Genomic DNA, 46174 nt, shown 5'->3' with positions numbered 1-46174 from the left:
GAGGACTAATGGTGAGAGAATTATCATTTTTTGATAAAGTAGCCTTTTTTTTAAACTTGATAATAGGCGTACTTCTTTTATTGTCATGTCTGGCACCCTATATTTCTGTAAAGACATTTTTTCCTTTAGCTTTTTTGAGTTTGTTCTTTCCAATAATTTTTATCATAAATATTCCATTTATTTTATATTGGCTATTTAGAAAAAAAAAGATTTTTATTCTGTCATCTGTAGCTGTTCTCATTTCTTATTTCACTTTTGGCTCCTTTTATAGATTTGGCTCTTCCAATGTGTATTCTGAAGATAACGACCTGAGCATTATGACTTATAATACCAGAGGTTTTAACTTTAAAGGTTGGTCAAATTTCAAATTAACACGAAATAAAATTATCGATTTTGTTGATGAGCAAGACCCTGATATAATCTGTTTTCAAGAATCTAAGTGGATAGGCCCGCGGCTGTCAAAAAATTATCCATTTAAATACATAACTCCATATACTTCTCAGAAAAGCAGCCAGGCTATTTTTTCAAAATACCCAATAGTAGCCAATGGATCTTTGGAATTTCCTGATACAGCCAACAATGCCCTATATGCAGATATCAAATATAAGGGGGATACTATTCGGATATATAACCTTCATCTTCAGTCCTTTCAAATTATTCCATCCCGGGTTAAGAGCGTGAGGCGCGTGGTTAGAGCTTATGGTCAAATGAGTAAAACCTTTGTAAAACAAGAAGAGCAGGTGCAACTATTTGATAAACACAGGAAAGAATCTCCGTTCAGGACCATAGTTTGTGCGGATTTTAACAATACACCATTTTCAAATGTGTATGGCATTGCCAAGGGTGAAATGCAAGATACATTTGACGAAAAAGGTACTGGTTTTGGAAAAACTTTTGACTTAAAGGTTGTTCCATTTCGGATCGACTTTATTTTAGTAGATCAGTCCATGGATGTCCTAACACATGAATACTTTGACCTTAAATTATCTGATCACTACCCGGTACTGACTTCAATTCGCCTCCAATAACAAGAAGTAACAATCTATTAAATCCGCCAATATATGAATGAGTAAGGCAAGCCCAATAATCCTGGTCTTGTTATATGCAAAAAGTACGAGATAAGCAGCGATTGCCCAATAAGAATGAAGTGGATGAAAATTAATACTGCATCTGGAGGAGTCAAATATCGGGGTAGCTATTAGGTGATCTATATCAATTAAAATACCCGAAAGGAGAATAAGGACAATCCATATTCTTTTATTTTTAAAAAATATAAGGCCTACTGCTATTGGTACTATTATATGAATGCCGTAATGAAGCAGGAATCTAAGCATTCAGAAAATCCAAGTTTTGAGTCATTAAATAATCAAGACTGGAAGTACCTTCGTTGAATAATAAATCCAGAACACAGCAATTTTCAATAAAACCATGCCTGTCATTAAAAACTTGCATATAGCTTTTTTGCTTCATATTAATTGTCTTTTTAGCATGTACCAAAAACCTGGCATCAAAAACCGCTTTGGGTTTTAGCTCATAGACATCAGTTTGACTTGTGTCAATGTTGAATTGCAGGCAACTGGCAATAATATCAATCGCATTAAGATTAAAATCTAATAAATAGGAGTAACTCTTCATATAAATAGGGGCCAGATCATCTTCGTAATATTCAAAAAAAGGAGATGTCCTGTATGCTGTTTGAAGCGTCCTCCAATGTTGACGCTGCCATCTGTAATTATTATCCAGCTTTACATCTTTATACTTTTGTCTACCCTCCTTGCCACCTACATGTTTGATTGGAATATTCAACATAAACTTACCCTGATCTGTACAAATGAAGGCCCGGTTTCGATAGGTTTGTTTTTGATAATTGTCGCAGACTTCCCAGATTATTTTATTTTGCACAAGCGTGGCGTAAGAAGCAATATCTGGCAAATAAGTAGGATGGAGTAGCAAGTTCATCAATTTATATTTTTATTCCACCCAAAAAAATAAATAATTACTTTTTAAGCTTTTTTCTACGTTTCCAAAAGTAATCAAATATAAACCAGGCTGCCAGTGCAATAAGGAAATGCCTAAAATAAGACCGGGGCTCGCCATCACCTCCGACAGTGGTGAAAATCCTATCCCATCTAGGTTTCCACTGCGTAATTCCTTTATTAAAATTATCAAAGCTGAGCCATATAAATATAGGTTTACCTACAATATGATTGGCGGGGACATACCCCCAACTCCGGCTATCTTCTGAGTGATCTCTATTATCTCCCATCATCCAGTAGTAATCCTGTTTAAAGGTATAAGAGTCAGTAACCTGCCCGTTTATGCTTATCTGATTTCCTGAAACTCCTACAGTATTTCCCTCATAGTCGCGAATTATCTTTTTATAAAGTGGAAGAACTTTTGGAGTCAGCGCAATGGTTACCCCTTTTTGAGGTATGTAAATTGGCCCAAAGTTGTCGTTATTCCAGGGATAGTCAGGAGCATGCGGGAAAATGTTATAGCCTTTTAGTCCTTTGGGTTCTACTATTTTTACAACTGAATCTATATCCGGATTACTTCTTAAGCCCTCAAACATTTCATCAGTAAGTGTAACAGTACGTTCGCGTCCTGTTTCTTCCCGTAATGAAAGTCCTGCCTGTCTTATGACTTTTGGGGGAATTCCACTTGCATCGGTAATCAACTCTATTTCACCCTTCGAATTTTGACCTCCGGCTATAAGGTATTTGTTCACAGCATCAAACTGACTTTGGTTTAAAGGAGCCGACAGATATTTTCTTGTAAATTCATCTATCCCTAAACTTATAAGCAATCTTGATGATACTCCTTTTTGCGAGTAAACATTATAATCATATTGTGGTTTGGCTCTGTCTGATAGTTGTAGTTCTTTCCCGTTAATATATACTACACCATCAATTACGGATAGTGAATCGCCAGGAGTTCCAACGCAACGCTTTACATAGTTGGATTTTTTATCAATAGGTTTTTTTACTCCTTTTTCCTTCTTAAAAAAGACGCGGACAGTATCTGCCGGCCAGCTAAAAACAACAATATCATTTTTTTTAACTTCTTCAAATCCGGGTAATCTAAAATAAGGTAATTGAGGCTTCTTTAGATACGATCTAATACCTAATCCCGGTATAGTATCATGTACCATTGGAGCTGCTATGGTGGTCATTGGGGCACGCGCTCCATAGTGAAATTTACTTACAAAAAGCAGATCACCAATCCTTAGTGTGCGTTCCAGTGAACCAGTGGGGATTACGTAAGGCTGTATGAAATATGTATGAACCAGAGTAGCAGCAACAACGGCGAATACAATAGAACTTACCCATTCTCCTAATCCACTTTTTGGATGCAGACTTCTGTCCTCAATATAGGTTACGTCTAAGGTATAATTAACATAGTAAATATAAAATCCAAGTGTTAGTATTACCAACCATGTTTCGAGAAGGCTATTTCTTCCAAAACTTCTTATAGTTTCAACCCAAATAACGGGAAACATTAGAAGATTAATAATGGGTATGAAAAGAAGAATTACCCACCATTTGGGTCTTCTTATAATTTGCATTAAAACAATGGCATTATATACTGGAATAGCAGCTTCCCAGGGTTTTCTACCTGCTTTAATATAAAGCTTCCAAGTCCCTAAAAAATGAATGACTTGTATAACTAAAATAAAGATGATCCAATTTGTACCGTTCATACTCTTATATATATTTTTTTCAGACGTTATTTAGCCCGATTTGTTACCAAAATTAACCCAGGTTTAACACATCTTTCATGGTGAAGACACCTTTTTTTCCAATTAGCCATTCCGCGGCCACAATAGCACCTAATGCAAATCCTTCCCTATTGTGAGCTTTGTGTTTTATAACGATCTCGTCTACTAAATTTTCATAAGAAACAATATGGGTGCCGTATTCATCCGCAATCCTTTTGGAAATTATTGGGATATATTGGTCTTGAGATTTTTCCAATTGCCAGCCTTCATAATCGGAATTCTCAATAATACCTTCAGCTAGTGAAATTGCCGTTCCACTGGGAGCATCAAGTTTTTGCAAATGATGGGTTTCTTCTATTGAAACTTTATATTGAGGTAAATTGTTCATCATTTTTGCTAAATAACAATTTAATTCAAAAAACAGGTTTACACCTAAACTGAAATTTGAAGCATAAATAAAGGCTCCATTTTTTTCTTTACTTAAAGAAATCACTTTGTCATAGTCTTTTAGCCAACCTGTCGTTCCTGATATAACCGGAATATTGTGTTCAAGACAACTCTTAATATTATTAAAAGCAGCCTCCGGACTGCTAAAATCTATTGCTATATCAATCGCCGTATAATCAACCTCCTTTGTGTCCACATCTACTTTAGCAACAATAGAATGATTTCGTTGGATAGCGATCTTTTCAATCATTTTCCCCATTTTCCCATATCCAAATAATCCTATATTCATATTTTAGAATTTAATGGTTAAAGCCAATCCATAGTTAGGGTCTCCAACTATTGGATTATATTCGAGATACGGTTTAATATCCAAACCAAGATCGTCATCTATATTAAACTGTTTTAAATGTGCGTCCACATTGGCATCAATAATATTCAAAGCATATAGGGCCAGTGTGATAAACAATGCAAGATCCCGATCTCTTTGATAACGTTCCTGCCCATCCTGCAGGGCGCTGTCTGATAAGTCCGGGCTGCCAGGAACTATTCCAGACCCGTTTACATCATAAAATTCATCATCCGTAAAACCAGCTCTTCTTCTTTTAAAGGCCGTTCGGAAACGATCATAAAGATCATCATTATACTGATACGCATAGATTCCTACACCTATGGCACCAATAACAATAGGAACTTTCCAATAACGCTTATTATAGGCCTGACCCAATCCGGGCAGAATGGCAGAATAAAATGCAGCCCTACTTGGAGCTAAGGGATTTATTCGCTTCTTTTCTAATTTACCTTCTACAATAATCTCTTGTTTTTTTGAATTTTTCAGGACAGAATCCTTGGGCCTTTCTTTTTGACCTTCCTGGGCCAAAGAAAAAAGTAAAGGGAACAATAATAAACACAAGAAAACAAGGTTCTTACTCACCTGTAATTAGTTTTTTCAATCGCTGAAAATCTTCCTCTGAACTGAAGGGAATACTTATCTTACCCTTGCCGCCATCTGTAGATTTGACTGTTATATTGGCAGAAAGATAGCGTTTAAGATGTTTCACGCCATTATTTATCAATTCTGGTGTCCCCGACGACTTGTTTGAAGACTTCTTTTGAATAGGTCCTTCGTGATATTGCTTCACAAGATGTTCGGTTTCCCTAACAGACAAACTGTTTTTTACAATTTTTTCATAAAGGCTAATTTGATCTTCTTTTTGGTCAACATTTACCAAAGTCCTGCCATGCCCCATTGAAATAAAGCCATCTCGCATTCCTGTTTGTATAATGGGGTCCAGGCGTAATAAGCGAAGATAATTAGCAATGGTCGATCTTTTTTTACCTACCCGGTCACTTAATCTTTCCTGGGTCAAACCGATTTCATTGATTAATCGATCATAGGAAAGGGCAATTTCAATCGGATCCAGATCCTGACGTTGAATGTTTTCAACGAGTGCCATCTCAAGAGACTCCTGGTCATTGGCAATTCTAATGTATGCCGGTATTGTTTTAAGTCCAATTAATTTAGAAGCTCTATACCTTCTCTCCCCTGAAACTAACTGAAATTTGTTAAAGTGAGATTTTCTTACTGTAATTGGCTGAATAACCCCTAATTCCTTAATAGAGGAAGCCAGTTCCTGAATGGTATCATCATTAAAATGAGAACGTGGCTGAAAAGGGTTTACCTCAATAGTGTCAATATCGAGTTCTACTATATTGCCAACAACTTTATCGGCATTTCTATCCGATACCGAATTAATATCATTTTCAGGATCTTTAAGCAGAGCAGAAAGTCCTCTTCCCAAAGCCTGTTTCCTGGTTGCTTTCGCCATTATACCTTCTCTCTATTTTTTTTCAATAGTTCGTTGGCCATATTTAGGTAGTTTGTTGCACCTTTACTACTGGCATCATATTTTATGATACTTTCCCCATAACTGGGGGCCTCTCCCAAACGAACATTGCGTTGAATTATAGTGTCAAAAACCATATCAGAGAAATGTTTCTTAACCTCTTCCACAACCTGATTAGAAAGCCGCAACCTGGAATCGTACATGGTTAGCAGCATACCTTCGATATCCAATTCAGGATTGTGTATCCTTTGTACACTTTTTATCGTGTTTAATAATTTTCCAAGTCCTTCCAGAGCAAAATATTCGCATTGTATTGGAATAATTACTGAGTCAGCTGCTGTTAAAGCATTTAAAGTAAGCAGGCCCAGAGAAGGTGCGCAGTCAATTAGAATATAGTCGTATAATGCTCTTAAATCGCCAATGGCTTTCTTCATCATATATTCTCTTTCATCCTTGTCTACTAATTCTATTTCAATGGCTACGAGGTCTATATGCGCAGGAATTAAGTCAACATTAGGTGAGGAGGTGGTAATGATTGTTTCTCCAGCTGTCTTTGTATGCTCCATTAACTGGTATGTGCCAATTTGAATCTCATCTACATTAATACCTAATCCAGAAGTTGCATTGGCCTGGGGGTCGGCATCAATTAATAATACCTTTTTTTCAAGTACACCCAGTGAGGCAGCCAGGTTTACTGTGGTGGTGGTTTTACCAACCCCACCTTTTTGGTTTGCAATAGCAATAATCTTGCCCATAATTGAAGTAAGTTAGGGGTTAAAAATACGATTATTTACAATGCCCAAAAAAGTATTTTGTTAACACAAAGTGAATAACTCTGACAAAAGCGTTAAAGTTGGTTAAAGTATAGCGATTAGGGAACTGGGCCTGGTATCCCATCCAATTAATCTATTAAAATTTCAAGTATTTGGATAGCTGCATCACTTATTTTGGTACCTGGTCCAAATACAGCTGTGGTTCCGGCATCAAATAAATATTTATAATCCTGTTTAGGAATTACACCTCCTACAATTACCATGATATCTTCTCTGCCATATTTTTTTAACTCCTCTAAAACCTGTGGTACCAGGGTTTTGTGTCCGGCAGCCAAAGAAGAAACACCTAGAATATGGACATCATTTTCCACAGCTTGTTTTGCTGCCTCTGCAGGTGTTTGGAATAAGGGTCCTATATCAACATCAAACCCGAGATCTGCATATCCGGTAGCGACAACTTTGGCCCCTCGATCATGCCCATCCTGACCCATTTTCGCAATCATAATCCGAGGTCTTCGACCTTCCTGCGCTGCAAATTTATTCGCCAATTCCCTGGCCTTTTTAAAACTTTGGTCGTCCTTAATTTCTTTTGCGTACACTCCTGTAAACGATTGAATTTTTGCTTTATACCTTCCAAAAGCTACTTCCAGAGCATCACTAATCTCTCCCAAAGTAGCCTTAGCTCTGGCGGCTTCTATCGCTAAAGCTAACAAATTGTTTTCATCCTGACCTGATTTTGAAGTTGATTTATCTTTGGCAGCTTGTGTTAATTTTTTCAGGATGCGCTTTACTTTATCATTGTCTCTTTCCCTTTTTAATATTTCTAATCGTTCTATTTGTTGTCTTCGTACCTCTGCATTATCTACCTCCAAAATCTGCAATTCATCTTCTTCTTCCAACTGATATTTGTTGACACCAACAATGATATCTTGTCCGCTGTCTATACGAGCCTGTTTTTTAGCGGCAGCTTGTTCAATCCGCATTTTGGGTATACCCGCTTCAATTGCTTTGGTCATACCACCATGCTCCTCAACTTCCTGAATAAGATTCCAGGCCTTTTTCGCCAATTCATGTGTCAAATATTCTACATAATAGCTCCCGGCCCAGGGGTCGACCGTTTTTGTAATTTTTGTTTCTTCCTGCAGATAGATCTGAGTATTTCTGGCAATACGCGCGGAAAAGTCAGTAGGTAAGGCAATAGCCTCATCCAAGGCATTAGTATGGAGACTTTGAGTGCCTCCCAGGGCAGCTGCCAATGCCTCTATGGTGGTTCTTGCAACATTGTTGAAGGGATCTTGTTCGGTAAGACTCCATCCACTGGTCTGACAGTGAGTCCTAAGTGATAAGGATTTTTGATTTTTAGGATTAAACTGTTTAACGAGTTTAGCCCAAAGCATTCTTCCCGCCCTTAATTTGGCAATTTCCATAAAATGATTCATCCCAATAGCCCAGAAAAAAGAAATCCTGGGAGCAAAATGATCAATATCCAGACCTGCTTTTAAACCAGTTCTAATATATTCTAGTCCATCCGCCAAAGTGTAGGCAAGTTCAATATCGGCAGTGGCGCCGGCTTCCTGCATATGATAACCGGAAATACTTATACTGTTAAATCTGGGCATATATTTACTGGTAAATTCAAAAATATCTGCAATTATTTGCATAGAAGGCGTAGGTGGATAGATGTAAGTATTTCTAACCATAAATTCTTTTAATATGTCATTTTGAATGGTCCCTGCGAGTTGTTCGGGAGTAACTCCTTGTTCTTCTGCGGCAACTATATAAAAAGCCATAATTGGCAGTACCGCACCATTCATGGTCATTGATACAGACATCTTATCCAAGGGAATACCGTCAAACAATATTTTCATATCCTCAATTGAATCTATAGCAACCCCCGCTTTACCTATATCTCCAACCACTCGTTCGTGATCACTATCATATCCTCTGTGGGTGGGCAAATCAAAAGCAACAGATAAACCTTTTTGACCGGCTGCCAGATTGCGCCTGTAAAAGGCATTACTTTCATGTGCCGTAGAGAAACCGGCGTATTGTCGAATGGTCCATGGTCTTCGTACATACATCGTAGAATATGGGCCTCGTAAATTTGGGGCAATGCCGGCTGCAAAATTAAGATGCTCTAAATCTCTTATGTCATTTTTTGAAAAAATGGATTTTACCGGGATATCTTCAGCAGTTATAAAGTCTGGTTTTTCTGATTCATTTTCCCCAATAGAATCAACAGGTTTTAAATTTAGGTGTTGCAGTTGTTTTCTACTCATGATCCAATCTTATTTTTTCTGACGATTCTGATAATCTAATCTCCAATATTGGTTCAATAATGGTCTTCCTGGGATCATTTTTGGCGAAAGGATTTCTTTGTAATTCCTGCTTCATTTTGTCCATTTCGCTGAGGTATTTATTGCTGCCTACCAATACTTCATCTCCGGCGTCAAAACGAATTTGTTGTTTAAGTGCACTTTCCTTTATTTTCCTTTGAATATTATGCGCTTTTAATTGTTTTAAAAAGCCATCACCTTGCTCAATTTGTTTAAAAATATCCAATGCTTTAACTGCAAGTTGTTGCGTAAGCACCTCTATATAATAAGAGCCGTCTGACGGATTCGCGATTTTGTCAAAATAGCTCTCACTTTTTAAAATCAGCAATTGATTTCTGGATATTCTATCCGCAAATTCATTGTTTTCATGATATATAACGTCATATGATAAATTATAAACTGTATCAGCCCCACCAAGCATTGCAGACATACATTCTGTAGTAGTCCTGAGTAGATTTACATTGTAGTCATATATAGTCTTGTTTCGCTTTGAGGGGCAAGCCAAAATATGACAATCTGTATGAATTCCAAATTCAACTGCAAGGGTTTTCCAGAGTAGGCGCAGGGCCCTTAATTTAGCAATCTCAAAAAAGTAATTTCCATCTACAGCCATTTTAAAGCAAACCTTCAGATCAGAGCGCAATAGTTTTTTCTTATTCAAGAAGTTAAGGTATTCAGTTGCGTGTCCAATAGCATAAGCTAGTTGCTGCGTCCGGTTGGCTCCTGCATTTTGATAGAGTGAAACATCAATGCTTAAGGTTGGTGTGTTTTCAGCTTTATTTAGAATTTCTGCTAAGGCAGAATGGTCTGATTCAAAATCAGTAAACCAATTTCCAGTTCTACAAAAATTACCCAGAATATCAATATGAAAATAAATATTCCCTTTGGAGCTATCTGTATATGAAAGAAGATCTTTTATATACGCAACAGATAGAAATTGAAATTGAAAGTGTAAAGGGATTGTATTAATATCAATACCTTTCAAGATCTCCTTTGGTTTCAAATTTGGATGGACCAGGGTGAATATCAAACTCTCAACACCGCCTTTTATGGCCTTTTTAGCCCTTAGATTGGCCTCGGCGCCATCTGTAACGATAATGTGCTGTCCAATTAGCCAGTCAGAACCTGTAGTAGGAGAACTTATCGGGCTTGCGTCCAGATCATCGGCCATGTAAAAGGGTTTCACTTTAATGCCTTCCGGTGATTCCCATATCAGCGTTTCATTGTAATCTTCACCTTTTAGATCTGCCTGTATTTTTTGCTTCCAGGCTTGCCTGGAAACAGACGGGAAATCAGTAAACAGTTTTTCTTTATTCATTTCCTTTTTGTTTTGTACTATCCTCGTACTCAATCAAATAAATTTCCTCGTTCTTTTTTTTAAGATAATAGTTTTCCCGAGCAAATTTTTCCAATTCTTTGGGATCCGAGAGTTGTTCAATAATTTTTTTATCCTTGGCTATCTCTTCTTTCAGGAATTCCTGTGTCTTTTCCAATTTTTTGATTTCCTTTCTCAATTCCATATGAATAAGTAAGGAGTTTGTGTCAAAAAAAGCCATCCATATCACAAAGGCGGTTAACACCAGTACATAGATATTTGTAAGTATCCCAAACCATTTTTTATCTCTGATAGCTTTTAAACCCATTAGCTTAATTTTTCATTAATGATAGTGCGCACAATATCTACGGCTACCGTATTGTATTTATTATTAGGAATAATTATGTCTGCGTATTCCTTGGTAGGTTCTATGAATTGATCATGCATAGGTTTCAAAGTGGTTTGATATCTGTTTAAAACTTCCGACAAATCTCTTCCTCTTTCATTTATATCTCGTTTGAGTCTCCTTATGAGTCGTTCATCAGAATCGGCATGAACAAAAATCTTGATATCAAACATTTCTCTGATAAGTGGATTCGTCATGATCAAAATTCCCTCAATGATCATTACTTTTCTCGGGTGCGTTCTTATCGTATCTTTAGTTCTATTGTGTTTTGGAAAGGAGTATACTGGCTGATCAATGGGTTCTCCACGACGTAATTGGTTAAGATGTTCTGCCAAAAGCTCAAAGTCAATTGCCCTGGGATGGTCAAAATTAATTTTTGAACGCTCATCAAAACTGAGGTTCGACAGGTCATTATAATAGGAATCCTGCGATATTAAACCAACTTCTTCATTTGGAAGTTCGTTAATAATTTGATTAACAACTGTGGTTTTACCGCATCCTGTTCCTCCCGCAATTCCTATTATTAACATATTGGTTCAATTTGTATCAAAAATACAGATTTGGGATGATATTTATCCAGACAATCGTCTTCCATTTCTAACAGCATAATTAAAGCAACAAATTTGTTCATTACATGATAATTTTCATGTGCAGCTTAATAATTTAGGGATAATTTTGTGAAAATGAAATGATAGGTTGATCTGAATTGAGATAATTAAGACATTTATTAGGGAAAAAAGTATTGAGATTTGGCAATTCACATTTATTACCAAAATTCACCTAAAATAATTGCCATTTAATTCTGATAGGAATCATAAAATTTTATATAACTTAAAGGTCTTTCTAAAAAGATTATTAACCAGATTTAATTAAAACATCTATGAAAAATTGGTTTAAGGTTGTGGTAGACGATAATCAGGAGTTTAAGATAACCAGTGATGACATCTTGGAAATAGATGCCTTACAAACTTCACCCAATTCGTATCATATCTTAAAGCAAAATAAATCCTTTGCAGCCGAGATTACCAAAAAGGATTTTTATGGTAAAAATTATGGGGTTAATATTAACAATAGTTCTTATGAAGTTGTTATTTCTGATGGTCTGGACCTTTTGATTAGTGATATGGGTTTTGCACTTTCTTCTGCTAAAGATATTGATTCTATTTCAGCTCCGATGCCTGGTCTTATATTAGAGATACACGTTCAAACAGGACAGGAGGTGAATGAAGATGATCCTTTATTAATACTTGAGGCAATGAAAATGGAAAATGTAATTACCTCCCCAAGGGATGGGATTATTAAAAGTATTAGTGTAAAGAAAGGTGATACAGTTGATAAAAATCAATTATTGATTGAATTTGAATAAGAAATCATTTATGAAAAAAATATTAATTGCAAACAGAGGGGAAATTGCTATCAGGGTAATGCAAACTGCTCAAAAAATGGGGATTAAAACCGTGGCTGTCTATTCCAAAGCAGACAGGAACGCACCCCATGTGAAGTTTGCCGATGAGGCGGTCTGCATAGGCGAAGCCCCTTCCAATCAGTCATATTTGCTTGGATCAAAGATTATTGAAGTAGCTAAAAAACTTAATGTAGACGGGATTCATCCCGGATATGGGTTTTTAAGTGAAAATGCTGATTTTGCGGAAGAAGTAGAAAAAAATAATATCATATTTATAGGTCCAAAATCAAAAGCTATCCGAGTAATGGGCAGTAAACTGGCCGCCAAGGAAGCTGTTAAGAATTACGATATTCCCATGGTTCCCGGGATCGATGAGGCCATTACTGATATAAAGAAAGCTAAGGAAATTGCAAAAGAAATTGGTTTCCCTATTTTAATAAAAGCTTCCGCTGGCGGAGGTGGAAAAGGAATGAGGGTGGTTGAGGAAGAAAAGGAATTAGAATCGCAGATGAACAGGGCAATTAGCGAAGCCACATCGGCATTTGGTGATGGTTCAGTGTTTATTGAAAAATATGTGACCTCTCCAAGACATATAGAGATTCAGGTCATGGCAGACAGCCATGGAAATATCCTTTATTTTTTTGAACGTGAATGCAGCATTCAAAGAAGGCACCAAAAAGTAGTTGAAGAGGCGCCTTCTTCTGTGCTTTCACCGGAGTTAAGAAAAGAAATGGGTATTGCAGCAACCAAGGTTGCAAAAGCATGTGATTATCTGGGTGCGGGGACAGTGGAATTCCTGATGGATGCTGAACATAAATTTTATTTCCTGGAAATGAATACCAGGCTTCAGGTTGAACACCCGGTTACAGAATTGATCACCGGGGTGGATCTTGTAGAGCTTCAGATTAAAATCGCAAGGGGAGAAGCAATGAACATTAAACAGGAGGATCTCCATATTAATGGCCATGCTATAGAACTAAGGGTTTATGCCGAAGACCCGCTTAATGATTTCTTGCCAAGCGTAGGTACTTTAGAAACCTATAAATTACCCATAGGAAAAGGTGTACGTGTGGATAATGGTTTTGAAGAAGGAATGGATGTTCCAATCTATTATGATCCAATGTTGTCAAAATTAATCTCATATGGCAAGGACAGAGATGAAGCCATTCAAATCATGCTTAAGGCTATAGAGGATTATCAAATAGAAGGAGTCCAGACTACGCTGCCTTTTGGTAAATTCGTTTTTGAACATGAGGCCTTCAGATCAGGGAATTTTGACACTCATTTTGTTAAAAACTATTATTCTCCGGATGTGCTAAATAAAAAAGCGGAAGAAGAAGCCAGAATTGCTGCAGTAATAGCAGTTAAACAATATTTGGAAGATCAGAAAATCTTAAGAATACCAACAAACTAATATATGGACCCTAATTTAGAAAAATTAAAAGAAAGAATATCCCTTGCGCATATGGGTGGGGGACAAAAACGAATAGATAAACAGCACCAGAAGCACAAACTAACTGCGCGTGAAAGGGTAAATTATTTATTGGACGAAGGTTCATTTGAAGAGATGGGTATTTTGGTAACCCACCGTGCAACAGACTTTGGGATGGATAAAGAAATTTACTTTGGTGATGGAGTGGTAACCGGATATGGAACCATTAATGGTCGTTTAGTATATGTATACGCACAGGATTTTACTGTATTTGGTGGTGCCTTATCTGAAACCCATGCAGAGAAAATTTGTAAAGTAATGGATCTGGCCATGAAAGTTGGCGCTCCTGTTATTGGTTTAAACGATTCGGGAGGGGCCCGGATTCAGGAAGGCGTGAAATCTTTAGGGGGATATGCAGATATTTTTTATAGAAATGTTCAGGCTTCCGGAGTTATACCACAGATCTCAGCCATTATGGGACCTTGTGCCGGAGGCGCAGTTTATTCACCGGCTATGACAGATTTTACTATAATGGTAGAACAAACCAGTTATATGTTCGTAACAGGACCAAACGTCGTAAAAACTGTTACTAATGAAGAAGTTACTTCAGAGGAACTGGGTGGCGCTAGTACGCACTCCACTAAATCCGGGGTTGCACATAAAACCTCTGCTAATGACGTGATTTGTCTGGAAGATGTTAAAAAATTGCTGAGTTATCTGCCCCAGAGTAACAGGGAGAAACCAGTCTCTTTAGCTTATGATTTGGGCGATGAGGTACGCGATGAACTTTCCGATATTATTCCTGATAATACGAATAAGCCATATGATATGCATGATGTCATTAATGGTATTATTGACGAAGAATCCTTTTATGAGATTCATAAAGATTATGCCGAAAACATTATTGTAGGCTTTGCAAGGCTGGCTGGCAGAAGTATAGGTATAATTGCCAATCAACCAATGTTTCTTGCCGGGGTTTTGGACGTAAATAGTTCAGTGAAAGCAGCCAGATTTGTGAGATTTTGTGATAGTTTCAATATTCCTTTATTGGTATTGGAAGATGTACCAGGATTTTTACCGGGTACGGATCAGGAATGGAATGGTATTATTGTGCATGGCGCTAAACTGCTTTATGCCTTTAGTGAAGCCACTGTTCCCAGGGTAACTGTTATCACCAGGAAGGCTTATGGCGGAGCCTATGACGTAATGAATTCCAAACATATTGGTGCCGATTTTAACTTTGCCTGGCCTTCCGCAGAAATCGCTGTGATGGGAGCAAAAGGGGCGAGTGAGATTATTTTCAGGAAAGAAATCATGATTGCAAAGGACCCGGGAAAGAAGCTGGCGGAAAAAGAAGCAGAGTATGCTAAAAAATTCACCAATCCATTCAGGGCAGCCAGAAGAGGTTTTATTGATGAAGTGATCTTGCCCAAAAATACCAGGAGAAAACTAATCAAGGCTTTTAGTATGCTTGAGAATAAGGAAGTATCTGCCCCAAAACGAAAACATGGAAATATTCCGTTGTAATGTTTAAAAAGAGTATTTAATTATAAGTTAAGTTGGTAAATATACCACACCGCTTGATGAGTCTTTGGAAGCTCCTGTTACTGTTTTAAGCACATTAATTTCCTGCTCAACGCGCAGTATCCCCATTAATGCAAAGATCAATGCTTCCTTGTATTCTATTAATTTCTTTGAGGGTATAACAAGACTTACCGCTGGCGCCAATTTTGACTGTAGTAGTTCCATCATAAACTGGTTTAGAGCACCGCCTCCTGTAACAAAAAGAGTACTTTGATCTTTTGTTGCATTCATTTTTATTTGCATTACAACCTGCTCACAGATATGATGCACTGCTGTATGTAATAAGTTTTCTATAGTATCCTTGGTATCAATGACGGGCACAACCTTTTCTATAAACCATTCGTATCCGGTAGATTTTGGAAAAGGTAGTTTGTAATATGATAGTTGGTTTAATTGTTCCAGCATATCATTGTTAATACCTCCCTTGCTGGCCAGCATACCATTATCATCATAAGATAGTCCAATTTTTTGTGTTATATGGTTTAATATCATGTTTGCCAATCCAATATCATAGGCTATTCGCTTACCCTCGTATTCAAAGGATACATTGGCTATTCCACCCAGATTCAGGCAAAAATCATAATTGCCAAAAAAAAGCAGATCTCCTATAGGTACCAGAGGAGCCCCTTCTCCACCTAGCGAAACATCATTGGATCTAAAATCGCAGACGGTTTTATGCCTGCTTATGTTTGCAAGGTGTTGTCCGGATCCAATCTGAAATGTTAAACCCTGTTCCGGTTGGTGGTGTGTTGTATGGCCATGACTGGATATAATGTCTACTTCAAGACCCTTTTCTTCAATAAACTCCCTGGCCTGTTGCCCTAACCAGCTTCCGTAAGTGTTATGTAATATTAATAATTCATCTGCCGGCAGATCTATTGAATTTTGCAAACGCGCGCGCATATCCGCATCATAGCTGATGGCTCGTGTTTCCTTAATTTCAAATTTCCATCGATCAAGTTTCTTCCAGATATGACAATAAGCCAGATCGAGTCCGTCCAAAGAGGTGCCGGACATCAGGCCCAATACTTTGTGAATTTTCATGATATTATTTCATCAAGAGTTATCGGTAGGCTACCATTAGCGATTACCTTTCCTAAAAAGTGTTGTGCCGCATTCTGCTGAAAAACTTCAAAATTTTGATATGCCAGCACTACGGCCGCTGTTTTTTCTATTTGAAGAAGGTTTAAAACATAAGGATTTCCAAATAGATATAAAATAACGTTTTTTGTTTCAATTATTTCTTTTAGGAACCTTAAATGCTCTTCAGGAATGCCAAAATTGTTTTGAGGTTTTACCAAAGGTGGATATAACGCAATCAAGACATTTTCAATATCGGACACTTTCTTCCGGATAAATTCTGTCTTATACTCAGTGGTGGAAAAACAATCAAATTCAATATCCTTTTTTATAAATTGAAAAAAAGAATTATTGTTCTCATAAGCTATTTCAATCGCAGTGAACTCATTAAGCGCAAAGAATTTTATATTCTTTGGCGAACCCTTAAGCAGGGTAAGACTGTGTTGAGCAAGCTGTAGATTTAGAGCAGCCGGGTCTGATAATCCCAGCTCTGAATTTCCAGTTGCTTTGTTGATCGCCTTTTCCTTTAGTTTCCATATTCTTTCAAAGCTCAATTCAATTTGTTCTTCTGACGCATTTTGTAAAATGGTCTCTATACCCTCAGCAACATGCTCAGCGAAACATAAAACATCATTACCGGCATCAAACGCTACCCATTCTAATTCGCCTTTTTTTGGGAACATTTTGGAAACAGCATGCATATTCAATGCATCGGATACCACTAATCCCTGGAATCCCAATTCCTCCCGTAAGACCCCTTTAATTATTTTCTTTGAAATGGAAGAAGGTTCCATTGAGCCATCAGCGAGGCTGGGTACTGCAAGATGCCCGACCATAATAGATTCGATCCCGTTTTGTATTAAGTGATTAAACGAATACAACTCGTTCTCAAAAAGTTCCTCTTTGGATTTGTTGATCACGGGCAGGCCCAGATGAGAATCTGTAGCTGTATCCCCATGCCCCGGAAAGTGTTTGGCGCTGGTAAGTATACCTCCACTTTGCAGTCCTTTAGCTAAAGCGAGAGATTTTCGGGCAACATTGTATTTATCATTTCCAAATGATCTATAGCCTATCACTGGATTTTCGGGATTACTATTAATGTCGGCTACAGGGGTAAAATTCCAATGTATTCCTGCCTGCTTGCAGTCATTGGCTATATTTCTGCCAACTTCTGTAATATCTTCGTCATTATCATTTATTGCACCCAGAGTTATGGCATATGGGTATTGTGGCGTGTTTTCTACCCGCATCGCCAGTCCCCATTCAGCATCAATACTAATTAATAAGGGGTATTTGGCAACTTCCTGGTAACGTCTAATAAGGCTTTTTAGAACGTTATAACTATCCTTATTATAAACTACCTTTTTCTTCCCTTCATAATTAGTTGCGGCACTAGCCCTGGAATGAAAAAAACAAAGCCCTCCAATATGGTGTTTTGCTATTAAATCCTGTAGCTTTAATATTTCTTCTTCGCTGTCATTGATAAATGCGGCAGGCATAAAAAGCTGACCAACTTTTTCCTTTAGCGTGAGTGTTTTTTTAGCTGTTGGATAGTCCATAGTATCATGCCTCCGGATTTGCTCCTTTTTTTCCATAATCTGCTGGATATTTTAAGTATTTTAAAATGAATATTGCCGGAAGTGCACCTATCACCACCCATATAAAGAATCCATCATAGCCCAACCATTCCTGTACGTAACCACTAATCAGGCCGGGAAGCATCATACCAAGAGCCATAAATCCGGTGGCAAGAGCATAATGCGAAGTTTTGGAAGCGCCTTCGGCAATATAAATCAGATAGACCATAAAACCAGCGATCCCAAAACCATAACCAAATTGTTCAAGAACCACAGTACTAATAACAGCAAATTTATTTGTGGTATTTGTTATCGCCAAAAAAGCGTAAAATGCGTTGGGAATATTTATGGATAGTACCATGGGTAACATCCATTTTTTTAATCCATCTCTCGAGATTAATATCCCGCCTAAAATACCTCCTACTGTAAGCATAATAACGCCAATAGTACCGTATATATAACCAACCTCGGAAGTGGTATAGCCCAGCCCTCCTTCAGATCTGGAATCTAAGAAAAAAGGGGCGGCCATTTTTACCAGTTGTGATTCTCCGAATCGGAAGAAAAGTACGAAAGCCAGGGCTATACCCATGCCTTTTTTGCTGAAAAAAGTTCTAAATACCTCAAAAAAACCAGCAGGTTTTTGTTTTTCAATGGCTTCTGAAGATTCGAACTTAGGGGTTACAAAAAAGTTGGTAAGCGTTAAGCTAAACATTAATAAGGCAGCAGCAATCATTGTAACAGACCATGCCTTGGTATTATCTCCATAATAATTTTCTAAAAACCCGGCCAGAATAACCAAAAGCCCTTGTCCGGTAACATTGGCCAGCTTGTAGAAAGTGCTCCGAATACCAACAAAAAAAGATTGTCTATCCTGAGTTAAACCTATCATATAATAACCGTCAGAGGCAACATCATTTGTGGCGGAGGCAAAGGCGGCCATCCAGAAACAGGCCAAAGTGGTAACAAAAAATATGTTGGTTGGAAGAAATAATCCTACACCAAGTAGGGCCAAGGCAACCAGAAGTTGTGTAAATAAAAACCAATTTCTCTTAGTGCTTATAATGTCTACATAAGGACTCCACAGGGGTTTTATGACCCACGGAAGATATAGCCAACTGGTATACAGACCAATATCCGCATTACTTATGCCAAGTTTTTTGTACATAATAACGGATACAGTAACAACTAAAACAAAAGGGAGGCCTTGGGTAAAATAGAGCACAGGTATCCAGATCCAGGCACGTTTATTTTTTTGTATCATGTTGGTTTATTTAGTCTAAATGTATGACAATTGGCTTACTTTCTTTTCTAAACTTATCGGTAAAAGTGACTGCAATATTTTTTCTTTGGTCAATTAGCCCTTTTCCAAGGTTGAAGGAGTTGCTGTTGTCCATGAATATTTGGCCAATAATATTTTCAGGCTTACAGAGGGGTGGTTTATTAGGATTTTTCATATTATAAATAGTGGCAAATCGGATAATTTCTTTGCTCGCGAATTTGAATGTTAATTTTAGATAATTGTCTTTATCAAGTATAATATCCAATTCCGGTAAAGGTTGGTCTTCAATGATAATTAATGGTGAAACGGGCGTAAAGGAGGGATAGGAGTACAATTTATTTTTGATATATTTTACGACATCTTCGTTGCCGGACATAAGTGATCTGGCACTAAAAAAGACATTACCCTGAACAGCTTCTGTTTTTCTTGCCAACTGCAACTGTTTTGGTAATTCTTTCATCTTATTCCAGGCTTTGTCGCTGTTGTTTCTTACTTTATAAGCACCATTACCTACGTAAAGATTCGAGTTTTTATGATTTTCTGCCCACCAGTCAATGAGTATCCGATGGGAGGCTACCGGTAACTTTAAGCTCCAGTATATCTGGGGGACCAAATAATCTATCCATCCTTTTTCCATCCATAATATGGGATCTGCATAAAGATCTTCATAAGTGGTTTGGCCGGCTTTCGTGTTTGAACCTTTTGGATCAGTAGCTATGTTCTTCCAAACCCCAAACGGACTTATACCGAATTGCACCCAGGGTTTTTGTTCTTTTATCACCTGATGGACCTGCTTCACGAGGGTATCAATATTACTTCTACGCCAATCTTCCAGAGATAATTGGGTTTGGTTATTGGATAAATAGGTTAATGAATCATTAAATACTTCATTATTAATGGTGTAGGGATAGAAGTAATCATCAAAATGAATGGCGTCTATATCGTATTGGTTAATCACTTCTTCAATAATGGAAACCATATGTTTCTGCACCTCAGGCAATCCCGGGTCATAATAATATTTTTTACCATACTTAATCATCCAATCCGGGTGCTTATAATAATCGTGAGATACCGAAAGCACTTCAGTATTCATGTCGAAGGTGGCTCTGTAAGGGTTAAGCCATGCATGAAATTCAAAACCCCGAACATGGGCCTCTCTTATGAGCCAATTCAAGGGGTTTTGATCTGTTTCCGGGGCAATGCCTTCTTCTCCGCTTAAAAAACGAGACCATGGCGAAAGATTTGATTCGTATAAAGCATCACCAGCGGTGCGTATTTGTACGACAACGGCATTAAAATTAAGATCTTTATAAAAATCCAGAATACGCAAGTATTCTTCTTTTTGCTTTTCCCAGGGATCACCCCCTCTTTGAGGCCAGTCGATATTGGCCACTGTGGCAATCCAAACTGCTCTGAATTCCGTTTTGGGGATTGTGTTTTTATGTTTAATCAGGCTGCAAGATGACAGTGAGATTAAAATAAAGATCCCAAATTTTTTTAGCATCAATTGCGTTTAATTCCCCGCCTCTTCTATTTTTCGTTGGAAGAGGCAGGTTTATTTAGCCTAAGATTATTAATTGAATTTATAACGAACAAATCCTTCCATGGCCTCGTATTCTGCCATTCCCAATGCGTTGTACTTTTCGGCGGTCTCTGTATTGCGTTGTTCCGCTCTTTGCCAGAATTCCCTTTGATCGTTTCCAGGGAACATAGCACTGTCTTTTTGGGATTGATGCTTAAAAATAGCACTCTTTTTGCGTTCCATATCCATTGGGCCAATAGGTATGGTCATCTCCATGTCTGCAATATCCCATTCCTGCCATGCGCCTCTATATAGCCAAACATAGCAATCATTTATCCATTCTGCTTTTTCCTCTACCAACCTGTCTAAGGCGCTGTAAATAATCTGGAGACATACGCGGTGAGTGCCATGAGGATCAGAAAGATCTCCTGCTGCAAATATTTGGTGGGGTTTTACTTTGTTCAGCAGATCATAAGTTATCTGTACATCTTCTTCAGAATAAGGTTTCTTTTTAACTGTTCCTGTTTCGTAAAAAGGAAGGTTTTGAAAGTGGGCATTCTTTTCTTTAACACCGCAGTATCTGCAGGCAGCCAGGGCTTCCCCTTTTCTAATTAGTCCTTTAAAATTTTGAATTTCCGGACTGTCCACCTGTCCTGGCTTTTTGTTATCAATGAACTCCCTTACTTTCTTAAATTGTTCCAGTAAAGCACTGTTATCTTTTTGAATGTCCTTTGCGAAATCGAGAAAGCGAATTACTTCATCATCAAAAACCGCTATATTACCAGAGGTCTGATAGGCCACATGAACTTCATGGCCCTGATCCACTAACCTTAAAAGTGTACCTCCCATGGAAATTACATCATCATCCGGATGGGGACTAAAAATTAACGAAGTTTTTGGGTAAGGATCTTTTCTTTCAGGTCTTTGACTATCATCGGCATTTGGTTTACCACCCGGCCAGCCGGTAATAGTCCGCTGCAATTGATTGAAAACAATTAGATTGATATGTTCTGCAGATCCTATTTCGGCAACTAAATTCCCCATCCCATGCTCATTATAGTCTTCATTGGTTAATTTTAGGATTGCCTTATTGAGTTTTTCAGAAAGCCAAATGGATGCCCCCTTGATTAATTTGTCATTCCAATCACATTCGCTTACCAGCCACGGCGTGCTTATCCTTGTAAGCGAGGAAGCGGCTGCATGGTCAATTATGAAATCACATGCGTCATGGTGCTGAAGAAAAGTTGCCGGTACAGATTCTCTTATTGGTCCTTCAACAGCTTGCCTAAGTACATTTGCTTTTCCTTCTCCCCAGGCCATCAAAATAATTCGCTTTGCCGCCATAATTGAGCCAACACCCATGGTAATTGCTTTTGTAGGAACATTTTCCAAACCGAAAAAATCACTTGCCGCATCTAGTCGCGTAACTCTGTCAAGTCTGACGATTCTAGTTTTACTATTTAGGGAAGAACCTGGTTCATTAAAACCTATGTGTCCCGTGCGGCCAATCCCAAGAATTTGGATGTCAATGCCACCAGCGTCTATAATTTTTTTCTCGTAGTTAACACAGAAATCCCGAACATCTTCCTTATCTAAGGTCCCATCCGGGATGTTGATATTACTTTTTTTGATATCAATATGATCAAATAAATGTTCATTCATAAAACGCACATAGCTATGAATAGAATCGGATTCCATCGGGTAGTATTCATCCAGATTGAATGTGATTACATTTTTAAAACTCAGGCCCTCTTCTTTATGAAATTTTACCAGGAATTCATACATTTTCGTAGGTGTGGAACCCGTTGCTAGTCCCAATACTACATTTTTCCCCAGCTTTTGTCGCTGTCTAATCAGTTCTGCAATTTCATTGGCAACAAAAAAGGATGCCTGTTCAGAACTTTCGTGAATGAAGGTGCTAATTTTTTCAAATTTCCGGGACTCTTCGTCGGTTGGAAAGTTCATTGCGCTTGGTTTTGTGAGTGTTCGTGCCATCTTAGCTACTTGTATTTTGATTCTTTGACGCAAAGATAAATAAATAAATTAAAATGTGCGATATAATGCAATATATTTTGCAATAAAACGCAATTATTTCTATTGTATTGGAAATAAACAGCAAAAAACAGCAAGTAAATTTATTTTGACTATCTTTGTAAGCAGTAATTAATAGGATTCAATTTATGTTAAAGGAAGAGCGTCAGCTGGCCATATTAAATGAAGTAGAGCTTCACAATCGGATATTATTGACAGATATAGCAGAAAAACTGAATGTATCTATAGATACTGCAAGGAGGGATGTCAAAGAACTGGATGCCGTGAACAAATTGCGGAAAGTACATGGCGGTGCTATATCTCTTGGCTTTACCGGCTTGGCGAGTAGTAATGCAAACATTTATGCACTTGAGGAAAAGATAACTATTGCTCAAAAGGCAATTGGTCTTATCCGTGAAGGAAGCGTCATATTCATTGACGGGGGTACGACATGTCTCGAACTTGTTCGTTTAATTCCGCCACAACTTAAGCTTACATGTTTTACATTAAGTCTTCCTGTGGCCTGGCAATTGCTTTCCAACCCGGATATTAAAGTAATTTTAATAGGAGGTGAGATTTCCAGAGATGCACAAATATCTATCGGGGCCTATACAGTTCATCAATTATCTGAGATCAGATTTGATTACAGTTTTATCGGAACTGGTTATGTTGATGCAATACACGGTTTAACCGAGTTTGATTGGGAGATTGTTCAGATGAAGAAGGCGGTTATCAATGCATCCAAAAAAACGGTACTTTTGTGCATATCTGAAAAGCTGAATTCACAGCATCAATATAAGACCTGTGATATTAACTCCATTAACACAATGATTACCGAATTGGCACCAGATAATAATCTTCTTAATCTCTACAGAAACCAGGATATTCATCTTCTATAATATGTCGGATTATATTAAAATTACGGAAACCCCTTCAGATTATACAGATTTGGAACTTATGAACACCCAATCTATACTGGAGAATATCAATAATGAAGACCGGAAAGTAGCAGAGGCAGTTCAAAAGGTAATTCCTCAGCTTACAATACTTGTCGATGCTCTGGAAACACGTTTTTACGAGGGAGGTCGTTTGTTCTACATAGGCGCAGGAACAAGTGGGCGTTTAGGTATTTTAGATGCTTCAGAAATCCCTCCAACTTATGGGATGCCTCATGATAGGGTCATAGGCCTGATTGCCGGGGGAGATTCTGCCATTAGAAAAGCAGTGGAATTTGCCGAAGACGATACTAAACAGGCCTGGTTAGACCTTAAATCTTATGCTATTTCCAAAAAAGACGTTCTTGTAGGTATAGCAGCGTCAGGTACAACACCTTATGTCCTTGGGGGTATTTCCGAAGCAAAAAAACATGGGGTATTAACGGCGGGGATTACCAATAATCCCGGTTCACCTTTGGCAACTATATCTGATATCCCTGTAGAAATCAATGTAGGACCTGAATTTGTTACAGGGAGTACTCGGATGAAAAGTGGTACTTCACAGAAACTTGCGTTGAACATGATTAGCACTGCCTTAATGATCAGGGTAGGCAGGGTGAAGGGAAATAAAATGGTAAATATGCAGCTGAGCAACAACAAATTAGTGGACAGGGGAACACGATATCTAATGGAGGGTTTACACCTGAGTTATGAAGAGGCAGAAAAGGCCCTCAACCAATACGGATCAGTTAAAAAGGCATTGGATGCGCTTAAAAAATAAGTTTATTTTACAATCGAATTTACTTCCTGAACAGTGACCATTTTGGCACCTGAATTCCCCCATGAATTAAGCACATAATTCATTACATCGGCTATTTCGTCATCTTCCAGGCCTAAAGGCATCATAGTGTTGTTGTAGGTAACACCATTAACAGTAAGTTCACCCATACGACCGTATTTTACGCCCTGGATACTTGCTTCCCTGTTGTTCATTAAATAATCAGAATCAGCGAGAGGAGGATAGGTGTACGCCACACCTTCTCCGGTTTCTAAGTGGCATGTAACACAGAAATCACTATAGATATCTTTACCCCTTTGAATGCTCTCTTGCAACTCCTTATCCTGAAACAGGAAATAGGCCAAGCACGAGACTATGATTAGATAGCTACTGATAAAAAACTTCACAGGATAATTACTTTATGGAGACTACTAATTATTGAACTCAGCCATTTAGATTGGTTGTTATTGTTTTGGGACTAATTTATAAATGCCTTTTCCTTCAACAGCAACATAAATAAAGCCATCCGGGCCCTGGCGAACATTTCTCACACGGCCGATATCTTCCATAAGTTTTTCCCGATAAGTAACCTCATTACCATTTAGTTCAAGACGTTCCAGATACTGAAAAACAAGTGATCCTACGAGCAAATTACCTTTCCAGGCGGGATATTTATCTGAAGTTACAAACGTCATTCCACTTGGAGCAATAGAAGGAACCCAATAGTGAATGGGTTGTTCCATCCCTTCCATCTCAGTTTGATCTGTTATTGGAGTACCACTATAATTAATGCCGTAGGTAATTACAGGCCAGCCATAGTTGGCTCCTTTTTTTACAATATTTATTTCGTCCCCACCCTGTGGTCCGTGTTCATGGATCCATATGGCTCCTGTTTCCGGATGTTTAACCATGCCTTGTGGGTTTCTGTTTCCATAAGTATAAATAGCTTTTTTAGCATTTGATTCATTAAAAAATGGATTATCCTCAGGGATTCTTCCATCATCATAAATTCGGTAGATCTTACCACAATCCCGCGTGATATCTTGAGGGTTTATATCGCGTTCCCCACGTTCCCCTATGGAAAAATACAAATAACCTTGATCGTCAAATTCTAATCTGGATCCAAAGTGTTGACCTTTTGTAGTGTTAGGCGAAGCTTTATAAAGTATCTCATTGTCTGTTAATGAGTTACCATTTAATTTAGCGCGCATAATTGCAGTATTGCCACCTTTGTCTTCTCCTTCTTCAGAGGCAAAGGAAAAGTAAATCCAACCCGTATTTTCATAATCCGGATGAAGTTCTATGTCCAATAAACCGCCTTGGCCTCTATTATAGACTGCAGGGCCATTTGTTATCGTTGATTTTTGGCCATCTTTAAATAGAATGAGTTCACCTGATTTTTCGGAAATTAACATACTGCCATCAGGCAAAAACACCATACCCCATGGAATTTGGAGCCCATCAATTATTAATTCAGCGGTAAAAGTGGTTTCACCGGGTGTATTTATGTCATTATCTGCTTTTTGTCCACAAGACAAATTGGTCATTACAACGAATAAATACAGGACTTTGATACTATTTTTCATATTAGAGCGTTAAAATTAAATAATAAGTAGGCGATTTTAAAGCCTAAAGATAAAGAGAAATTATAAGTTTAAATAATTACGCTGTAGAATATACTGATCCCAAATCACGCATATTCTTGCCATAACACGAATTAACCTATGCTCCAAAAAAACTCAAGGCAACTTGTGTATGCCGTGCTATTACTCGCGCTTTCAATTGTGGGTACTTCGGCTATAGCGAATACCAAAGTTTATGAGCTTATATCGGAAATAGCAACTGCAGAAGATGAAGCTAATTCTTTATCTGAATCTACTGCTGCCGCAGTTGAACCCATTTTACAAAGTCCGGCATTAACTGAATCCTATTTGAACGCTCCTATGTTCATTACTATTATACAAGGGGCTAATGAAGAAGTAGTTTGCCCCAATGATGGCAGCACCCTTGCAAAATTCTTTTTATGCGGTACCAGTGATATCCGTACAATAACCCTAAGTCAGAGTGGGAGCAGTTATGAATGGCAAAAACTTGACCCTAACAGATGTGCCTTGTCGGTTATTGCTGATTGCGCAAATACTAATAATACCTGTTATGATACTGTAGGAACCGGGTCAACCTATAACTTAAGTTCTTCCGGAGAATTTCGGGTACGTGTAGATGGTGGTCAATATTACTATTTTAAATCCTCTTTGAACCCATTAAATCCGCAACTGATTCATGAGGATATTATTTGTGGTAACCCGGGAAGGGTGGAGGTAACCAATGTCCCTGCCGGATATGAGTACAGCCTAAATAACTCAGCAGGCCCCTATCAGGATGATCCATATTTTGATATCACTACGGCCGGAAATTACACCGTTTGGGTACGTTTAAAAAATGTTTCTGGCAGTGCCTGTCTGTTTCCCTCAAATGTGCAAACAGTACTGGACCTTGATATTACTGTAGATGTTACTGCAAATGATATTTTGTGTAGCGGTGAGTTAGGAAGTATAGATGTACAGGTAACCGGTGTTCCCGGCTTTTATACCTACCGTCTTTTAAAAGCGGGTGTCACAGTCGATACTTTTGGACCGGACTCGGCCAGTAGTTATTCTTTTGCTAACGTGAGTCCTGGGGTTTATAGCGTAAGAGTGGAAACAAATAAATGTAATGAACTCATTACATTAGATATAAATAATGATCCTATTGATATAGGAAGTGGAATTAGCCCCTTGGCGGTTTCTGCAACAGCATCGGATAGTTTTGGTTGCGGAGCGGCTTCGGTAGATGTTACCATAGACACCTCAGGAGGTACGTCACCTTATAGATTTAGTTTAGATGGAGGCGGCAGTTTTAGTGCGCCCTATGCAAGTACGGCAATGTTTACGGTAACTTCTGCCGGGACATACAACATTCTTGTTGAAGATGCCAACGGCTGTACAAAGACTGCAAATATAGACGTTGAGGATTTACCACCCCCGATTTTTAGTATTACAACGCAGGATGCGAATTGTGGTGGGGTAAATGACGGTCGAATTACGGTAAATGTGACGAATGGCTTTGGATATAATCTTGAATTCAGCAATGACAATGGATCTAATTACCAGGGTAGTAATGTATTTAATAATTTAACACCGGGCAGTTACGATGTTATCATCCGCTATCAGCAGGGTTCTTTTGTATGTACAACTCCGTCATCTACAGAAACAGTTGGGACACCATCAAATATTACAGGTACTGCCACACCCAATTCCATTCCTACTTGTTTAAATGAGAATGGCGGACAGATTACAATTTCAGGAGTAGCCGGCGGGACAGCCCCATATGACTACAGCATTGGTGCCGGTTTTAGTCCTACCACGGTTTATTCTAATCTCGGAGTGGGAACATATACACCACAAATCAGAGATGCCAATGGTTGTGTAGAAAGTCTGCCTCCAATAGTCTTTAATGCCTTAGACAAGCCAACGGATATGGACTTTACCATTTCCAGTATTGATTGTTTAACGAGTAGTGCTTCAGTTACCGTTGCTGTTACAGATGGCGCAGCCCCCTATACCTTTGAAATTATTGCGCCAGCGATCAGTGCAATTAACAATGGGAATAATCCTGTTTTTACCGGTCTGGGACTGGGAACTTATACTTTTAGGGTAACTGACAATGCAGGGTGTAGTTATGACGAAGTTTTTGCAATTACTGATATTAGTTCCATTGCAGTCCAGGCCCAGGCTACGAAGGTTGTAACCTGCGTGGGAGACAGTGATGGTGAAGGTCGCTTCCTGGTAGACGGATTTGATACCACTTACAGATATCAGATTGATGCAGGTCCGGTATTTAACGGACAATCAGGGGGTATAATAAATGTAACTGGTTTAACCGCAGGAAGTTATACGATAACAGTTACGGACGAAGACACCAACTGTGCCGATACTGCTACTCTGGTTATTCAAGAGCCTGCCGTAGCCTTTGCTATAAGCAGTCTCAATGTTACTCCAATGAGTTGTCAGAATGGGAATATAGGGAGAGTTACCATAAATACGGTAGGTGGTTGGGGAGGTAATCGATATACCTTAATACAACCAAATGGTACTCCTAGAGGACCAAAAAATGGAAATACCTTTTCAAACCTGTCTCAAGATGGTTTGTATCAGGTAAGTGTTACCGATGCCAATGGTTGTACGGTAACAGATAGTTTTACATTAACAATTTTAAATTCGCCTACGCTGACCTTAGACGCAGCTGCTTCGGATTTCTGTTATGACAATGTGGATGCCGCTACACTTGCCGTAAATGCAGCAGGAGGTCTACCCCCATATCAATTCAGAGTAAACGGAGGCCCTTTAGGTGGTGCAAGTACTTTTAATAATCTGACGCCAGGCACCTACAACATTGAAGTAATAGATGCCAATGATTGCCGGGATAATATTACTTTAACCATAGAGCCGGAAATCACAGCCAGCGGTACTATAATAAGAGAACTTACCTGTGGTGGTATTTCCGCCCAGATTCAGGTAAATATTTCTAATGGGTACCCATCAGGTGGTGACTATGACATATATGAAGTAAGTATTGACGGAGCCCCGTATACTTCAAATTCGAATAATATTACCGGGAATTCCTTTATTTTTGATATTCCTAATGGATCTATTTTAGTTTCTACGACCTATCAGTTTTTGGTTACTGACAGTCAGGGATGTACAACAGAAACAAATATAATAACCATTGATCCGCCTGAAAGTATCGTAGGATCTGCAAATCCAACAGATACTACCTGTGGTGATAATAATGGTATTATAACACTAGTTCCCGATACTAATTTCGGGGTTCCACCGTATGAATATAGTGATAACAACGGAGCTACATTTAGTTCTCAAAATATATTTTCAGGCTTTGCGCCGGGAATCTACAGTACTTTTCTTATCAGGGACAGTCGGGGGTGTATAACTCCTGTATTATCGGCTACAATTAATGCCAGTACCCCTGTTGATGCAACTGTTGTTGCCAATAATGCTATTTGTGCGGCGGGTACTGTTGAAGGTTCAATAGATGTAACGGCGGTTGCCAATGGCACACCTAATTATACGTACATTGTACAAGATATTACAGGTGCTACAGTCGCCACAGTAGGTCCAACAGCAAGTACAACTGTTAATTTTCCAAATTTAGTACCTGGTACTTATACCATTTTAACTCAGGATGCTTCCGGATGTGAGGACCGGGATACGGTAACAATCACTCAAAATCAGATAGACCTGGTACCTGTGGCGACGACCACACCACCCGATTGTACAACAGCTTTCACATATATTGTAGATATTGTCGGAGGTACACCCCCATATCAAATAGGCTTGGTAGGAACTGCTTTGGGACCACCAAATGTGGATATTGATACGCACGATTTTACAGGTCAAATTGCTTATGGAGTAACTTATTTTGTAGAGGTTGTTGATGCCCTTGGATGTAGGTATATTGAGCAAATAGATCCAATATTAGGGCCATCACCTATTGCGGTAACAGCAACAGCGACGACAGCTTCCTGTGCGCCGGGAGGTAATGGGCAGATTGATTATCAGATAGCAGGAATTGCTTCACCTGCAGACCTGACCATTGAATTGCAGGATACCAATACAGGAGCTATTGTAAGTGGTCCAATAGTGTTAAACAATGAGCCTATTCCTTATAATGGCTCGTTTACGGCATTGCCTCCAGGAAATTATCAGATACTGGTAAATGACAATAACACAAGTTGTGATGCCAGTGCACTGGTAGATATTATTACTGATATCCCATCATTGGTTGTAGATAATAATGAACCGGCCAATTGTAATGTAGGTGCATTAGTTACAGTGCGAGGCACAGGTGGCACTCCTGGTTATAACTTTGCATATGTTCCAACTGGTGATCCCGCTCCGGGCGTATTCACAGCACAGACCACCTATGAAATTGCGGGCCCATACCCGGCAGATTACGATTTTTATGTTCAGGACAGCAATGGCTGTATCAGTTTTACAACGGTAACCGTGACAGAAAACCCTGGTGTTTCCAACCCTACGGTGGATGTTGTGAACCAGTGTACTGCAGTTGCCAATTATACGGTTAACATTCTCTCTCCTTTGAGCACAGGTTCAGGCCTGCCCGATGAGACATTTGAATATGATATAGGGGGCGGATTTCAGACAAGTCCTAATTTTATTGTACCAAACCCCGGTGATTATACTATAATTGTGAGGGATGGAAATGGTTGTACCAACAGTATCGTTGCCAGAGTATTCGATTTCTTTGCAATTACTGCAAGTGCAACTACGGAACCTACCTGTAACGCGGGAGATGGAGTGATTACAGTAAATACTACAGGAGGTAGTGGTAATTTCAGATTCGATCTGGATGATGGTGTGAATCCTACAATTACCCAACTTAACAACCCGGTATTTATTAATCTACTACCTGCTAATTACTCAATTTTAGTTACCGATTTAGATTCCAATACAATCCCTTTATGTACAGACTTAGTTACTGTAGATGTAACCATTGTTAATTCTCCGGTTATATCCGCAACACCCAAGGGAGACATCACTTGTAATGGGGCGAACGATGGTTATATTTCTGTTGAATTGGCTCCGGGAACAGATACAGACAGCCCGTTTAGCTATATTCTGTACGATGGTGGCACTGCAACGGTAGTAGCTGGCCCACAATCGACAGCTATTTTTGATAACTTAGCACAAGGCACATACCAGGTTGAAGTTATATCAGACAGAGGGTGTACAGATAGGTCGGGGGACGTTGTAATTCTTGAGCCTACCCCATTACAAATCGCTACAACGAATACGGAATTTACTTGCGATCCAAGTAGCAACCGATTCAATACGGCTACAATAACTATATTTACGGATACCAATGGAGATGGTACAGGTGCCAATACCGGTACCCCTACCTATACCTATAGTATGAATGATGGGACGCCGGCCTTTGATGGTACCAATTTTCAGACGAGCAATGTCTTTGAAGTAATTGACAATGGTACGGATCAAACCATAATTCTAACGGCTAAAGATCAAAATGGCTGCGAAATTACAGATACTGTTACTATTAATGCGCCAGTAGGACTCACTTTTACGTTTAATGTGAATTCTATTAGTTGTGACGCTTCAGGTACAGGTGTAAGTCCGGGTTCAATAGATATCATAATAGATCAGGGCCCAGGAAATTATGATGTGGAAATATTGCCTTTAGGATCTGAACCCATTCAGAATTCGGGGGGTAGTGATACAGTGAGTTGGGCCATTAGTACCCCTGGAGACTATATATTTGCAGTTACAGATGTTGGAAATGCAGGTTGTACCTATCTTACCCCGGTAGTTAACGTACCAGACTACAATACCATTGAGGCTCTTATTGCTGAGACCAAACCGGTTACCTGTTTTAATGGATCTGATGGTGAAATGAGTATTCAAATAAACAATTACAGCGGAACCTATAATTATGAAGTATTTTCGCGGAATAATGCAGGTGTTGAAACAACTACAGGTGTTACTGGTACATTTGACACCAACATTCCAGCTCAGAATCCGGGATTGATTACAGGTCTGCCTGCAGGAAATCTGTTAGTTTATGTTGAGGCACTGGACATTCCGTATTGTGATGCGGTTAGTAATATAGCCACAGTAAGACAGCCAGACAGGGCCTTAACAGTTGCACTTACACAAACAGCAGAAGTAACCTGCGCCGTACCAGGATTAGGTGAGGTATTCGCAGTAGGTGATGGTGGCTGGGGAAGTTTTGAATATCAGGTAATAGCCCCCGATGGCATTACTATCATACAAGATTTTCCGAGTACGAATGACAGCTTCACAGGTTTATCTGATGGTACATATACAGTGAATGTAAGAGATCTGGAAGGATGTATTGCAACCAACACAATTAATTTAGCACTACCGGCACCAATTTATGCAGATATTCAGGTTGTCACACCTTTACAATGTAACAATGATAATAATGGTGAAATAGAAGCCTTTAATGTAAGTGGCGGTCAGGGCCCCGGTAATTATTTGTATCAACTTAATCGACTAATTGACGGAACCAGCAGTGGAATACAGACCACTACCAATTTCGGTAATTTATCCGCGGGTGATTATACGATTACTGTTTTTGACGGATGGGATTGTAGTTATACTACTGTTCCTATAACCATTGTTGATCCGGAGGTGGTTCTAGCAGAGCTTGTTGAATTGTCACCGCCCGGTTGTGGTGATGTGGGAATCATGGAACTAACGGTAACGAATCCTGAACCCGGGGTAAGTTATTTCTACAGGCGTTCAGGAACAGCAGATCCGTTTTTGCCTTTGGATGCTCTTGATCCAACGGCGAATTCCGTTCAGATTTCTGAGGATATTACAATTGATCCGGGACCATTCCAATATGATGTTCAAAACTCGAATGGATGTCCTTTTGAAAAATCGAATCAAATTTCTCTGGATCCTGCGGCACCCCTGGTAATTGCATTAGATTTAGCTAATGCTACCATTAATTGTGCCGGCGAGGCAACGGGTATTATCCGTTCTGAAGCTTTTGGTGGTATTGGTAATTACATTTATTCCTTGCTAAATTCAAATGTTCCTCCTTTCCCATCAGGCGGTAATGTAGAAAGAAGTGCCCAATCTTCGGGAATATTCCGAGATCTCGGACCAGGAACTTATTGGGTTTTTGCACAGAGTGGCGGTTGTACTGCTATCTCTACCCCAATTACTATTGTAGACCCACCACCACTGGTGCTGGATTACATAGAGGCAGTGCCTGTGAGTTGTAATGGAGACATGGACGGTCAGCTTATTATTGAAGCTAGTGGTGGAACCGGTATTATCCGTTATTCCATTGCAGATCAGTTAAGTGAATTCTTTGAGGCCGATGATCCTTTATTCCCTAATAGAAAGACGTTTACAGATTTGGGACCAAGAAGTTATGAAGTTATTATTCAGGATGATTTGGGTTGCACCATAACGCAGACCATTACTATAACCGAACCACTGGAATTAGTGGCTGGTATTGTAGATTCTACCCCTGAAACCTGTCTGGGTGATCATGACGGTACGGTAAGCCTGGAAGTATTGGGTGGAACCGCTCCTTATGAATTTGCTTTAAATTCATCTGCTGATGTAGACTTTGCACCTAACCCCTCAATGTTCTGGGATAATCTTGTTGGCGGCGATACTTATGTGATTTTCGTGCGTGATTCAAGAGGTTGTGAAACAAATGTGATCGTACCTATAGGAATAGGAGTGGAACTAATTGCTACGCCAATTATTCAATATGGTTGTGATGGCATATTCCCAAACAGCACCGTTACAGTGGAAATGCAAGATCCCAACCAGTATTCAGATTTGCTTTTTGCACTAAATCCTGCAGATCCTACAGATGCAATTACCGCTCAAGCAACAACCGATAGAATCTGGGGTGATTTACCTGCAGGCGACCATACTGTATATATTTATCATTCCAATGGATGTACAACCTTCGTGGATTTTACGACGGATGCGTACGAACCGTTAACTTTATCTGCCGTAAAAAGCGGGCCCAATGAAATTACTGCAACAGCTACAGGCGGTTACGGAGGCTATGAGTATTTCTTCCAGGGGGTATCTTATGCTGATGTAAATGTTTATGAGACAAATGAGGACGCCATTGTTAATATTATGGTGAGGGATCAGGGTGGATGTGAAGCCGTAATTGCGATACCTTTTGATTTTACAGGAATGCTTGAAATACCAAATTTCTTTACGCCTGACGGAGATAACAATAATGAATTATGGTTTCCAAGAAACCGGGACTACTTCCCAAATATTGAAGTCAAAATCTATGACCGTTACGGCAGGGTAGTGGCCGTATTGGATCAGGTTTCCGGATGGGACGGTAAATACGACGGAAATGAACTTCCTTCCGGGGATTACTGGTATGTGGTAAATGCCAATGATAAAGAAAGACAACAATATGTTGGGCACTTTACGTTGTATAGATAAGAAAATACGTATCAGATAAGAAAAAAACAGGTGTCAATTAATCATTGACACCTGTTCCATTTATTGCTAAAGGTGTTCTGCGACCAGGGCATCTATTTCATCTCCTTTTAGTGGTGCTCCGGAATGTTTTATGAGTTTTCTCATAACTCTATTCGTAGATTGTCTAATTTCCTGAGAATCTTCTTTTATGCCATTGGCTTTATAATAGGCCTTAACCTTTTTATTTACAATAATTTTATGCTTAGCTAAAAAGATTCTCAAAGGAGCTTCCTGATACCATTGACTGAATGCCAAAAGTTCTTCGGCAATAATGTGATCTACTTTACCTATCGAGGCATTTCTTCTTTCTCGGGTATTTTCCAACCCTACTGAAATTGTATCGAGGTCATAGAGGGTTACATTATTGCGATGTATCAGTTCTTTGTTAATATTGCTTGGAAGTGCCAGATCAATTAACAATAACTTTTTATGCTCATTGACTATGTTATTTATGAGGCGTTGGCAATTGCTTGCAGCACTAATAATTACGTCAAAACCATTAAAATCATTTTCAAGTACTTTTTGCCAGGGATAAACCTGACAAGAATGTCTTTTTGCTAAAATAATTGCCTTTTCTTCAGTTCGGTTACTGATATAAATATCGCTATAAGCAAACTTTGAATTATACTTAAAAAGTTGTTTTACAATATCACCTGCACCAATAAATAGTATTTTTTTTGCCTGTTGATGGTCTTTGCCAAAGGTGCCGCTTACCATTTTTAGTGATTTATAAGCCACCGAAGTGGTACCATCCCTAAATTCAGTTTCGTTACTTATTCTTTTATGGCTCTTAAAAACGGTCTGCATTGCACGCTCCAGTAATGAACCTTGCAATTGATTGGTAATTGATAATTGATGCGCTTTTCTGATCTGATGGATAATCTCTGCATCACCAAGAACGGAAGATGCTAATCCAGATGAAACTTCAAGCAAATGGCTTACGGTATCTTCGGTGGAATTGCTTAGATCAAATAAATTTTTATCACCTGTTAGATTCCTCTCCTTATACTTCACCAAAAAGTCCCGCAGTTCTATGGCAGTAGTATCCGAAGATTCAATATAAATCTCAGTTCTATTGCATGTTGTAAGTAGAAATAACCCCACAATATCGGGATAGGTTTTTTGGATAAGTTCTGCCAAACTATTTTTTTCACTATCTGAAATATGATATTCCTCTCTTTTAGAAACCGAAGCTGTTTTATGGGAGATACTTATAAAACGTAGTGTCTTACTCATAGTATAGGATTCATCTTTGAAATTCATTTTTGTCATAAATATTGTCTAAGCCTAACGTTTTATTGACTAAAATATTTTTCTATTACCAAGGTTGTTAAGGCCTTATTCCGCCAGTGTTCTCATATAATTAACGATAAGCCATCTGTCTTCATCCTCAGGCATTTTTTTGGTATATTCCGGCATATCGTCCCGACCAAAACTTGTTTTGTAAAATAATTCCCCGTCGGTTTGTGCCTGGTATTCTTCGGATGAAAAATCACCTAAATCGCCTTCTACATCTTTTGCTTTAGGACCATCTCCATAACCTTCCTTCCCGTGACAGGATTTGCAATGCTGACTGTATAGTGATTTACCAATTGCTGTGTCAACAGAAGGATCTGTTGGATTTTTCATATTTACATATTCTGCTGGTACTACCCATTTATCTTGAACTAGCGTGGTGAACGAGTAGCAAAAAAAGCAAATTATTCCGATGATTGATAAAGTTTTAATTGTTTTCATTTTTAGAATTTAGTTTTTAGAAATTTTGAACAAATTAGTAATTAAATAAATAATAATACCCCACGTTCCAAAAATTAATCCGCCTGTAAAAAAAAGTATAAATATCGGGGTTTTACTTCTTGGTGACCACAAAGTTCTCTGATCAAAGGTTGATTCTTCAACAATGGGTTTTCCAATAGGAGCGTTAATTATCGCCTTCACGGTACCATAATCATCGCTATCCTGTAGAACAACTTCAATATTTAAATTTCCGTCAAGCCCGGGTATTCCATCTTCTATAGGTACAAAAATGGTACCATTTTCATCTGTAAAATTAAATTCTTCACCAATTTTTAATGGGCTGAATAATCGCTGTACCTGTATCACTAGGGATTTTTCAGCTAAAACACTGTCAGCACTGGTATCTGAAAGAGTTGCACTTATATAGTTAATACTGTCCTTTTTAACTAGGTTGGCCTTAATATCCGCATTTTTAAAGCTGATACTTCGAGAAGCTCTCTTAAAAGCTTCATTGCCTTTAAATGAAACACCTAGATTGTATGTATTAGTGGAGTCTGCTTTAATGGTATTCAAATTTTCGATTATAAATCTGCTTTCACCTTTATTGTTGGTAATAGTATTCCCTAAAACAATTTCCTCGTCATTAACCTCATTGTAAACAGTAATATCAAGGTTAGGAACTTCAATATTTTGGTTCTCTATTTTGGAGGTAGCTTTTATTTTTATGTAAATCTCGCCCTCCATTATTTTAAAGTAGTCTGCTTTAAGCCTGACGCTATTTTTTTTGGCATCTTGAGCGTGCAGATTTTCAAACCCTCCGGATAATAAAAAAGTACCGAGGAGTGCAAGAACTATAAAATGTGGTATGCCCGGACTTTTCATAATTCCTGTTGATTTTTAGTTTTAGACAATTCTTGTTCATCCATTGTCCTTTGAATAGGGATAACCGGTACATAGCGAACCAAGAGAGTAATAATTAATAATGCCATTGCTAAAGTGGCACTTGTAATGATCCACTCATGCAGACTGGGAAAATAGGAGTGCCAGGATTCCGGAACACCTTGGATTGGTAAAAACGGGTGCATCAAAGTAGGCGTTACTATAATATAGCGTTTCCACCAGGCTCCTATGACAACTATGATACTAATTATAAACATCGGCAATGGTTTTCTTCCTTTTTTAAATAATAAAATAAGAGTTGGGAGTACTAAGCCTCCGATAGTAACTGCCCAAAATGGAAATGCATAAGCTCCTGAAAACAGGGTTTGTAAATGTTCAGAGTCCGCTTTTTTAGAATTAAAAAGAGGGATTACATATTCGTTTATATTAAAGTAAATGTACAGAAGGCAGGCCAATGCCAATAATTGACCCAGTTTATCAAAATGATAATCTGTGATATAGGCTTCAAGTTTTTTTGCCTTTCTTACTACATAAATTACAGCAACCAGAGATCCAATACCGGCAACGAATGCTCCGGAAATAAAATAAGGTGCAAAATTGGTGCTATCCCAACCCACCCTGTAGGTTGTGGAGAATAACCAGGCGTCAATAGTTTGTAGCAATAAACCCACCGGAATTATCATCACACAAATGATTGCAATCGATTTAGTATGAACCTTTTTTTGGATTTTACTCCCCGTCCATTTTAAAGATAATTTACCATACCACTTGCTCCATTTGGGTTTCGCTTTTTCAAAGTGCTTCTTTAAAAGTGCAAAATCGGGAATTAAGGGAAAATATAAAAGCAATATGCTGATTACCATATAGGTAGGTATGATAATTACATCCCAGGTAATGGGAGATTGTAATCTGGCATGCACAAATAGATTTAATAAACGGTCTGGTCTGGCCATATCTATCATAATAGTAATACCGGCCATAACAATTGCAGCCACAGTAATAATTTCTGCAATTCTCACAAAGGGTGTTCGCCAGGGATTATTAGTAAGTCTTAAAATAGCAACGGCTACAGATCCCACAAAACTGGTTGCGACAAAAAAGACGAAATTTGAAATATAAATCCCCCAAAGGACATAATCGCGCATATTGGTTACAACTTGTCCTTGCCTAAGCTGATCTATATAGGCAATAATTCCGGCAACAATTAGAATAACAAGGAATGTCACCCAAATCACACCTCGTTTAGTGAACTTTTTTGGTGCGATATCTTTGATAAAAACGTCGTAGTTTACCATGCTTATTCGGGTTTATCTACAGATTTAAATTCAGTGTATTCTTCCAGGCCATCCTCAAAATCAACTAATCTATCCACGGGTGGCAAATAGTATACACTGGGTTCCGTACCTAAACTATCCATCAATCTATACCCTGCCTTTTCTTCTAAAAGCTTGCTTAATCTTACTGTTTCCTCTCCGTTATTTACGGTGTCCTCATATTTATCCCCAAAGTAAAAGACACCATTAGGACATGCCGTGACACAGTGTGGAAGTTCATTGTTTTGCACTTGATGTGGACAAAAATCACATTTGTCTACAGTACCTTTAACACTGGGCATTCCTCCGTGTTCCGGTGAGTATTGATGATTAACCATGTCCATGTTTAATGTATACTCCTGATTGGGTTCACTCCAGTTAAAAACACGTGTGGAATAGGGGCAGGCAGCCATACAAAAGCGGCAACCTATGCATCGCTCATTGTCAATCAACACCAGGCCATCTTTTCTTTTGAAGGTGGCATCAACAGGACAAACAGTTACACAGGCAGGTTGATCGCAATGCATGCAGGTAGTTGGCATCCAGTACGGAGCCGTATCCTTTTCTTCCTGCATTTTATAAACCTTTAACCAGGCGTTATCTCCGGTAATATAATGGTGTTTGTTGCAGGACTGCTGACATTTCAGGGCATTTTTGCACTTCGCCAGGTCTATGACCATAACAAACTTTCTATTCGGCATTCCTTCCCGTACATTGTATTTTTGATCATGGTCTTCCGCATGCTGTACTTCCATGACCTCAGAGGAATCTACTTCTATCAGGGTGCCGTCAACGGTCATTAATTCCATTTTCTCACCGGAAGAATGATCATTGGTTTTTGCATTTAACTTAGACGTGATTTTAGAGATGCCCAAACCACCAATGGCGGCGGCAATACCAAGTTTTAAACCCTTATCCAGAAATTTCCGTCGTTCTTTTTTTGAATTATCTCCCATGAGCAGAATTACTTAATTGACATTAGATCTTTTTACCCAACCAATCAAGGAAGGAGGAATTTGAAATATTTTTCTTTACAATCTTAGACCTTTTCAGTGTGCTAACTTTAACCTTAACAGTCGTACCATCCGGTTTTAAGAGAGTTTCATATTCTTCATTAGTAATATCCTCCTCTTCGGAGGCAGCCTGGGCAAACCCAAAAAATGGTAATAATAGAGTACCTCCCAATATGGGCAGGATTCGTCTCCTTGATATTTCATTCCGGTTTTTGGATTTATCTTTCATACTTTTTGGTCTGTGCAATTCTGTTTTTAATAATTTATTTACTTAAAAATTATAAAGCCTGGTAATGTTAAATCCTATTAAGATATCTCCATCAAAAAAGTCATTTTCATTAAACATGTAATTCTTTTGAGGTACAATACCGTGATAGTTTCCGATTATTAGTTGGAAAACATGGCTTGACGTTCTGAACTCTGCACCTATACCTATACCGGGTTTGGGGTAAAAACGACCATCTTCAGGAAATAAATGATGGGTAAATGGTTGACTATAGTCAACAATAATAGCCGTTTGGGGGCTTACTTTTAAACGCCCACTAAGGGCAATGGCAAACTTATCATTTCTTACTTTAGGTGGTACTGCGTTATAGTGTGAAAGACTTGGTGCTATCTGCAAGGAAAAGTTAGGGGAAATCCGCTTGGCTATGATCACCTGATGAAAAAAGGAATAGCGATCCTGGTCATTTACAAAATTTTCCTTACTACGCGCATCTATTGTGAAATTACCATAATAAGAGACACTTACAGGCATTTCATTACCACGTGTTTGCCTTAGGAGGGCCACTTTCCAGTTAAAATCCTGCAAGCGGTCAAATTTGGTGGTACCAAATCCTAAGGTTAATCTATCATGTACGGCATACGAAACACCAATTCTAATATTAGAAGGTGCCCAAATTCCCACCAAATCATTTGTTCCTCCATTGATTGTTCCGAACCTATGGGCCATTTGAATCTCCATGGTATTTTTACCATAAAGGACATTAGTTGGATTATCAATAATCCATGCACCTTCAAAGGCGGCTCTTTCAAGTTTTGCAGCTGTAGTATCTTTTACTTTTTCCTGAGCAAAGATTAAGAAAGGGCTAAATAAAAATACACAAAGGATTTTTTTAAAGTTTTTCATTTTTGATGTTTTTATTTAGTTATTCTCAGCTCCCTGGTCTATCCAGCCTTTTATTAAGGCAATGTCATTCACACTTAAAGTAAATCCAGTTTCTATTGGATGATCGTTGCCCGGTAGTTTTTGATAGAATTCAGAATTCTCAGCATCTCCTGCTATAACATATTCAGGCACAATAGCGCTATAGGAATTGCCTTCCCTTAAATCAGGATTTGCAACAGAAGCGTTATGACAGGCGATGCAGTTTTCAGTAAATATAGGTTGTATGTCATCTTTGAATGAAACTATTTGATCCTCCGGTAATTCTGGAATCTCTTCTATATATAGTTCATCATAATAACATGAAAAACACATTAAACTTAGACTGCTAACCAGGACTAATCGAAATAGTTTTTTCATTTTGTTTTTATTATATATTCATTAGTACCTATAATTTTCTTGAAGTTTATGAATTACTCTTTACACTAATCAATTATGAATAATACACTGCGGTGTTAGTTAATAAAGTGCAGGAGTAATCCATCTACTTCATGAATCTCCATCGACTAGTTTTGCACATTAGCCAGAGAATTTGTAATTATAGATTTCGCGTAGTTAGGGTTATGAACACCATTACTTTTATCTTCATAAAAATACAGGAAGTTCCATGCAGCCTCGGCATCTTTTAAGTCAAAAAGACCCACTTGAGGTTCCCAATCGTCACCATCTTTAATTACTATTCCTACAACGGGTACAGGAGTAGTTCCATCAGCTTCGAAAAGTGGTATATACCCACCAACGGCAGTGGAATCTTCAATCACTGCTTGTCCGACAACAGTTTCTAAAATACCCCCTAAAGTTTCCCAATCAGCGATTAAGTCACTCATTACTTTTAGTTCTTCAAAAGGAACACCAGGATGGCAAGTAGCGCAATTATTTCCCGCAGGGGTCCAGGTATGCCCATCAGAGCCATCTGTTGTGCCTCCCATATGGCATTCTATACAGGATGATCCTTGTCTATGTGCTGCGGCTTGTACTGCTGGTATTGCTTCGACCAGGGTAAATGTGCTGTAAGCACCCAGCAGACCTTCTAATAAGGCAGTTTGCGGGCCATGATGCGGTCCCCAATGCGTACTTGTCTGTAAAAACTTGCCTTCTAAATTTGCAACAGGAGCATCTGTCCTAGGTTGGTGGCAGTTTGCACACGTATTACTGGCATTTCCGTAATCTATGGTGTAATCTATATTATCTAAATTTCTTAGCGGAACTGCATCCAGCGTTCTTACAGCGTAATCGTTTCCATCGTTTTCAAAGTCGAAAGATCTATGACTTCCATGACAACCATTACAGTTTAGGGGATTGGAAACGGCATAACCATCAGGGTTAACAGAGCCGGTTTCAATATAGTCTATAAAGCCTTCATTGTTGTGGCATTCTGCACAACTGGCACGGGTACCTCTTCCCCAGGAACTTCCTGTAGCATGTTTGGCAGTAGACCAGGCCTCAATGATCGGGTCTCTTTTTTCGTTGGCATGACAAGCAATACATGACGCTGCCGAACCATCAACCCCGTCAATACCGTCAATACCATCAATACCATTAATTCCATCTGCCCCAGGAGGGCCGATAGCATCACTGGTACATTGAACACACAGTAAAGCTGATGCTAGAATCATCAGATAACCTAATAATTTTAAATTTTTCATAAGACTGTCTATTTTACCGGTTTATTAATCTTCTGTTAAAATTATGACAGCAACTAAACATAATTTATGACATTTATCATATTTTTTTTTTGCTATATATTTGTTAATCAAGGCATTAAAAAAACACCTATATTTTCATGTAAAAATAGATGTCACAAATGTTACCGACTGAGCATATTTCTACATTGAAATAAGAATTCGAAAGAACACGACCAATTAAAATAAACTTTGCTATTTTTGCGGTCTTAAATTCGGGATGTGGCGCAGTCCACGCCTATGGCGTGGCAGGCCGGTTAGCGAACCCCATGGTGGCGTGATGGTCGCAAAGGTTAAAAGAATAGAGTATTTAAATTGGTAAGAACGAATTAGAAGATAAATAGAATCGGGATGTGGCGCAGTCTGGTAGCGTACACGGCTGGGGGCCGTGTGGTCGCAGGTTCAAATCCTGTCATCCCGACGAACCACCTTTTGGTGGATACTAAAACCCTGCTAATCTATTGATTTGCAGGGTTTTTCATTTTCCTTGCATTCATATGATATCGTTTAAAACCACCTTTCTGGTGTGCAATTCGGTGTGCAAAGCGGTACGCATTTTGTTGTAAATTTAAGTAGCAATTAGGCCATTTAGATGTAGTCTTTAAACAAAAGATGTTTAATCTACCTGTCGGCAGACAGGCTTAAAAGACTTACAACATGCGTACAGACAGCACTTTAGGAGTGATTTTCTTCACTAGGAAAAAACGGAACGATCCCGATAAATTGGATATCTATGTCCGAATTACGGTTAACAAAGAACGCGCTGAATTCAGTATAAAGCGTGACATTGCGGTGTGCAATTGGGACATTTTCAGGTGTCGGGCCAAAGAAACAGACCAAAACTTGATTTTACTCAATACGTATTTAGATGACGTATACGCCGAAGTTCTCAATGCCCACAAGCAATTGCACTCCGAAAGAAAGCTGATTACTGCCAAGGCGATCAAGCTAAGGTACTTCGGGGAGGACGAAGAACGAATGACCTTGATGAAGGCCGTTGCATATCATAATGCCAATATCAACAATTCGCTAAAGCCTGGTTCGCTTAAAAATTACTTTTCTACTGAGAAATATCTACTGCAATTTCTTCAAGAGAGAATGAAGACAGATGATATCTATTTGATTCAATTGAATTATAAATTCATTGTCAATTTCGAAAATTATATCAGGACTTATAAACCAAAAAAAGCAAGAAGAACCTGCACGAATAACGGAGTTATGAAGCATCTGGAACGGTTAATGAAAATCACCAATCTAGCCCTTAAAATGGAATGGTTGGAGAAAGACCCTTTTAGAAACTTCAAACTCCGGTATATTAAGAATGAGAGGGACTATCTTACGGAAAGAGAGCTTAATTTAATTGAAGAAACTTCCTTTATGACTATTGGTTTAAATCGGGTCAAGGATATTTTCCTGTTTAGTTGTTATACAGGCCTTTCTTATATTGATATCAAAGAGTTGCACCCCAATCAAATTCTTATTGGTATCGATGGAAATATATGGATACATACTAAAAGGACAAAAACCAATGAGCCAGTCAAAATCCCACTTCTAGAAAGGGCAAAAGATATTTTAGATAAATACAAGGAAGAAATGGAGTTAACAGGTGAACTACTTCCAGTATATAGCAATCAAAAGACCAACAAGAATTTAAAGGAGATTGCCAAGGCGTGCGCCATACATAAGAATATAACCTTTCATGTGGCTCGACATACTTTTGCAACAACCATAACGCTATCCAATGGAGTGCCCATTGAAACGGTATCAAAACTTTTAGGTCATACCAAACTATCGACCACCCAAATTTATGCTCGGGTATTACAGAAGAAGGTAGGGGAGGACATGCAAAACCTGATGAATCTTTTCGAAGCAAAAAAGAAACAAAGAAGCGAAGCCCCCAAATCGAACCATAACTAACCTTGCGCATGGATCCTGATTCGATTTTATAGTGTTCCGACAGATAAGCGCAAAGTAAAATCGAAATAGGGCGCATGTTACTTTTTGCTTGTTCGTGTACCGAACTATAGTTTAAATATTTTAGGAGCGTAGCGGATAAGATATGTAAAGCAAGAGGGTAACACGCTAAAGCGATGTTACTTATTACAAACCATTGATTTTCAATAGATTGAAAATTTAACCAAAATATTTTTTAACGCAAAAATCAATAAATGTTCTGTTAGACCCTATAAATTCCAAAAAAAATTACTGTAATGGAAATGGAAAAGAAGAAAAAAAGTGATTTCTCGGCCATAAGCATCAATCGCATAACAGCTGGAAGATATCGGGAGTTTTCAAAGAAGATTTCCAAGTCGCACACACTTACTTTGGAACTGATGATGGACTTCTTTGAAGGGGCAAAGATCTCACCAAAGAACAAGTACCTGATGAACTATATGGGTTTTGAGCAACGTTTAAACAAACGATTCGATTTTATAGAGGAACTACTTCGAAACTGGGAAAAGAACAGCTCCATTCCTAAAATTCATGATATGCTCAAAAAGATATTCGATTATGGTGAAAATGAAGAAAGAAGAAAAGAAAAGCGTTTGGAGCTACAGGAAAGAATGTTCGAGCAATCCATGAAGAGAGATAGAATAACACAATATGACAACTATATCCTTAAAGAGAAATGGAAAAAGGAACGATTCCGAACTTTGAAATTGTTGGATGAAATCCAGTTGGAAATACCAAGATTTGGAAAACCATATTTAAAACTAGAAATAGAAGAATCTGAATTGGAAAGTCTAAAGCAAGCATTAAAAGAAGAACTTTAAGATTGCCTCACAAATAGATAGGATGAAGTTTGGTAAGATATGGGGCTTGCAGCACGAAACAAAGTTTCGCTCGCTTAATTAGATACTGCCATTTTTATATCCAAATCTAAAATTGCTCACGGGTCTAACCGTTTTTCTATTTAAAAAAACTGTCTCGTAAAAGGTCAATTAATGAAACTACTAAATGAGACCAAGAATGGGACGCTCAAATAAAATGTTCAGCTTTTCCCAGAATAGTAACGTAAAACGGCTGTTTAATGGGACCGTAATATTTTAGATCTGAATTGGCTCCGAAAGTTTAAATAACTATGATTGTAGATATAATGGAAATATAGTTGCTAGTAACTATATTTCTTAAATTTGATGTATATGGTAACTTGTTACTATATACCATTGTTATGTACAAGGCCAACCATTACAAAGCCATGAACTAGCTAAAGGATTTTTTATTTTTCCTTGTAATCAGGTAAAAGCTCAGTTACATCTTTTTATAATTGATATGGAATCATTTTTTAACTAAATTTAGCAATGCTATTCACAAAGCTACACCGGCCACCTGTTTCCAGGGAACATGTTTACAGAACGCATCTGGTTGAACTTCTGGAAAAGAACATGTACAAACCCCTTACACTGGTTTCTGCCGGTGCCGGTTATGGTAAGAGCATGTTGGTTAGTTCCTGGTTAGAAAAATCCAAAATTCCTTATGCATGGGTTTCTTTAAGTGATGAGGACAATGATCTCAGACTTTTTATTGATATTCTTACCACTTCTTTAAGAAAAAAGTTTCCAAAAGCTTTGAGGAATATAAATAACCATTTGGAAACTGGTTCTTTGCCGCCATTAAATGTTTTATCCGAAAGCCTCATTAATGGTTTAGATGAAATCAATAAGGATTTTGTCTTGGTTTTAGATGACTATCATCTAATCCGAAACAACCAAATTAATGAACTGATAAACAAGTTACTCCAATTTCCTGCACAGCATATGCAATTGGTAATTATTACCAGGAACGATCCATTTTTAAATTTAAATTC

37 protein-coding genes and 1 tRNA gene are annotated in these 46174 nt (G+C 38.4%); 11 read left to right on the top strand and 27 right to left on the bottom strand.

Annotation, left to right across the window (positions count from 1 at the left end; genetic code table 11):
• Nucleotides 1-1028, top strand: a 1028-nt coding sequence (locus WBM60_RS18360) for an endonuclease/exonuclease/phosphatase family protein (RefSeq protein ID WP_424283458.1), incomplete at its 5' end; no start/stop codon positions are given.
• On the opposite strand, the gene WBM60_RS18355 is transcribed toward WBM60_RS18360, so the two are convergent.
• From WBM60_RS18355 to udk, 11 genes are all read right to left on the bottom strand, one after another.
• The gene (locus WBM60_RS18355; protein ID WP_424259223.1) at nucleotides 1011-1334 is read right to left on the bottom strand and encodes a DUF6122 family protein; all 324 of its coding nucleotides are present in this window, start codon (nucleotides 1332-1334) and stop codon (nucleotides 1011-1013) included. The two genes, WBM60_RS18360 and WBM60_RS18355, sit on opposite strands and share 18 nt — an antisense overlap.
• Entirely contained in the window at nucleotides 1327-1959 is a 633-nt protein-coding gene (locus WBM60_RS18350; RefSeq protein WP_424259222.1) for a WbqC family protein, read from the bottom strand. Before WBM60_RS18350 ends, WBM60_RS18355 begins: the two co-directional genes overlap by 8 nt.
• 37 nt (nucleotides 1960-1996) lie before the next feature.
• Nucleotides 1997-3700: a signal peptidase I gene (lepB, locus tag WBM60_RS18345; protein WP_424277344.1), complete on the bottom strand. Its 1704-nt coding sequence runs from the start codon at nucleotides 3698-3700 to the stop codon at nucleotides 1997-1999.
• A 52-nt stretch (nucleotides 3701-3752) separates the two neighbouring features.
• Nucleotides 3753-4454: a 4-hydroxy-tetrahydrodipicolinate reductase gene (gene dapB, locus WBM60_RS18340; protein ID WP_424277343.1), complete on the bottom strand. Its 702-nt coding sequence runs from the start codon at nucleotides 4452-4454 to the stop codon at nucleotides 3753-3755.
• 3 nt (nucleotides 4455-4457) lie between these two features.
• A complete protein-coding gene (locus WBM60_RS18335; protein ID WP_424277342.1) occupies nucleotides 4458-5096 on the bottom strand; it encodes a DUF5683 domain-containing protein in 639 nt (212 codons plus the stop codon).
• Entirely contained in the window at nucleotides 5089-5991 is a 903-nt protein-coding gene (locus WBM60_RS18330) for a ParB/RepB/Spo0J family partition protein (RefSeq protein WP_424261361.1), read from the bottom strand. Before WBM60_RS18330 ends, WBM60_RS18335 begins: the two co-directional genes overlap by 8 nt.
• Complete coding sequence (locus WBM60_RS18325; protein WP_299161185.1) at nucleotides 5991-6764, bottom strand: ParA family protein; 774 nt, start codon at nucleotides 6762-6764, stop codon at nucleotides 5991-5993. Before WBM60_RS18325 ends, WBM60_RS18330 begins: the two co-directional genes overlap by 1 nt.
• A gap of 146 nt (nucleotides 6765-6910) precedes the next feature.
• Entirely contained in the window at nucleotides 6911-9061 is a 2151-nt protein-coding gene (gene scpA / locus WBM60_RS18320) for a methylmalonyl-CoA mutase (protein WP_424261358.1), read from the bottom strand.
• Complete coding sequence (locus tag WBM60_RS18315) at nucleotides 9054-10436, bottom strand: methylmalonyl-CoA mutase subunit beta (RefSeq protein WP_424283457.1); 1383 nt, start codon at nucleotides 10434-10436, stop codon at nucleotides 9054-9056. The genes scpA and WBM60_RS18315 overlap by 8 nt, the downstream gene beginning before the upstream one ends.
• Nucleotides 10429-10761 (bottom strand): FtsB family cell division protein, encoded by a 333-nt coding sequence (locus tag WBM60_RS18310; protein ID WP_299161191.1) that lies wholly within the window; start codon nucleotides 10759-10761, stop codon nucleotides 10429-10431. The genes WBM60_RS18315 and WBM60_RS18310 overlap by 8 nt, the downstream gene beginning before the upstream one ends.
• On the bottom strand, nucleotides 10761-11369 hold the full coding sequence (gene udk / locus WBM60_RS18305; RefSeq protein WP_299161193.1) for a uridine kinase: 609 nt from the start codon (nucleotides 11367-11369) through the stop codon (nucleotides 10761-10763). Before udk ends, WBM60_RS18310 begins: the two co-directional genes overlap by 1 nt.
• A gap of 350 nt (nucleotides 11370-11719) precedes the next feature.
• Between udk and WBM60_RS18300 the strand changes: the two genes are divergently transcribed.
• From WBM60_RS18300 to WBM60_RS18290, 3 genes are read left to right on the top strand one after another with little or no spacing between them, the layout of a single operon-like run.
• Complete coding sequence (locus WBM60_RS18300) at nucleotides 11720-12205, top strand: biotin/lipoyl-containing protein (RefSeq protein ID WP_424283456.1); 486 nt, start codon at nucleotides 11720-11722, stop codon at nucleotides 12203-12205.
• A 10-nt stretch (nucleotides 12206-12215) separates the two neighbouring features.
• The gene (gene accC, locus WBM60_RS18295; RefSeq protein ID WP_424261351.1) at nucleotides 12216-13658 is read left to right on the top strand and encodes an acetyl-CoA carboxylase biotin carboxylase subunit; all 1443 of its coding nucleotides are present in this window, start codon (nucleotides 12216-12218) and stop codon (nucleotides 13656-13658) included.
• A 3-nt stretch (nucleotides 13659-13661) separates the two neighbouring features.
• Complete coding sequence (locus WBM60_RS18290) at nucleotides 13662-15203, top strand: acyl-CoA carboxylase subunit beta (RefSeq protein WP_424277338.1); 1542 nt, start codon at nucleotides 13662-13664, stop codon at nucleotides 15201-15203.
• A 27-nt stretch (nucleotides 15204-15230) separates the two neighbouring features.
• On the opposite strand, the gene WBM60_RS18285 is transcribed toward WBM60_RS18290, so the two are convergent.
• The 5 genes from WBM60_RS18285 to nagB form a co-directional block, all read right to left on the bottom strand.
• Entirely contained in the window at nucleotides 15231-16304 is a 1074-nt protein-coding gene (locus tag WBM60_RS18285; protein WP_424283455.1) for an anhydro-N-acetylmuramic acid kinase, read from the bottom strand.
• On the bottom strand, nucleotides 16301-17935 hold the full coding sequence (locus tag WBM60_RS18280) for a glycoside hydrolase family 3 protein (protein ID WP_424261345.1): 1635 nt from the start codon (nucleotides 17933-17935) through the stop codon (nucleotides 16301-16303). The genes WBM60_RS18285 and WBM60_RS18280 overlap by 4 nt, the downstream gene beginning before the upstream one ends.
• Entirely contained in the window at nucleotides 17904-19178 is a 1275-nt protein-coding gene (locus tag WBM60_RS18275; protein WP_424261343.1) for an MFS transporter, read from the bottom strand. The genes WBM60_RS18280 and WBM60_RS18275 overlap by 32 nt, the downstream gene beginning before the upstream one ends.
• 10 nt (nucleotides 19179-19188) lie before the next feature.
• Entirely contained in the window at nucleotides 19189-20700 is a 1512-nt protein-coding gene (locus WBM60_RS18270; protein ID WP_424283454.1) for a glycoside hydrolase family 10 protein, read from the bottom strand.
• Between the two features lie 69 nt (nucleotides 20701-20769).
• Entirely contained in the window at nucleotides 20770-22713 is a 1944-nt protein-coding gene (gene nagB, locus WBM60_RS18265; protein WP_424261629.1) for a glucosamine-6-phosphate deaminase, read from the bottom strand.
• A 185-nt stretch (nucleotides 22714-22898) separates the two neighbouring features.
• Here nagB and WBM60_RS18260 point away from each other — a divergent pair, with 185 nt between their 5' ends.
• The gene (locus WBM60_RS18260) at nucleotides 22899-23648 is read left to right on the top strand and encodes a DeoR/GlpR family DNA-binding transcription regulator (RefSeq protein ID WP_424261627.1); all 750 of its coding nucleotides are present in this window, start codon (nucleotides 22899-22901) and stop codon (nucleotides 23646-23648) included.
• Nucleotide 23649: 1 nt separating this feature from the next.
• Nucleotides 23650-24465: an N-acetylmuramic acid 6-phosphate etherase gene (gene murQ, locus WBM60_RS18255; RefSeq protein ID WP_424261625.1), complete on the top strand. Its 816-nt coding sequence runs from the start codon at nucleotides 23650-23652 to the stop codon at nucleotides 24463-24465.
• Between the two features lie 2 nt (nucleotides 24466-24467).
• On the opposite strand, the gene WBM60_RS18250 is transcribed toward murQ, so the two are convergent.
• A complete protein-coding gene (locus tag WBM60_RS18250; RefSeq protein ID WP_424261623.1) occupies nucleotides 24468-24869 on the bottom strand; it encodes a c-type cytochrome in 402 nt (133 codons plus the stop codon).
• A gap of 57 nt (nucleotides 24870-24926) precedes the next feature.
• Nucleotides 24927-26048 carry a PQQ-dependent sugar dehydrogenase gene (locus WBM60_RS18245; protein ID WP_424261621.1) on the bottom strand — a complete coding sequence of 374 codons (1122 nt, stop codon included), beginning with the start codon at nucleotides 26046-26048 and terminating at the stop codon, nucleotides 24927-24929.
• 138 nt (nucleotides 26049-26186) lie between these two features.
• On the opposite strand from WBM60_RS18245, the gene WBM60_RS18240 reads away from it, so the two are divergent.
• The gene (locus WBM60_RS18240; protein ID WP_424283453.1) at nucleotides 26187-34517 is read left to right on the top strand and encodes a T9SS type B sorting domain-containing protein; all 8331 of its coding nucleotides are present in this window, start codon (nucleotides 26187-26189) and stop codon (nucleotides 34515-34517) included.
• Between the two features lie 66 nt (nucleotides 34518-34583).
• Here WBM60_RS18240 and hemA read toward each other — a convergent pair whose 3' ends face one another.
• From hemA to WBM60_RS18195, 9 genes are all read right to left on the bottom strand, one after another.
• Nucleotides 34584-35792 (bottom strand): glutamyl-tRNA reductase, encoded by a 1209-nt coding sequence (hemA, locus tag WBM60_RS18235; protein ID WP_424261617.1) that lies wholly within the window; start codon nucleotides 35790-35792, stop codon nucleotides 34584-34586.
• Nucleotides 35793-35894: 102 nt separating this feature from the next.
• Nucleotides 35895-36185: a c-type cytochrome gene (locus WBM60_RS18230; RefSeq protein ID WP_424261615.1), complete on the bottom strand. Its 291-nt coding sequence runs from the start codon at nucleotides 36183-36185 to the stop codon at nucleotides 35895-35897.
• 117 nt (nucleotides 36186-36302) lie between these two features.
• Nucleotides 36303-37175, bottom strand: a complete 873-nt coding sequence (locus WBM60_RS18225; protein ID WP_424283452.1) for a hypothetical protein — start codon at nucleotides 37173-37175, stop codon at nucleotides 36303-36305.
• Nucleotides 37172-38488 (bottom strand): NrfD/PsrC family molybdoenzyme membrane anchor subunit, encoded by a 1317-nt coding sequence (gene nrfD / locus WBM60_RS18220; protein WP_424283451.1) that lies wholly within the window; start codon nucleotides 38486-38488, stop codon nucleotides 37172-37174. Before nrfD ends, WBM60_RS18225 begins: the two co-directional genes overlap by 4 nt.
• A 2-nt stretch (nucleotides 38489-38490) precedes the next feature.
• The gene (locus tag WBM60_RS18215) at nucleotides 38491-39462 is read right to left on the bottom strand and encodes a 4Fe-4S dicluster domain-containing protein (protein ID WP_424283450.1); all 972 of its coding nucleotides are present in this window, start codon (nucleotides 39460-39462) and stop codon (nucleotides 38491-38493) included.
• A 22-nt stretch (nucleotides 39463-39484) separates the two neighbouring features.
• Nucleotides 39485-39748: a hypothetical protein gene (locus tag WBM60_RS18210; RefSeq protein WP_424283449.1), complete on the bottom strand. Its 264-nt coding sequence runs from the start codon at nucleotides 39746-39748 to the stop codon at nucleotides 39485-39487.
• A 42-nt stretch (nucleotides 39749-39790) separates the two neighbouring features.
• Complete coding sequence (locus tag WBM60_RS18205) at nucleotides 39791-40648, bottom strand: DUF5777 family beta-barrel protein (protein WP_424278137.1); 858 nt, start codon at nucleotides 40646-40648, stop codon at nucleotides 39791-39793.
• Between the two features lie 15 nt (nucleotides 40649-40663).
• A complete protein-coding gene (locus tag WBM60_RS18200) occupies nucleotides 40664-41044 on the bottom strand; it encodes a hypothetical protein (RefSeq protein ID WP_424278136.1) in 381 nt (126 codons plus the stop codon).
• A 146-nt stretch (nucleotides 41045-41190) separates the two neighbouring features.
• Nucleotides 41191-42330: a hypothetical protein gene (locus tag WBM60_RS18195; RefSeq protein ID WP_424278135.1), complete on the bottom strand. Its 1140-nt coding sequence runs from the start codon at nucleotides 42328-42330 to the stop codon at nucleotides 41191-41193.
• Nucleotides 42331-42713: 383 nt separating this feature from the next.
• On the opposite strand from WBM60_RS18195, the gene WBM60_RS18190 reads away from it, so the two are divergent.
• From WBM60_RS18190 to WBM60_RS18175, 4 genes are all read left to right on the top strand, one after another.
• A tRNA-Pro gene (locus WBM60_RS18190) sits at nucleotides 42714-42787 on the top strand.
• A gap of 236 nt (nucleotides 42788-43023) precedes the next feature.
• Nucleotides 43024-44283: a site-specific integrase gene (locus tag WBM60_RS18185; protein WP_424278134.1), complete on the top strand. Its 1260-nt coding sequence runs from the start codon at nucleotides 43024-43026 to the stop codon at nucleotides 44281-44283.
• A 299-nt stretch (nucleotides 44284-44582) separates the two neighbouring features.
• Nucleotides 44583-45140, top strand: a complete 558-nt coding sequence (locus WBM60_RS18180; protein WP_424260349.1) for a BfmA/BtgA family mobilization protein — start codon at nucleotides 44583-44585, stop codon at nucleotides 45138-45140.
• A gap of 528 nt (nucleotides 45141-45668) precedes the next feature.
• On the top strand, nucleotides 45669-46174 hold a 506-nt coding region (locus tag WBM60_RS18175), incomplete at its 3' end, for a hypothetical protein (RefSeq protein ID WP_424283448.1).

This window comes from Eudoraea sp. (genome assembly GCF_049669105.1).
Classification (GTDB): Bacteria; Bacteroidota; Bacteroidia; order Flavobacteriales; family Flavobacteriaceae; genus Eudoraea.
The sequence above is the reverse complement of the archived record's forward strand: the minus strand, read 5'-3'. Positions and strand labels throughout refer to the sequence as shown.

Excerpts from the sequence above, each read along its gene's own strand:
- WBM60_RS18290 (WP_424277338.1), top strand. The coding sequence starts at position 13,662 with ATGGACCCTAATTTAGAAAAATTAAAAGAAAGAATATCCCTTGCGCAT.
- WBM60_RS18355 (WP_424259223.1), bottom strand. The coding sequence starts at position 1,334 with ATGCTTAGATTCCTGCTTCATTACGGCATTCATATAATAGTACCAATA.
- WBM60_RS18210 (WP_424283449.1), bottom strand. The coding sequence starts at position 39,748 with ATGAAAGATAAATCCAAAAACCGGAATGAAATATCAAGGAGACGAATC.
- WBM60_RS18205 (WP_424278137.1), bottom strand. The coding sequence starts at position 40,648 with ATGAAAAACTTTAAAAAAATCCTTTGTGTATTTTTATTTAGCCCTTTC.
- WBM60_RS18325 (WP_299161185.1), bottom strand. The coding sequence starts at position 6,764 with ATGGGCAAGATTATTGCTATTGCAAACCAAAAAGGTGGGGTTGGTAAA.
- lepB (WP_424277344.1), bottom strand. The coding sequence starts at position 3,700 with ATGAACGGTACAAATTGGATCATCTTTATTTTAGTTATACAAGTCATT.
- WBM60_RS18195 (WP_424278135.1), bottom strand. The coding sequence starts at position 42,330 with ATGAAAAATTTAAAATTATTAGGTTATCTGATGATTCTAGCATCAGCT.
- udk (WP_299161193.1), bottom strand. The coding sequence starts at position 11,369 with ATGTTAATAATAGGAATTGCGGGAGGAACAGGATGCGGTAAAACCACA.
- hemA (WP_424261617.1), bottom strand. The coding sequence starts at position 35,792 with ATGAGTAAGACACTACGTTTTATAAGTATCTCCCATAAAACAGCTTCG.
- WBM60_RS18245 (WP_424261621.1), bottom strand. The coding sequence starts at position 26,048 with ATGAAAAATAGTATCAAAGTCCTGTATTTATTCGTTGTAATGACCAAT.
- WBM60_RS18215 (WP_424283450.1), bottom strand. The coding sequence starts at position 39,462 with ATGGGAGATAATTCAAAAAAAGAACGACGGAAATTTCTGGATAAGGGT.
- WBM60_RS18330 (WP_424261361.1), bottom strand. The coding sequence starts at position 5,991 with ATGGCGAAAGCAACCAGGAAACAGGCTTTGGGAAGAGGACTTTCTGCT.
- WBM60_RS18240 (WP_424283453.1), top strand. The coding sequence starts at position 26,187 with ATGCTCCAAAAAAACTCAAGGCAACTTGTGTATGCCGTGCTATTACTC.
- WBM60_RS18315 (WP_424283457.1), bottom strand. The coding sequence starts at position 10,436 with ATGAATAAAGAAAAACTGTTTACTGATTTCCCGTCTGTTTCCAGGCAA.
- WBM60_RS18225 (WP_424283452.1), bottom strand. The coding sequence starts at position 37,175 with ATGAAAAGTCCGGGCATACCACATTTTATAGTTCTTGCACTCCTCGGT.
- WBM60_RS18280 (WP_424261345.1), bottom strand. The coding sequence starts at position 17,935 with ATGGAAAAAAAGGAGCAAATCCGGAGGCATGATACTATGGACTATCCA.
- WBM60_RS18270 (WP_424283454.1), bottom strand. The coding sequence starts at position 20,700 with ATGCTAAAAAAATTTGGGATCTTTATTTTAATCTCACTGTCATCTTGC.
- WBM60_RS18180 (WP_424260349.1), top strand. The coding sequence starts at position 44,583 with ATGGAAAAGAAGAAAAAAAGTGATTTCTCGGCCATAAGCATCAATCGC.
- WBM60_RS18230 (WP_424261615.1), bottom strand. The coding sequence starts at position 36,185 with ATGAAAAATCCAACAGATCCTTCTGTTGACACAGCAATTGGTAAATCA.
- WBM60_RS18285 (WP_424283455.1), bottom strand. The coding sequence starts at position 16,304 with ATGAAAATTCACAAAGTATTGGGCCTGATGTCCGGCACCTCTTTGGAC.
- WBM60_RS18310 (WP_299161191.1), bottom strand. The coding sequence starts at position 10,761 with ATGGGTTTAAAAGCTATCAGAGATAAAAAATGGTTTGGGATACTTACA.
- scpA (WP_424261358.1), bottom strand. The coding sequence starts at position 9,061 with ATGAGTAGAAAACAACTGCAACACCTAAATTTAAAACCTGTTGATTCT.
- murQ (WP_424261625.1), top strand. The coding sequence starts at position 23,650 with ATGTCGGATTATATTAAAATTACGGAAACCCCTTCAGATTATACAGAT.
- dapB (WP_424277343.1), bottom strand. The coding sequence starts at position 4,454 with ATGAATATAGGATTATTTGGATATGGGAAAATGGGGAAAATGATTGAA.
- WBM60_RS18260 (WP_424261627.1), top strand. The coding sequence starts at position 22,899 with ATGTTAAAGGAAGAGCGTCAGCTGGCCATATTAAATGAAGTAGAGCTT.
- accC (WP_424261351.1), top strand. The coding sequence starts at position 12,216 with ATGAAAAAAATATTAATTGCAAACAGAGGGGAAATTGCTATCAGGGTA.
- WBM60_RS18200 (WP_424278136.1), bottom strand. The coding sequence starts at position 41,044 with ATGAAAAAACTATTTCGATTAGTCCTGGTTAGCAGTCTAAGTTTAATG.
- WBM60_RS18275 (WP_424261343.1), bottom strand. The coding sequence starts at position 19,178 with ATGATACAAAAAAATAAACGTGCCTGGATCTGGATACCTGTGCTCTAT.
- nagB (WP_424261629.1), bottom strand. The coding sequence starts at position 22,713 with ATGGCACGAACACTCACAAAACCAAGCGCAATGAACTTTCCAACCGAC.
- WBM60_RS18185 (WP_424278134.1), top strand. The coding sequence starts at position 43,024 with ATGCGTACAGACAGCACTTTAGGAGTGATTTTCTTCACTAGGAAAAAA.
- WBM60_RS18300 (WP_424283456.1), top strand. The coding sequence starts at position 11,720 with ATGAAAAATTGGTTTAAGGTTGTGGTAGACGATAATCAGGAGTTTAAG.
- WBM60_RS18350 (WP_424259222.1), bottom strand. The coding sequence starts at position 1,959 with ATGAACTTGCTACTCCATCCTACTTATTTGCCAGATATTGCTTCTTAC.
- nrfD (WP_424283451.1), bottom strand. The coding sequence starts at position 38,488 with ATGGTAAACTACGACGTTTTTATCAAAGATATCGCACCAAAAAAGTTC.